The 41,193-nt window shown below is 58.0% G+C and carries 38 protein-coding genes, 1 tRNA gene and 2 pseudogenes; 7 read left to right on the top strand and 34 right to left on the bottom strand.

Translation table 11 applies throughout. The annotated features are described in order from the left end of the window. Positions 1–47: 47 nt before the first annotated feature. Positions 48–128, top strand: a pseudogene (locus tag AO277_RS29915) (helix-turn-helix domain-containing protein); the annotation flags it as partial. Positions 129–188: 60 nt separating this feature from the next. Here the strand turns inward: AO277_RS29915 and AO277_RS17095 are convergent. From AO277_RS17095 to AO277_RS17075, 5 genes and pseudogenes are all read right to left on the bottom strand, one after another. Next, positions 189–549 (bottom strand): annotated as a pseudogene (locus AO277_RS17095) (hypothetical protein); the annotation flags it as partial. A 46-nt stretch (positions 550–595) separates the two neighbouring features. Beyond that, positions 596–3,313, bottom strand: a complete 2,718-nt coding sequence (locus AO277_RS17090) for a DEAD/DEAH box helicase (protein WP_044318402.1) — start codon at positions 3,311–3,313, stop codon at positions 596–598. 271 nt (positions 3,314–3,584) lie between these two features. Then, positions 3,585–5,162, bottom strand: a complete 1,578-nt coding sequence (guaA, locus tag AO277_RS17085) for a glutamine-hydrolyzing GMP synthase (protein ID WP_004656303.1) — start codon at positions 5,160–5,162, stop codon at positions 3,585–3,587. Between the two features lie 105 nt (positions 5,163–5,267). Further along, entirely contained in the window at positions 5,268–6,737 is a 1,470-nt protein-coding gene (guaB, locus tag AO277_RS17080; RefSeq protein WP_004666065.1) for an IMP dehydrogenase, read from the bottom strand. A gap of 94 nt (positions 6,738–6,831) precedes the next feature. Then, the gene (locus tag AO277_RS17075) at positions 6,832–7,380 is read right to left on the bottom strand and encodes a hypothetical protein (RefSeq protein ID WP_004666066.1); all 549 of its coding nucleotides are present in this window, start codon (positions 7,378–7,380) and stop codon (positions 6,832–6,834) included. A 131-nt stretch (positions 7,381–7,511) separates the two neighbouring features. On the opposite strand from AO277_RS17075, the gene xseA reads away from it, so the two are divergent. From xseA to AO277_RS17055, 4 genes are all read left to right on the top strand, one after another. Continuing rightward, positions 7,512–8,891, top strand: a complete 1,380-nt coding sequence (gene xseA, locus AO277_RS17070) for an exodeoxyribonuclease VII large subunit (RefSeq protein WP_161795784.1) — start codon at positions 7,512–7,514, stop codon at positions 8,889–8,891. Between the two features lie 7 nt (positions 8,892–8,898). Continuing rightward, positions 8,899–9,723: a M23 family metallopeptidase gene (locus AO277_RS17065; RefSeq protein ID WP_044318403.1), complete on the top strand. Its 825-nt coding sequence runs from the start codon at positions 8,899–8,901 to the stop codon at positions 9,721–9,723. A gap of 369 nt (positions 9,724–10,092) precedes the next feature. After that, positions 10,093–11,763: a 2-isopropylmalate synthase gene (gene leuA, locus AO277_RS17060; protein WP_044318404.1), complete on the top strand. Its 1,671-nt coding sequence runs from the start codon at positions 10,093–10,095 to the stop codon at positions 11,761–11,763. 357 nt (positions 11,764–12,120) lie between these two features. Further along, positions 12,121–12,990, top strand: coding sequence for an oxaloacetate decarboxylase (locus tag AO277_RS17055; RefSeq protein WP_044318405.1), 870 nt, complete (start codon positions 12,121–12,123; stop codon positions 12,988–12,990). 239 nt (positions 12,991–13,229) lie between these two features. On the opposite strand, the gene AO277_RS17045 is transcribed toward AO277_RS17055, so the two are convergent. The 22 genes from AO277_RS17045 to trmJ all read right to left on the bottom strand — a co-directional run bounded on the left by AO277_RS17045 (position 13,230) and on the right by trmJ (position 32,444). After that, a complete protein-coding gene (locus tag AO277_RS17045) occupies positions 13,230–13,664 on the bottom strand; it encodes a hypothetical protein (RefSeq protein ID WP_044318406.1) in 435 nt (144 codons plus the stop codon). 60 nt (positions 13,665–13,724) lie between these two features. Next, positions 13,725–14,516 (bottom strand): amidohydrolase, encoded by a 792-nt coding sequence (locus AO277_RS17040; protein WP_044318407.1) that lies wholly within the window; start codon positions 14,514–14,516, stop codon positions 13,725–13,727. Further along, positions 14,504–15,652, bottom strand: coding sequence for a pyridoxal phosphate-dependent aminotransferase (locus AO277_RS17035; protein WP_044318408.1), 1,149 nt, complete (start codon positions 15,650–15,652; stop codon positions 14,504–14,506). The genes AO277_RS17040 and AO277_RS17035 overlap by 13 nt, the downstream gene beginning before the upstream one ends. 110 nt (positions 15,653–15,762) lie before the next feature. Then, a complete protein-coding gene (der, locus tag AO277_RS17030) occupies positions 15,763–17,235 on the bottom strand; it encodes a ribosome biogenesis GTPase Der (protein WP_044318409.1) in 1,473 nt (490 codons plus the stop codon). Positions 17,236–17,373: 138 nt separating this feature from the next. After that, the gene (gene bamB, locus AO277_RS17025; protein WP_004666072.1) at positions 17,374–18,528 is read right to left on the bottom strand and encodes an outer membrane protein assembly factor BamB; all 1,155 of its coding nucleotides are present in this window, start codon (positions 18,526–18,528) and stop codon (positions 17,374–17,376) included. Continuing rightward, entirely contained in the window at positions 18,521–19,162 is a 642-nt protein-coding gene (locus AO277_RS17020) for a YfgM family protein (protein WP_002552488.1), read from the bottom strand. Before AO277_RS17020 ends, bamB begins: the two co-directional genes overlap by 8 nt. 39 nt (positions 19,163–19,201) lie before the next feature. Continuing rightward, on the bottom strand, positions 19,202–20,491 hold the full coding sequence (gene hisS, locus AO277_RS17015) for a histidine--tRNA ligase (protein WP_002552487.1): 1,290 nt from the start codon (positions 20,489–20,491) through the stop codon (positions 19,202–19,204). 22 nt (positions 20,492–20,513) lie between these two features. After that, complete coding sequence (gene ispG / locus AO277_RS17010; RefSeq protein ID WP_004656273.1) at positions 20,514–21,623, bottom strand: flavodoxin-dependent (E)-4-hydroxy-3-methylbut-2-enyl-diphosphate synthase; 1,110 nt, start codon at positions 21,621–21,623, stop codon at positions 20,514–20,516. A 3-nt stretch (positions 21,624–21,626) separates the two neighbouring features. Then, on the bottom strand, positions 21,627–22,631 hold the full coding sequence (locus AO277_RS17005; protein WP_044318410.1) for a RodZ domain-containing protein: 1,005 nt from the start codon (positions 22,629–22,631) through the stop codon (positions 21,627–21,629). After that, a complete protein-coding gene (gene pilW / locus AO277_RS17000) occupies positions 22,631–23,389 on the bottom strand; it encodes a type IV pilus biogenesis/stability protein PilW (protein WP_002552484.1) in 759 nt (252 codons plus the stop codon). The genes AO277_RS17005 and pilW overlap by 1 nt, the downstream gene beginning before the upstream one ends. Positions 23,390–23,415: 26 nt before the next feature. Then, the gene (rlmN, locus tag AO277_RS16995) at positions 23,416–24,564 is read right to left on the bottom strand and encodes a dual-specificity RNA methyltransferase RlmN (RefSeq protein WP_002552483.1); all 1,149 of its coding nucleotides are present in this window, start codon (positions 24,562–24,564) and stop codon (positions 23,416–23,418) included. Positions 24,565–24,597: 33 nt separating this feature from the next. Next, entirely contained in the window at positions 24,598–25,023 is a 426-nt protein-coding gene (ndk, locus tag AO277_RS16990; RefSeq protein WP_002552482.1) for a nucleoside-diphosphate kinase, read from the bottom strand. A 96-nt stretch (positions 25,024–25,119) separates the two neighbouring features. Further along, entirely contained in the window at positions 25,120–25,320 is a 201-nt protein-coding gene (gene iscX / locus AO277_RS16985) for a Fe-S cluster assembly protein IscX (RefSeq protein WP_002552481.1), read from the bottom strand. Between the two features lie 14 nt (positions 25,321–25,334). Further along, the gene (fdx, locus tag AO277_RS16980) at positions 25,335–25,676 is read right to left on the bottom strand and encodes an ISC system 2Fe-2S type ferredoxin (protein WP_002552480.1); all 342 of its coding nucleotides are present in this window, start codon (positions 25,674–25,676) and stop codon (positions 25,335–25,337) included. A 3-nt stretch (positions 25,677–25,679) separates the two neighbouring features. Next, positions 25,680–27,542, bottom strand: a complete 1,863-nt coding sequence (gene hscA / locus AO277_RS16975) for a Fe-S protein assembly chaperone HscA (protein WP_044318411.1) — start codon at positions 27,540–27,542, stop codon at positions 25,680–25,682. Positions 27,543–27,586: 44 nt separating this feature from the next. Then, on the bottom strand, positions 27,587–28,108 hold the full coding sequence (gene hscB, locus AO277_RS16970) for a co-chaperone HscB (RefSeq protein WP_044318412.1): 522 nt from the start codon (positions 28,106–28,108) through the stop codon (positions 27,587–27,589). A 10-nt stretch (positions 28,109–28,118) separates the two neighbouring features. Next, positions 28,119–28,442 carry an iron-sulfur cluster assembly protein IscA gene (gene iscA, locus AO277_RS16965; protein ID WP_002552477.1) on the bottom strand — a complete coding sequence of 108 codons (324 nt, stop codon included), beginning with the start codon at positions 28,440–28,442 and terminating at the stop codon, positions 28,119–28,121. Between the two features lie 75 nt (positions 28,443–28,517). After that, positions 28,518–28,904 (bottom strand): Fe-S cluster assembly scaffold IscU, encoded by a 387-nt coding sequence (gene iscU, locus AO277_RS16960; protein WP_002552476.1) that lies wholly within the window; start codon positions 28,902–28,904, stop codon positions 28,518–28,520. A gap of 81 nt (positions 28,905–28,985) precedes the next feature. Beyond that, positions 28,986–30,200 carry an IscS subfamily cysteine desulfurase gene (locus AO277_RS16955; RefSeq protein WP_044318413.1) on the bottom strand — a complete coding sequence of 405 codons (1,215 nt, stop codon included), beginning with the start codon at positions 30,198–30,200 and terminating at the stop codon, positions 28,986–28,988. Between the two features lie 44 nt (positions 30,201–30,244). Continuing rightward, positions 30,245–30,736 (bottom strand): Fe-S cluster assembly transcriptional regulator IscR, encoded by a 492-nt coding sequence (gene iscR, locus AO277_RS16950; RefSeq protein WP_002552474.1) that lies wholly within the window; start codon positions 30,734–30,736, stop codon positions 30,245–30,247. A 158-nt stretch (positions 30,737–30,894) separates the two neighbouring features. After that, the gene (gene cysE, locus AO277_RS16940) at positions 30,895–31,671 is read right to left on the bottom strand and encodes a serine O-acetyltransferase (protein WP_044318414.1); all 777 of its coding nucleotides are present in this window, start codon (positions 31,669–31,671) and stop codon (positions 30,895–30,897) included. After that, the gene (trmJ, locus tag AO277_RS16935) at positions 31,671–32,444 is read right to left on the bottom strand and encodes a tRNA (cytosine(32)/uridine(32)-2'-O)-methyltransferase TrmJ (protein ID WP_044318415.1); all 774 of its coding nucleotides are present in this window, start codon (positions 32,442–32,444) and stop codon (positions 31,671–31,673) included. The genes cysE and trmJ overlap by 1 nt, the downstream gene beginning before the upstream one ends. 215 nt (positions 32,445–32,659) lie before the next feature. Between trmJ and suhB the strand changes: the two genes are divergently transcribed. Continuing rightward, positions 32,660–33,475: a type III secretion system regulator SuhB gene (suhB, locus tag AO277_RS16930; protein ID WP_044318416.1), complete on the top strand. Its 816-nt coding sequence runs from the start codon at positions 32,660–32,662 to the stop codon at positions 33,473–33,475. 67 nt (positions 33,476–33,542) lie between these two features. Here the strand turns inward: suhB and AO277_RS16925 are convergent, their stop codons facing one another. The 6 genes from AO277_RS16925 to queA form a co-directional block, all read right to left on the bottom strand. Beyond that, positions 33,543–34,082, bottom strand: coding sequence for a glycine zipper 2TM domain-containing protein (locus tag AO277_RS16925; RefSeq protein WP_044318417.1), 540 nt, complete (start codon positions 34,080–34,082; stop codon positions 33,543–33,545). A 108-nt stretch (positions 34,083–34,190) separates the two neighbouring features. Then, on the bottom strand, positions 34,191–35,102 hold the full coding sequence (secF, locus tag AO277_RS16920; RefSeq protein WP_004666079.1) for a protein translocase subunit SecF: 912 nt from the start codon (positions 35,100–35,102) through the stop codon (positions 34,191–34,193). 9 nt (positions 35,103–35,111) lie between these two features. Then, positions 35,112–36,980, bottom strand: a complete 1,869-nt coding sequence (gene secD / locus AO277_RS16915) for a protein translocase subunit SecD (RefSeq protein WP_005734188.1) — start codon at positions 36,978–36,980, stop codon at positions 35,112–35,114. 63 nt (positions 36,981–37,043) lie between these two features. Beyond that, positions 37,044–37,379 carry a preprotein translocase subunit YajC gene (gene yajC, locus AO277_RS16910; protein ID WP_002552468.1) on the bottom strand — a complete coding sequence of 112 codons (336 nt, stop codon included), beginning with the start codon at positions 37,377–37,379 and terminating at the stop codon, positions 37,044–37,046. A 53-nt stretch (positions 37,380–37,432) separates the two neighbouring features. Beyond that, positions 37,433–38,548, bottom strand: a complete 1,116-nt coding sequence (gene tgt / locus AO277_RS16905) for a tRNA guanosine(34) transglycosylase Tgt (protein ID WP_004656249.1) — start codon at positions 38,546–38,548, stop codon at positions 37,433–37,435. 14 nt (positions 38,549–38,562) lie between these two features. After that, positions 38,563–39,627 carry a tRNA preQ1(34) S-adenosylmethionine ribosyltransferase-isomerase QueA gene (gene queA, locus AO277_RS16900; RefSeq protein ID WP_044318418.1) on the bottom strand — a complete coding sequence of 355 codons (1,065 nt, stop codon included), beginning with the start codon at positions 39,625–39,627 and terminating at the stop codon, positions 38,563–38,565. 117 nt (positions 39,628–39,744) lie between these two features. Here queA and AO277_RS16895 point away from each other — a divergent pair. After that, a tRNA-Leu gene (locus tag AO277_RS16895) sits at positions 39,745–39,829 on the top strand. Positions 39,830–40,095: 266 nt separating this feature from the next. Here AO277_RS16895 and AO277_RS16890 read toward each other — a convergent pair. Continuing rightward, positions 40,096–41,073 carry a T3SS effector HopA1 family protein gene (locus tag AO277_RS16890; RefSeq protein WP_236691225.1) on the bottom strand — a complete coding sequence of 326 codons (978 nt, stop codon included), beginning with the start codon at positions 41,071–41,073 and terminating at the stop codon, positions 40,096–40,098. Between the last annotated feature and the right edge of the window lie 120 nt (positions 41,074–41,193).

Raw genomic sequence — 41,193 nt, 5'->3', positions numbered from 1 at the left:
AAAACTAAGTTGGCGATTTAGCACGGAAGGGGGTCACTTTTTAGTTGGCGTTGACACTTAATCTGGATCGTGCGAATTTGACTCGGCTTGCAGATAGGCTTGGGGTGAGTACGGTGCATGAGAAGTAGGCGAGTTGTTCTACTGGCAATCTCCCGGACCCGGTCACAGTTCAGGGCACTGTCAGACGGCTAAAGCCTTGGATCACGGCATTCACGGGCAATTATTTTCAGCATGCGGCGCCGTATGATTCCGCTGACCGGCCTGATCACATACCAGTAGGGTGTGAACCGTCGAAGGGCATGATTATCCAGGCAATGCACGCGGGTTTCAGTAACGACCCTTGTCAGCCCCGCCTCCAACAACCGGCACTCGAAACTCACAACCAGCTTTACAGACCCAAAGGTATCGAACGCCTGAAAGGCATGGACGTCAGCAATTGTGGCTTGACCTTAATTCGCCTGCCACAGCTTCCCAGCTAAACCATAGGCAACCTCACTGTTCCCCCCTACGCTCCAGCAAAGTGAAGTTATCGAGTCCGAAGGGTGTTGGCTGCATAAAATAAAAATAAATTGCCTGCTTAACGCCAAAGCAACCTTTAATCAGGAGCGGCTGTAGAACCTTCATCCGGCGAACGTGGCGTCCATTGATCCAGGAACGCCGCAACCTTTTCTTCTATACGGCTCTCGATGGTCCGCAAACGAAGCAAAGGGATACCGCATTTATTCAGAATGCTGTTTTTCACAGCGTCTCGTTCAATCTGTAACGGATCGTCATGGTAACCACCGTCGACTTCAATCACGCCCAAGGGGGTCTTACCCACCTTGAAATAGAGCACGAAATCGCATCGCGCAGCGTTTCTCATAAACTCCAGCTCTCTCTCCGTGAAGCTTGCGCGGGCCACCGCTGCCAGTTGCATCAGCCGGATCTCACGGTGGAACATGATCCCTCGGCGGGGTTCCTGAGCCAGTGCCTCACGAAGTATCTGCGCCACAATCTGCTCGGACTTGAATAACGAGTCATTCGGATTGAGCCTTTTATTGAGACGCTCAAGTGATCGGTCGTACTCTTTATAGAGCAGATCGAATGCCGAGATAACAGGCGCTCGATGGACCTGCCCGTCATCCGCGTAATATTCCATGTAGCGGATCAGCGCAGCGATATGGCCATTACTGGTTTTGAAAACATTATCACCCGTGACCAGCGTGAACCTGCTTTTGGCTCTGGAAACCGCGACGTTGACCATACGTGCATCGTCGACGAAATTCAGGCGTTCCGGGCTTTTGTACTTGTCCAGCACAGTAGAAAAGACGATTTCGTCGCACTCCCTGCCCTGAAATTTATGCACAGTGGCTTTGACGAAATCAGCTGGCAGGCAGGAACCTGAAAGCATCGCCTGATTCTTGAAGGGAGCAATGAACCCTTTGCCATCTTCGCCCTCCCAGAGGCTTTCCCCGTCGGCCTCAAGCACTGCCAATAAAGAGTCGAGCTCTCTGAGATTGGAATTGTTGCGCGTGTGGTTTCCCTTGGCAGTCACCAGCAGCGTCAACGGTTTTTCGCCATTGTCCATTGTCATCGGTACTAGCTGATTATCGTAAAACTGCTGATTGCAGAACTGAATAATCCGGGGATGACACCGATAGTGCTCTTTGAGCAACGTCATCGGTATCGAGTTGCCGAACACACTGACGCATAAGTCCAAAAGGCTGTACTTCTCACAGTCATACCAGGGCGCGGGCGCTTCCAGCCCGAGTTTTTCCGGAATGTGTGCAAGTTGCTTTCTGTCCCCCACGATGATCAGATTTTTCGCACAACTGAGTGCCAGTACACCTGGGACGATGTCCTGTTGCGAGGCCTCGTCGATAATCACGTAATCGAGAACAGCCTTGCCGCCAAGGGAGTTGACGATTGAATGCGTACTGCTGCCAATGACCGGGTAGCGCTTCAGGAACGCATCAAGCCGCTTTCTGTAAGTGGTGTCGAAGGTATCGTCATCAGAGATATGACGATGCAGGTGGTGTTTCAGGTGAAGCATGGAAGAAGTGGTCAACTCCTCCAGCAACGCCTTGAAGTTACCGACGCGCAACGCCTCTTCTTGGGCTGCCAACTCTGCCTTCTTACCTTGCAAGACCTTGTCGTAATAATGGAGCTGCAGGCTGTAGAAGGCAGACATGCGCTTGTCCCAATTATATAAAGGTCGGGTGCGCAAAATTCTGAAATTGAACAAGAGTTCGATACGGTCCTTGATTCTGATGCGCTCGCTCGCAAGCTGCTCGAGGTAAGCCATCAAGTCCGTCGTCTTTTGTGGCGACAGTTTATATCTGTCCAGAGAAGGACCGGCCACACCGTTATCCCGCTGCCACTCAGTAAGGTAGCGCCGTTCTATCTCCAGCTCGTCAATCTCGATCTGCAACTGCGCCACTGCGTTACGAGCGCCCAAGTAGCCTTTGAGCTGTTGCAGCACAGCCTGGATATGCTCAATGGCAGGCGCTAGTGAAGGATCTGTGGAAGGTCGAGAAGGACGGTTGGCAAAAAACTCTTTCTGATTGTCGTTCTTACCCAGCCTCGCGACCAGATAATCCAGGCCACACTTGCCTAGCTTTTCATAAACATTCTCGACCGCGGAATTGTTGTTGGACACCACCGCCACTGTTTTTCCCTGCAAAAGGATGTTGGCAATGATGTTCAGGATAGTCTGCGTCTTGCCAGTGCCGGGAGGACCTTCAATCACGCTTATCTGTGAAAGGAACGCTTGCTCCACCGCCTGGAGCTGACTTTCGTTGAGGCCGAAAGGAAAGATGAAATTGCCTGACGACTCCAGCTTTCCATGCTGCCCTTTGCAGTAAGCATGCAGCGCCGTGGCCGGAGACAACGAAAGAGTCCCCATTTGGCGGTCAACATTTTCGACCATTCCCTTTTTATCACCGGCAGCGGCAGCGCTGACCCTGGCTGTGGCCACTGAGCGAAAATAAGTGAATGCAGGCTCATCAGTGATTGAGGTCGGGGAAAAGAACTCAACACTGTCCATGTTAAAAATGTATTTTTTCGATTTTCCCGGGTATTGAACGAGGGCGTGTTTATCACCGTATATCTCCACCCTATCGACGGGATTGAATTCCGAGCTTCCTTTTCTCAGAAGAAGCATGTCCTTCAATTTCAGGGTAGGCACGACCCTGCAATCACCCAGCGGGCGGGAATAAGTTTTTTGAGAGGGGTAGTAGCACGTCAGGGTGAACTCGCCCTTGCCATCTGGCTTTATATCCCAGCCACTGATCTGCCGGGTTTTGTCCTCGCCACACACATAGATGGAAACCATAAATCCCTTAAACAGGCGTGATGACCGCCTGTACGCATCCGTGCCGTAAGAACCCGAATTTATTGATTCGGGTAGCCAGTGACATTCTGGCATTGCTAAACGGACCAATGCCAGCGCGACGTGTGGCGAGGGGCCGTTGATAGGTCACGCTACATGAACAAGGTGCTTGGCGAAGCGCAAAGCTGCGAGAATTTACCAACCCCAAAAAGCCAAAAGCCCGCAATTAAGCGGGCTCCAGGGCGTTTTTTGCTAGCGGATGCCGGACGCCTCATCATTCCCACTCAATAGTAGCCGGCGGCTTGCTCGACACGTCATACGTCACCCGCGAAATCCCTTCGATTTCGTTGATGATCCGGCCACTCACCGTCTCCAGCAGCTCATAAGGCAGGTGCGCCCAACGAGCGGTCATGAAGTCGATGGTTTCGACAGCGCGCAGCGCGACGACCCAGGCGTAGCGGCGGCCGTCGCCGACGACGCCAACCGATTTGACCGGCTGGAACACCACGAACGCCTGGCTGACTTTGTGATACCAGTCGGCCTTGCGCAGTTCTTCGATGAAGATGTGGTCGGCACGACGCAGGAGGTCGGCGTATTCCTTCTTCACTTCGCCGAGGATGCGCACGCCCAGGCCTGGGCCTGGGAATGGGTGGCGGTAGACCATGTCGTACGGCAGGCCGAGTTCGAGGCCCAGGCGGCGGACTTCGTCCTTGAACAGCTCGCGCAGTGGCTCGACCAGCTTGAGGTTCATTTCTTCCGGCAGGCCGCCCACGTTGTGGTGCGACTTGATGACGTGGGCCTTGCCGCTTTTCGCGCCAGCGGACTCGATCACGTCCGGGTAGATGGTGCCTTGCGCCAGGTACTTGATGTTGTCCAGCTTGCAGGACTCGGCATCGAACACGTCGATGAAGGTGCGGCCGATGATCTTGCGCTTCTTCTCTGGATCGCTCTCGCCTTCCAGGTTGTTCAGGAACTGCTCTTCGGCGTTGGCGCGGATCACCTTGACGCCCATGTTCTCGGCGAACATGGCCATCACTTGCTCGCCTTCATGCAGACGCAGCAGGCCATTGTCGACGAATACGCAGGTCAGTTGATCGCCGATGGCCTTGTGCAGCAACGCGGCAACGACAGACGAGTCAACGCCGCCGGACAGGCCCAGCAGGACGTTGTCGGTGCCTACCTGGGCGCGAACCTGAGCGATAGCGTCTTCAGCAATCTTCGACGGGGTCCACAGTGCTTCACAGCCGCAGATGTCGAGGATGAAGCGCGACAGGATGCGACCGCCCTGCTTGGTGTGGGTCACTTCCGGGTGGAACTGCACGCCGTAGTAACCGCGAGCGTCGTCAGCCATACCGGCAATCGGGCAGCTCGGGGTACTGGCCAGAATGTGGAAGTCTTCCGGCAGTTTGGTGACCTTGTCACCGTGGCTCATCCATACGTCGAGGCCAAACAGGCCGTCGGCGTCGATATGGTCTTCGATACCATCGAGCAGACGACTTTTGCCGACTACGTCAACGCGAGCGTAGCCGAACTCGCGCAGCTCGGAACCGGCAACCTTGCCGCCCAACTGCTCGGCCATGGTCTGCATGCCGTAGCAGATACCGAACACCGGCACACCAAGGTCAAATACCGCTTGCGGGCAGCGTGGGCTGTTGGCTTCGTGTACGGACTCGGGGCCGCCGGCGAGGATCACGCCTTTTGGAGCGAATTCGCGAATCGCTTCGTCGTCCATGTCAAACGGATGCAGCTCGCAGTACACGCCGATTTCACGCACGCGGCGGGCGATCAACTGGGTGTACTGGGAACCGAAGTCGAGGATCAGGATACGGTGGGCGTGAATGTCGAGGGCCATGACTCATTCTCGTCAAAAAACAGAAACGACACGGGGCTGCGTCAACAGCCCCGGCTATAAAAAGTGTTGGCCTGCATCGCGGCACACACCACGATGCAGCCCGGATCAACCAACGCGATAGTTCGGCGCTTCCTTGGTGATCTGCACGTCATGGACGTGGGACTCAGCCATACCGGCGCCAGTAATGCGAACGAACTCGGGCTTAGTGCGCATCTGCTCGATGTCGGCACTGCCGGTGTAACCCATGGAGGAACGCAGGCCGCCCATCAACTGATGGATGATGGCCGACAACGGACCTTTATAGGCCACACGGCCTTCGATACCTTCAGGCACCAGTTTCTCGGCACCTGCGGACGAATCCTGGAAGTAGCGATCGGACGAGCCTTGCGCCTGGGACATCGCACCCAGCGAACCCATGCCGCGATAGGCTTTGTAGGAACGACCCTGGAACAGTTCGATCTCGCCTGGCGCTTCTTCAGTACCGGCGAACATCGAGCCCATCATCACGCAGGAGGCGCCAGCCACGATGGCCTTGGACAGGTCACCGGAGAAGCGGATACCGCCGTCGGCGATCATCGGCACGCCAGTGCCTTCAAGGGCAGCGGAGACGTTGGCGATGGCGCTGATCTGCGGCACGCCGACACCGGCAACGATACGCGTGGTGCAGATGGAGCCAGGGCCGATACCGACCTTGACTGCATCGGCGCCTGCAGCAACCAGAGCCTTCGCAGCTTCGCCAGTGGCGATGTTGCCGCCGATGACCTGCACCTGAGGGAAGTTTTCCTTGACCCAGCGAACGCGGTCGATCACGCCTTTGGAATGGCCGTGAGCGGTGTCGACCACAACAACGTCAACGCCGGCAGCGACCAGCGCAGTGACGCGCTCGCCGGTGTCCTTGCCGGTACCGACAGCAGCGCCGACGCGCAGGCGAGCCTGATCGTCCTTGCTGGCCAGCGGATAAGCCTTGGCTTTTTCGATGTCCTTGACGGTCATCATGCCCTTGAGCGCGAAGTTGGCATCCACGATCAGGACTTTTTCCAGACGGTGTTTGTGCAGCAGCTCACGCACTTCGTTCTTGTCGGCACCTTCACGCACGGTGACCAGACGCTCTTTGGGCGTCATCACTTCGCGGACAGGAACATCAAGACGGTTTTCGAAGCGTACGTCGCGGGACGTCACGATGCCGACCAGGTCGCCATTGTGCAGCACCGGTACGCCGGAAATGTTGTGCATGCGGGTAAGTTCGAACAGATCACGAACAGTGGCATCGGCTTCGATCGTGATCGGGTCCTTGACGACACCAGCCTCGAACTTCTTGACCTTGCGCACTTCGGCAGCTTGCTGCTCGATGGTCATGTTCTTGTGGATGATACCGATACCGCCTTCCTGGGCCATGGCAATTGCCAGACGGGCCTCGGTGACTGTATCCATTGCAGCAGAGACCAAAGGTATATTCAGCTCGATGCCACGGGTCAAACGGGTTTTCAGACTGACTTCGTTGGGAAGTACCTCGGAATAACCGGGCACAAGGAGAATGTCGTCGAATGTAAGGGCTTCTTGACTGATACGCAGCATCGCGGGGGCTCCCGGGCGGGAAATTGGAAGCGCGCCATTATACCTACAGACCCCGGTCGGCTCAATGTAAACCTCAGCCTATTATCCAGGCTGTTTATAGACGCACATGAACGAAAGACACCGGACGATCCAGACGTTCGGCGAAGTCATCCAGAAAGGTCTGGGTGAACGACGCATCCAACCAGTTATTGAAGATGAAACCCAGGTTGGAAAACCCGCAGGCGTCCAGAAACAAAAAGCCGTTGATGTCATCTTCATGGCGGCATTCGGGGCATGTGAAATTATCGGTGTGACCGGGCATCCAGTCTTCCAGGCTGTCGAACAGCGCCTCCCCCACTTCGCGACGACACTCCGGGCAACCGGCCTCTTCGGCAAAGTCGTTCAGCGGGGTATAGATGCAGCGCTTGGTGACGATTTCCAGACCATTGACTGTTTGCCCGAAAGGCAAGGCATCGGGGTGCTTTACTACCCTTCTCGCTCCGGGTGCCACGGCGTAGGCCATCTTGTTATAGGTGCGCCCGCATGTCGTCAGCTCCGGCTCGACTACATCGAGCTTGACCAGCCAGCGCAGAATCAGCCGCGCCCTGGCCTCGTGCCCGGGAAAGGTGGAAATTTGCGGGACGATGATGCTTTGGGTGTTCATAACGGAGCGTCGCTTAAAGCTGTTCGAGGCCGCAGCTTAATAGGCTGATGATTCTGGTCAAGGTGAAATCATGGTCGAAGTGGCGATACGGACCTGTGCGCCAGACCGGCATTGCCATTATGATGCCCGACATGATCAAAGACCCTTTCGCAAGACTCGGCCTCGACCGGGAAGTCCTTACTGTCAGCCAGCTCAACGGCCGTGCGCGGGTGTTGCTGGAGGACGTGTTCAGCAGTATCTGGGTCGAAGGCGAGATATCCAACCTCTCTCGCCCGGCGTCTGGCCATGTGTACTTCACGCTGAAGGACTCTGGCGCGCAAGTGCGTTGCGCACTGTTCCGGCAGAGCGCGGCGCGTGTGCGTCAGGCGCTCAAGGACGGCTTGCTGGTCAAGGTGCGCGGCAAGGTGTCGCTGTTTGAAGGCCGTGGCGACTACCAGCTGATTCTCGACACGGTGGAACCTGCCGGTGATGGTGCGTTGCGCCTGGCATTCGATGCGTTGAAAGCCAAGCTCAGCGACGAAGGCCTGTTCAGCGCCGAGCGCAAGGTTGCCTTGCCGTTGCATCCGCAACGTACCGGCATCATCAGCTCACCGACCGGCGCGGTAATCCGCGACATCATTAGTGTGTTCCGCCGCCGCGCACCGAGGGTCGAACTGACATTGATCCCCACCGCCGTTCAGGGGCGTGAGGCGATCAACCAGATTGTCCGCGCACTGAAACTGGCCGACAGCAGAGGCTTCGATGCACTGATACTCGCCCGTGGTGGTGGATCGCTGGAGGACCTGTGGTGCTTCAACGAAGAAGCCGTCGCCCGCGCCATCGACGCTTGCGTGACGCCGATTGTCAGCGCCGTTGGCCATGAAACCGATGTTTCCATCAGCGATTTCGTGGCCGATGTGCGCGCACCGACGCCCTCCGCTGCCGCCGAACTGCTCGCCCCGGACTCCAGTGACCTGCATCGACGCGTCGACAGCCTGCACCGCCGACTGGTGAGCCGTATGCAGGATCGACTGATGCGCGAGCGCTTGCGTCTTGAGGGCATTTCGCGGCGTCTGCGTCATCCTGGCGAGCGCTTGCGTCAGCAGTCGCAACGGCTGGACGACCTGGACATGCGCCTGCGCCGCGCCTTCGAACAGAACATGCATCAACGCCAGGTGCGTCTGGCGCACATGCAGAGCCGCCTTGCTGCCCAGCACCCGGGCCGGACCCTGGCCTTTTTGCGCCAGCGTCTGGATGCCCTGGCCGAGCGTCTGCCGCGAGCCATTCGTGAACAGATCAAGGCGCGCAAGCTGCAACTGCAAAGTCAGGTGCAGACCCTCAACGTGGTCAGCCCGCTCGCCACACTGGGACGCGGTTACAGCATCCTGCTCGACGAGCGCGGCCACGCGATCCGCAGCGCGGCACAGACGCAAACGGGCCAACGGCTTACCGCCAGGCTCGGCGAAGGCGAACTGCAAGTGCGCGTTGAAGACAATCACCTCACACCCGTGACCCTCTCCCTTCTGGACTGACTGCCTGATGCTACGTTTTATTGCCCCGCTGTTCGCCCTGCTGCTCTGTCTTCCCGCTCACGCTGACAGCTTTATTACCCGCGCACTCGACAAACCGGTGCCAGGCGGCGTGGCGGTTGTCGATCTGGGCACTGGCGCTCAGGCTCCGACCGCCACCTATCAAGGCAAACCGGTGCTGGTGGTCAAGGAACAGGGCACGCGATGGCTGGCCATCGTCGGCATCCCGTTAACGGTCAAACCCGGCACTCAACAAGTGACCTCGGGCGGGCGCACGCTGAACTTCACTGTCGGCAGCAAGAAATACCCGGAACAGCACATCACGCTCAAGAACAAACGTCAGGTGAACCCAAACCCTGAAGACAACAAGCGTATCGAGGGCGAACTGGCTGAACAGCTACGCGCCTACCGCAGCTTCAGCCCCGGAACGCCGAGCAACCTGATTCTGGACAAGCCAGTCAACGGACCGCTATCGAGCAGGTTCGGCGTACGTAGATTCTTCAACGGCGAGGAGCGCAACCCGCACTCAGGACTGGATTTCGCTGTACCGGCAGGCACGCCGATCAAATCTCCGGCTGCGGGCAAGGTCATCCTGACCGGTAATTACTTTTTCAATGGCAACACTGTATTCGTTGACCACGGCCAAGGCTTCATCAGCATGTTTTGCCACATGTCGAAAATCGATGTGAAAGTCGGTGATCTGGTCCCTCGTGGCGGCGTGGTCGGCAAGGTCGGTGCTACCGGTCGCGCAACCGGCCCGCACATGCACTGGAACGTCAGCCTCAACGATGCGCGCGTGGACCCGGCAATCTTCATCGGCGCGTTTCAGCCGTAACACTGTTCGTCAGCAAGCGCTAAGGCGCTTGCCAACGACAGTCGTTCTTTGCGCACATCGCTTTCGACCAACAATAACCAGCAAATAAACGCTCATAACCCGCTATAAAAAATCGATAACGGCGTATTTTCGAGAATTTATCCTAATCTTTTTCAAGTGCTTGCCATCATTCATTCCAATGGTTACGGTTGGGCTCATGAAAACCTCTCAAACCCTTATTCTGTTGCGCCAGCATCGGTGCCTCAGCCTGGTCAGCGCCCGACTGCCAGGCTAGATTGCTGTGCCTCGCCCCTCTGTTCGCAACCCCTGTGCTTTTTAGAACGGAAGGCCGACCCTAACCCGGCCCCGTGAATACAAAAGGATTTCCTGATGACCATGCTCAAAGACCCATCGAAGAAGTACCGCGCATTCCCGACCATCGATCTGCCTGACCGCACCTGGCCTTCGAAGACCATCGATGCAGCGCCGATCTGGTGCAGCTCCGACCTGCGCGACGGCAACCAGTCGTTGATCGAACCAATGGACGCGGCCAAGAAACTGCGCTTCTGGAAAACCCTGGTCAGCGTTGGCGTCAAGGAAATCGAGGCATCCTTTCCATCAGCTTCGCAGACTGACTTCGATTTCGTGCGTACCCTGATCGAAGACGGCCATATCCCGGATGACACCAACATTCAGGTGCTGACCCAGGCTCGCGAAGACCTGATCGCTCGCACGTTCGAATCGCTGCGTGGCGCGAAGAAAGCCATCGTCCACCTGTATAACGCGACCAGCCCGTCGTTCCGCCGCATCGTCTTCAATCAGGACAAGGCCGGGGTGAAAGAGATCGCGGTCAACGCGGCCAAGCTTTTCGTCAAATATGCAGCACAACAGCCTGAAACCCAGTGGACCTTCGAGTACTCGCCGGAAACCTTCAGTGCGACCGAGCTGGAATTCGCCAAGGAAGTCTGCGATGCGGTGATCGAGGTGTGGAACCCGACGCCCGAGAACAAGGTGATCCTCAACCTCCCGGCCACCGTGGAAGTGGCGACACCCAACATTTACGCTGACCAGATCGAATGGTTCGGCCGCAACATCACCCGCCGCGACAGCGTGCTGATCAGCCTGCACACCCATAACGACCGTGGTACAGGCGTCGCTGCTACCGAGCTGGGCCTGATGGCCGGTGCGGATCGCGTCGAAGGCTGCCTGTTCGGTAACGGCGAGCGGACCGGCAACGTCGATCTGGTCACCGTTGCATTGAACCTCTACACCCAGGGCATCGACCCGGAGCTGGACTTCTCGGATATCGACGGTGTGCGTAAGGTCGTCGAAGAGTGCAACCAGATTCCGGTTCATCCACGTCACCCGTACGTTGGCGACCTGGTACACACCGCGTTCTCCGGTTCGCACCAGGACGCCATCCGCAAGGGCTTCACCCAGCAGAAGGACGGCGAGCTGTGGGAAGTGCCTTACCTGCCGATTGACCCCGCCGACATTGGCCGTAGCTACGAGGCGGTGATTCGCGTCAACAGCCAGTCAGGCAAAGGTGGCATCACTTACCTGCTGGAGCAGGAATATGGCATTTCCCTGCCGCGCCGTATGCAGATCGAGTTCAGCCAGGTAGTTCAGGGTGAAACCGATCGTCTGGGCCTGGAGATGTCCGCTCAGCAGATTCATTCGCTGTTGCGCCGTGAATACCTGCAAGCCAACACACCTTACGCGCTGATCAGCCACAAGTTGCAGGAGGAGAACGGCAACAGTGCGGTCGATGCCGAAGTGCATGTGGACGGTGAAACCCAGCATTGGCGCGGCAAGGGCAAAGGCGCTCTGGAAGCGCTGGTCGCCGGTCTGCCAGTTGCCGTGGAGATCATGGACTACAACGAGCACGCCATTGGCTCGGGCACCACGGCCAAGGCCGCTGCCTACATCGAACTGCGCGTGAATGGCGAGCGTGCCGTGCATGGCGTGGGTATTGATGAAAACATTACCACCGCCAGCTTCCGGGCACTGTTCAGCGCACTGAACCGCTCGTTGAGCCAGACACAAGCCAAGGCCGCCTGAGTCTACAGGCAGGATGGCGGACGCCAGTTCGCCATCCTCCCCCAAACCGAGCGCGCGACTCCCCTCCTCGCCAGCCTCTTGCATTCCACGCATGACCCTGCCTGTTTCGGCATAATCTTTTTCATTTATGCTGTGGTAGCATGCTGCCTTTATTCCAGGACGGGCCAACATCCAACAGCAATTCATATGCTGACGATGCCCATCCGGACTTACCTGCCAGCTACATCTTTCCTATAAAACCAAGACGACTATTGCATTGATTTCCGGACGAAAAGAATGCTCGGGCAGACCCACCGTGCATTGAAATTACTATCGGCCTCGGTACGCTGAGCTGATCCAATCACATTTGGAGCGATTATGCCCAAGGCTTCCCATCAAGATTTGCGCCGCAGTTTCCGTGCGCTTACCTCGTCGAACTCGTGCTTTCACACCGCCTCGGTATTCGACCCCATGTCAGCGCGAATCGCAGCGGATCTGGGCTTTGAAGTAGGCATCCTCGGCGGTTCTGTCGCATCGCTGCAAGTACTTGCAGCACCTGACTTCGCACTGATCACCCTGAGCGAGTTCGTTGAACAGGCCACGCGCATCGGCCGCGTTGCGCAACTGCCGGTTATCGCGGACGCAGACCATGGTTATGGCAATGCCCTTAACGTCATGCGTACCGTTGTTGAACTGGAACGCGCCGGCATCTCGGCGTTGACGATTGAAGATACCCTGCTGCCTGCGCAGTTCGGACGCAAATCCACTGACCTGATTTCCACGGCTGAAGGTGTTGGCAAGATCCGCGCAGCACTGGAGGCACGTGTCGACCCGGAGATGTCGATTTTCGCTCGAACCAACGCGGCGATCATCCCGGTTCAGGAAGCCATCAGTCGGGTTCAGCAGTATCAGGCTGCCGGGGCTGACGGCATTACCATCGTCGGCATTCGTGACTTTGATCACCTGGCACAGATATCCGAAGGCGTAACCGTACCGCTGATGCTGGTGACCTACGGCAACCCTGAGCTGCACGACAATGCGCGTCTTGCCGAGATGGGCGTGCGAGTCTGCGTGCATGGCCACGCTGCGTACTTTGCCGCAATCAAAGCCACCTACGACTGCTTGCGCGAGCAACGCCAGATTCTGGGCAGCGAGTCGAACATGAGCGCTACCGAATTGACCCACACCTATACGCAGCCTGAAGAGTACGTAGAGTGGGCACGCAAGTTCATGAATGTGAACGAGTAAGGGCTCTGGGTGCTGTGACGCTTTGCGTCACAGATCTGCGCCAAGCTGCACACTCAAGATCGGACGCAGAGCGTCGCACGATAGTCAGGTTATCGTTCCGCACGCTCCAGCGTGGGAACGCCTGTCGTGACGCTCTGCGTCACAGATCTGCGCGCACCACATAGCCGGGAGCAGACCCGTAACGTAAGCACCGCATGCCGACGCGGCGCGTCGGCACGACCATCATCCGTGCCAGGACATCAGGCAGTGGTATTCACGCCACCTTCAGTCTCCAGCTGCAACAACGATGCCTGCAAGGTCTGCAGGTTAACGCTGGTGGACGCAATCTGACCCTGAATCGCCATGGCTTTCTGGGCCTTTTCTTCCGCTGTGCCATTACCGCTTTGAGCGGCAGCCAATTGCGCCTGCTGTTGAGCCAGTTGCTTCTGGGCGTCCTTGATCTGCTGCTTTATCTGTTCGATCGTCTGATTAAGAGCCGATTTGCTGGAGCCACCAACGCTGCCCCCACCACCGGCCGCTCCGGCCTTACCGCCTTCGGTCGAGGCCTGATCAGAGGTCTTCTCTGTTTCAGTCGTGGTAGTTGCAGACTTGATTGCCTCTGCGTCGGTAGATTTAACCGCTAGGGTCAACGGGCTTGAATAGCTGTTCAATGTGGACGTATTGATGGTAATCATGGCGGTCTCCAGGTTGCCTGCACACGCTATCGGCCGACTCGTAACATTCTGAAGTAATTTTTATTGAATATTAAAAGAGTCAGCGTCCAGACCGGCTGGAAAGCGTGCGCGATAGGCTTGTAAGTCTGCCGCGCTTAACGTCGCCCTGAATACTCCATCCGCTTCGCCTGCGCCCAACAGGCTCTCGCCTTGAAAATCCAGAACCTGACTGTCACCGGTGTACGCAAAGCCCTTCCCGTCCGACCCTACCCGATTGACCGCGGCAACGTAGCACAGGTTTTCGATGGCCCTGGCGGGCAGCAGGCGGTTCCAGTGCAGACGTCGCGCTCCTGGCCAGTTGGCGGTGTACAGCAACAGGTCGGTACTTTCGGCGTCACGGCTCCAGACCGGAAAGCGCAGGTCGTAGCAGATCAGCGGGCGAATACGCCACCCATTGAACTCAAACATCACCTGACGCTCGCCCGGCGTGTAGTGTTCGTGTTCACCCGCCATACGAAACAAGTGACGCTTGTCATAATGCAGCAACTCACCATCCGGTCGCGCCCACAGCAGACGGTTGCGATAACTGCCATCGGCAGCGCGAATGATGACGCTGCCGGTCACCACCGCATTGATCCGCTTAGCCTGCGCCAACAGCCAGGTCGATGTAGGACCTGCCTCAGGCTCAGCCAGCGCCTCGGACTCCATCGAGAACCCGGTGGTGAACATTTCAGGCAGGATCACCAGATCAGCGCCATGCGCCTGCCCCAGCAAGTGCTCGAAATGCTCCAGGTTGGCCTCCCGATCATGCCATGCCAGAGTGGTCTGAATCAGCGCAAGGTTCAGGTTTGGCAGTTCGCTTATATCGCGCATAGTTTCTCCGCCGCCTGACGCAACGTGTCCTCTTGCTTGGCGAAGCACAGGCGAATCAGACGCTGGCCTGCTGGAGGGCTCTGGTAGAACACAGAAATCGGAATGCTCGCCACACCGTGTTCACGGGTCATCCACAGCGCCATGTCCACGTCAGTCAGGTCAGGCCGTATCTGCGAATAATCGACCAACTGGAAATAAGTACCGCCAACAGGCCGGAAGCTGAAACGCGATTCAGCCAGATGACCACAGAAAAAGTCGCGCTTGGCCTGATAGAAGCCTGGCAGCTCATCGACATGCTCAGGGTGCTCGGCCATGAAATCGGCCAGCGCATACTGCAATGGCGTGACACCACAGAAACTGACGTACTGATGCACCTTGCGCAGTTCGGAAGTCAGCGCGGGTGGCGCGACCACGTAGCCGGTTTTCCAGCCGGTAACGTGATATGTCTTGCCGAACGAGCTGACGACGAAGGCGCGCTGGTACAGTGCTTCGTGATCAAGCACGCTGACATGGCGCGCGCCATCGAACACAAGATGTTCGTAGACTTCATCGCTGAGCAGGTAGATATCACGATCAGCAATCAGCGCGGCCAGTCGATCAAGCTCGGCGCGACTGATCAGGGCACCACTGGGGTTGTGCGGGCTGTTGATGACAATCATGCGGGTACGCGGGCTCAGTGCATCGCTGAGCTTTTGCCAGTCGATGGAGAAGTCATCCTGCCCCAGTTGCACATGGACGCAGCGCCCACCCGCCAGCTCGACAGCGGGCTCGTAGCTGTCATAGCAAGGGTCAAAAATGATCACTTCGTTGCCAGCGCGAATAACGCTATGAATCGCGCAGAAAATCGCTTGGGTGGCACCCGGTGTAATAGTGATTTCAGTGTCCGCATTGACCGTACGCCCATAGCTGCGGGCGATCTTTGCCGCAACTTGCTGACGAAGCGCAGGCAGCCCGGTCATCGGTGAGTATTGGTTATGGCCTTGAGTGATGTGTCGGCAGACCGCATCACGCAGCGCCTGCGGCCCGTCAAAATCAGGAAACCCCTGGGACAGGTTTATAGCTCCGGTTTCGGCGGCCAGCTGTGACATGACGGTGAAGATAGTGGTGCCCACGCTGGGCAACTTGCTGTCGATCATGGAACCCTTTCCCTGCAATCTCCCGGCACCGGGCGGCACGGGGTCAGGCAGGATAGCCCATTAAACGGACACAAAAAAAGGCGCCGAAGCGCCTTTTTCCAGATGCTGACTCAGCGCTTGTCGCGGCGCTTCTTGTCGGCCTTCTTGTGGTGCGACATCATCCGACGCTTCTTGTTGACCTGACGGTCGGTGAGCGTGTTCTTGTTGCCTTCATACGGGTTCTCGCCGCCCTTGAACTCGATACGGATCGGCGTACCGACCAGTTTGAGCACACGCCGGTAAGTGTTTTCCAGGTAACGAACGTAGGACTTCGGTACTTTTTCGACCTGGTTGCCGTGGATTACGATCAGCGGCGGGTTGGCGCCGCCCAGGTGAGCGTAACGCAATTTGATGCGGCGGCTGCCGACCATGGGTGGCGCATGCTCACTGACCGCATCTTCCAGAATCTGGGTCAGACGGCTGGTTGGCGAGCGCGTTACGGCAGACTTGAACGAGTTCTGTACCGACTGATACAGGTTGCCCACGCCCGTGCCGTGCAGTGCGGAGATGAAGTGGATGTCGGCGAAGTCGACGAAGAACAACCGGCGCTCCAGCTCGATCTTCACGAAATCGCGTTCGCCCGGCGTCATGCCGTCCCACTTGTTCAGCGCGATGACCAGCGCACGACCCGCTTCAAGGGCGAAGCCCAGCTGGTTCAGGTCGTGGTCGACCACACCTTCGCGGGCGTCCATCACAAAGATCACCACGTTGGCGTCCTTGATGGCCTGCAGCGTCTTGACCACCGAGAACTTTTCAACTTCCTCGTGGATCTTGCCGCGCTTGCGCACACCGGCAGTGTCGATCAGCGTGTACTTCTCTTCATTACGCTCGAAGGGAATGTAGATACTGTCGCGCGTGGTGCCTGGCTCGTCATAGACGATAACCCGGTCTTCACCCAGCATACGGTTGACCAGCGTCGACTTACCGACGTTGGGACGCCCGATGATGGCGATCTTGATGCCGTCTTTCTCGCTAGGGCCGGGAATGCGCTTGGCTTCCTGACCTTCGGCAACTTCCTCGACCTCCTCGCCCTCTTCCAGCTCGTCTTCGTCCTTGGGGAACTCCCGCAGGGCGATTTCGAGCATCTGCGAGATGCCACGACCGTGGGCACCGGCCACCGGAATGGCGTCACCCAGACCCATCGGGCTGAACTCGGCACGTGCCAGGTTTTCGTCGATGTTGTCGATCTTGTTGGCAACTACGTAGGAACGCTTGTTGCGTTTGCGCAGGTGCTCACCAATCATCTGATCAGCAGCGGTATAGCCCGCACGGGCGTCCACCAGAAACAGCACCACATCGGCTTCTTCAATGGCCAGCAGCGACTGCTCGGCCATCTTTTCGTCCATGCCATGCTCGTCACCGGAGATACCGCCGGTGTCGATCAGAATATAGGAGCGCCCTTGCCACTTCGCCTCTCCGTATTGGCGATCACGGGTAAGACCGGACAGATCACCGACAATGGCGTCGCGAGTCCTGGTCAGGCGGTTGAACATGGTGGACTTGCCGACGTTCGGTCGACCCACCAGGGCGATTACGGGAACCATGCGGCTCTCCACTTCGTTATTTCAGAAAATACAAAAGCCGCTGCAGGGCAGCGGCCGGAGTTCGGGGCGGTGCCGCAAAGGCACCGCAGCCTTGCCAAGGCAAGGGCACCCGGGGCTATTGGCCCCGGGCATGGACACTTATTGCTTGATGGTCAGGGCTTCCAGTTTGCCGCTGTTGCCATACACGTAAATCATGTCCCCAACCACCAGCGGACGAGCACGCAGGCCATCGCTGTCGATACGTTCGCGACCGACAAAACGACCGTCCACCTGGCTCAACAGGTGAAGGTAGCCTTCCATGTCACCGACCGCTACATAGCTGGAATAAACTTCCGGCGCGCCGAGCTGGCGGCGAGCCAGTGATTCGTTGCTCCACAGTGCAGAGGACGAACGCTCGTCGATACCTTCGACAGTGCCGGAGGCCAGGGTTGCGTAAACGCTGCCAAAGCCCTGGGCAACGCCCGAGTAGCTAGAGGCATCACGCTGCCAGAGCACACGACCGCTTTCCAGGTCCAGACCGGCGACGCGACCCTGATAGGTAGCAACGTACAGCGTACCGCCGGACAGCAACAGGCCGCCGTCGATATCGACCACACGATCCAGTTCCGAGCGACCTTGCGGGATGGCAACACGCTGTTCCCAGACAGGCACGCCGTTGGTAATGTCCAGCGCGACGACCTTACCGGTCGACAGACCCGCCACGGCGAGACGATTGGTTGCAAGTGGAGCACCGGTACCGCGCAGGGTCAGCACCGCTGGAGTGCTTTCGTAAATCCAGAGCTGGGAACCTGTGGAGGCATCGAAGCCGACAATACGGTCATCCTGAGTCTGAACCACTACCACAGAACCGTTGGTGGCAGGCGGGGCCAGCACTTCGCTGGTCACGCGGGCACGCCACTTTTCCTCACCGGAGGTGGCGTCCATGGCAATGACTTCACCCTTGAGGGTGCCGATCATTACCAGGCCATAGCCCACGCCGACTGCACCGGAAACCGGCAGATCGAGATCTTTCTTCCAGATCACATCACCGGTCAGACGATCCAGCGATACAACTTCGCCAGTGACGTCAGCCGCATAGATGCGGTCGCCATCAATGGCCGGCACGAGCATGTTGTAAGTCTTGCCCTGACCGTCGCCAATGGAGCGGCTCCACTGCTTGTGCAGAACCACTTCTTCTTTGAAGTCGGTCAGCTCGGCCGGAGGCAATTCCTTTTTGCTGTTGCTGCTGCAACCCGCGGCCAGAATGGCCAGAGCCAGCAATGCTGCATGTTTCCAACGAATCACGTCACGCATCCCCTTTCGCCAGATCGTCGAGCTTCATTTGCAGGCCACCCACTGCTGCGTCTTCGGACAGAGCGGATTTGGCCTTTTGGTATGCAGCATATGCCTCGTCGGTACGACCCAGCTGTACCAGCAGGTCACCCTTGAGTTCTTCACGACTGGCGAGGAAGGCCTTGTCGGCATCGCCGTCGAGCAGCTTCAGCGCGTCATCGGTCTTGTTCTGCGCAGCCAGCACGCGAGCCAGACGCTGACGCGCAATCTCGCCCAACGTGTCATTGGCAGGCTTGTCGGCCACGGTTTTCAGCTCGGCTGCAGCATCGTCCAGCTTACCGGCATCGACCGCCACCTTGGCGACGAACAGGCTACCGAACTGTGCATAGGTAGTGCCACCGAATTCGCTTTTCAGTTTGCCGGATATCTCGGCGACACGTGCGGTGTCTGCCTGGCCACTGGGCGTCAGTGCGGTTTCCAGCAATTGCTGATAAAGCATCGAGGCGCCTTGCGACTGGCTGGCCTGATACCTGTGCCAGAACTGCCAACCCAAGACCACGACCAACGCAAGCAGACCACCGGTCAACAGGGGTTTGCCGTTACGCTGCCACCAGTCCTTCATTACCGCCAGCTCTTCATCTTCGGTACCCGACACCCCAATACTCCTATTCGCTAAACGGCTGTTAAATCAGCTTCAACCCTGCACAACGCAGGAGGCCAGGTGCTCTGACAGAGCGTCCCAAGCAATATTTTGTTGTTCACCCTGACCGCGCAGGGGTTTGACGCCAATGACCTTTGCCGCCAGTTCTTCTTCACCGAGAATCAGCGCATACAGCGCACCGCTCTTGTCGGCTTTCTTGAACTGGCTTTTGAAGCTGCCGGCACCGGCGTTGACCTGCAAACGCAGGCTCGGCAACTGATCGCGCACCTTTTCGGTGAGAGCCAGCGCAGCCAGCTCAGCTGCTTCGCCAAAGGCGCACAGGTAAACATCGACCTGACGGGCAATTTCTTCCGGGACCTGCCCGAGGGTTTCAAGCAACAGAACCAGACGCTCGATACCCATCGCGAAACCAACGCCGGTCGTCGGCTTGCCGCCCATCTGCTCGACCAGACCGTCATAACGACCGCCTGCACAGACCGTACCCTGAGCACCCAATTGGTCGGTAACCCACTCGAAAACGGTCTTGCTGTAATAATCCAGCCCGCGAACCAGCTTCGGGTTGATGACATAAGGAATGCCGGCTGCGTCCAGACGGGCCTTCAGGCCTTCGAAGTGAACGCGGGATTCGTCATCCAGATAATCTGCCAGCTTTGGCGCATCGACCAGCACAGCCTGGGTTTCAGGGTGTTTGGTGTCCAGCACGCGCAGCGGATTGGTTTTCAGACGACGCTGGCTGTCTTCGTCAAGTTGATCAAGACGTGCCGACAGAAACTCGACCAGCGCATCACGATAACGCGCACGCGCTTCGCTGGTGCCCAGGCTGTTCAGTTCAAGCTTGACCGCATTGCGAATGCCCAGCATGCCCCACAGGCGCCAGGTCATGACGATCAGTTCGGCATCGATGTCCGGACCGTCAAGATTGAAGACCTCGACACCAATCTGGTGAAACTGGCGATAACGGCCTTTCTGTGGACGCTCGTGACGAAACATCGGCCCGATGTACCACAGTTTCTGAACCTGACCGCCACCGGTGATGCCGTGCTCCAGGACCGCACGCACACAGGCAGCAGTACCTTCCGGACGCAGGGTCAGGGAGTCGCCGTTGCGATCGGCGAAGGTGTACATTTCCTTCTCGACGATATCGGTCACTTCACCGATGGAGCGCTTGAACAGCTCGGTGAATTCGACGATAGGCATACGAATCTGCCGGTAACCGTAGTTATCCAGCAGACGTGAAACGGTGCCTTCGAAGTGGCGCCACAGCGGCGTCTGCTCGGGCAGGATGTCGTTCATGCCACGAATGGCTTGTAGAGACTTACTCACAGAAAATCCTTAGCAATCCTGGTTAGCCGCGCACGATGACAGATGCGTCGGCTTCGGCCTTTTCAGCCGCTTTCTCGCGAATCAAGCGTTCAAGCTCGTCCACGAGATTGTCGTTGGTCAGTTTCTGCGCAGGCTTGCCGTCGATGTAAATCAGGTTCGGCGTACCACCAGTCAGGCCGATATGCGCTTCCTTGGCCTCGCCCGGACCGTTGACTACACAACCGATCACTGCGACATCAAGCGGCACCAGCAAATCTTCAAGGCGACCTTCAAGCTCGTTCATGGTCTTGACCACATCGAAGTTCTGCCGCGAGCAGCTCGGGCAGGCGATGAAGTTGATACCACGGGAACGAAGGCGCAACGATTTGAGGATGTCGTACCCGACTTTCACTTCCTCGACCGGATCAGCAGCCAGCGAGATGCGGATAGTATCGCCAATTCCTTCGGCAAGCAGCATTCCAAGACCGACAGCCGATTTCACCGTGCCTGAACGCAAGCCGCCAGCTTCGGTAATACCCAGGTGCAGCGGCTGGACGATCTGTTTGGCCAGCAGGCGGTAGGCTGCGACGGCCATGAACACATCGGACGCCTTGACGCTGACCTTGAAGTCCTGAAAGTTCAGGCGCTCCAGGTGCTCGACGTGGCGCAACGCAGACTCCACCAACGCCTCTGGCGTCGGCTCGCCGTACTTCTTCTGCAGGTCTTTTTCCAGCGACCCGGCGTTGACGCCGATGCGGATCGGAATACCGCGATCACGCGCAGCATCGACCACGGCCCGCACCCGGTCTTCACGACCGATATTGCCCGGGTTGATACGCAGACAGTCGACACCCAGTTCAGCCACACGCAATGCGATGCGATAGTCGAAGTGGATGTCGGCGACCAATGGCACTTTGACCAGTTGCTTGATGCGACCAAAGGCTTCGGCAGCGTCCATGTCCGGTACAGAAACACGCACGATGTCGACACCGGCAGCTTCCAGACGGTTGATCTGGGCGACGGTGGCCGCAACATCGTTGGTATCGCTGTTGGTCATGCTCTGCACGGCAATCGGCGCATCACCGCCGACCGGTACGGAACCGACCCATATTTTTCGGGATTCGCGACGCTTGATTGGAGATTCGCCGTGCATGACTTATTGCCCTAGCTTCAGGCGAGCAGTTTCGCCGCTGGTAAAAGGTGCCACGTCTACAGGCTGACCGTTGTAGCTGACCTGCGCGCCGCGTGCGTAGCCCAGGCGCAGCGTCAATGGCGGCTTGCCGCTGACATCCAGGCTGTCGCCCTTGCGCTTAAGGCCGCTGACCAGCACCTTGCCGTTTCCGTCAGTGACCTGGGTCCAGCAATCGGCGACGAACTGCACAGTAACCTGACCGGCCCCGGCCATGACTGGCGCTGGCTGCTCGGCTGGTGCGGTCGGCATCGACGGTACGGTCGGCGCAGCAACAGGCGCTTGTGGAGCATTTGCAGGCGGCGTAGTGGCGGCCGGTGTCTGTGTCTGCGCAGGCGCATGACTCGTAACACCTGCAGTAGGAGCAGCAGGCGCCGCGCTCGGAGATTCACTGGCAGGCGCACCGGTGTTCAACGGCAGCGAAGTCTGTCCGGCATTAGGCGTTTCGGCCACTGCGGGCTCTTCCGGCTCGTCCAGCGGGTGAATCTGAGTGGTGCCGTCGGCGCTTTCGACCTCGACGTGCTCCATGTTCAGCCCGGACTGGTCCCTGCCACGCAGAGAAGCCTGATCCTGCCACCAGAAGAAACCGCCACCGACCAGAAGCACCAGCAACAACAGGCTGACGATACGCAGGATGTTGTGTGACAGCCTGACCGGCTCTTCGATACGGCCCAATGCGTGGACCGAACTGCCCTTGCCATCGGTGCCGGTGAACTGGTCGAACTGTTCGACCAGCGCCGCCTGATCGAGGTCAAGCAGCTTGGCGTAGGCGCGTACATACCCCCGGGCAAACGTATGCCCAGGCAGCTTTTCAAAATGTCCGTTCTCCAGATTGCTCAGGGAGGTCACGGTGAGGTTCAGTCTCAAAGCCACATCTGGCAGCGACCAGCTCCTGCTCTCGCGGACCTGGCGCAGGGTTTCTCCAGGGTTCACGCGGGTGGTTGCTACAACTTCGGGATGCGCCGCTTTCATCATTGCTCCGACAGGTATTGCTGATATTCCGGCGTACCGGGATAGAGTCTTTTCAACAGCAGACCAAAACTGGCCGCCTTGTTACGATCATCATAGATCTTCGCCAGGCGTGTACCGAGCAATAGACTACGTGCATTTTGCTCGCTGAGTTGGCTAAAACGGTCGTAATAATCACGCGCCGGCACATATTGCTTGTCTTCGTAGGATATCTGCGCCATTTCCAGCAAGGACCTTGGCAACTGGCGGTCCAGGCGCAACGCCTTGGTAAAATGCTCACGGGCCTGCTCGCGATTACCCAGCTTCAGCGAAGTCATGCCCAGGCTCTCAAAGACTCGCGACCGCTCAGGATACAGGTTGTCGGCAGCGGCCTGTTCAAAACGCTCGTAGGCTTCCTTGTAACGCTTTTGTTCGAACAGAAAACTGCCGTAATTATTGACGATGCGTGTTTCGTTGTTACTGGAAGCCAGCGCCTTGCGAAAGTACTGCTCTGCAAGCTCCGGCTCCATCTCGGTCTGGAACACCAGCGCCAGTGCGGCATTGGCCTGCGCGTCGGAACTGTCGAGCTCGAGCGCCTTTTTCAGCGGAACCTTGGCGCGCTCGGTCTGCCCCTGCTGAAAGTAACCCAGCCCAAGCTGCACGTACGCTCTGCGCGCTTCCTCGCGCCCCTGCGCCGTTGTCATCGGGTTGACGTTGCCGGTGGATACGCACGCCGTCAGCAACATGACAACACATAGCAACAGCGAGGCACGCACAGACATGGAGTCTCTCTCGATCAGGTTGGCAGTCAGGTTCGAGTCGCCGCAACCGGGGCCGTCTCGGCCTCGGCGCTCAACTCACGCACAGCAATGTAGCGTTCACTACGGCGTGTACGGTCCATCACCTGCCCGACCAGCTGGCCGCATGCTGCATCAATGTCTTCACCGCGCGTGGTGCGCACAGTGACGTTATAACCAGCCTGATGCAACAGGTCCTGAAAACGACGGATCGCGTTATTGCTGGGACGCTCGTAACCGGAGTGCGGAAACGGGTTGAACGGGATCAGGTTGATCTTGCAAGGCGTGTCCTTGAGCAGCTCGATCATCTCGACGGCGTGTTCAACCTTGTCGTTGATGTCCTTGAGCATGGTGTATTCAATGGTGAGCACACGCTTTTCGCCCAGACTGGACATGTAACGGCGGCAGGAATCAAGGAGCATTTGCAGCGGGTATTTCTTGTTGATCGGCACCAACTGGTTACGCAGCGCATCGTTCGGCGCGTGCAGCGACAAGGCCAGGGAAACGTCGATATGCTTGGAAAGCTCATCGATCATCGGTACCACGCCGGAGGTGGACAAGGTCACCCGGCGCTTGGAAATGCCATACCCCAGGTCATCCATCATCAGATGCATGGCAGCAATGACATTGTCGAAGTTCAGCAGCGGCTCACCCATGCCCATCATCACCACGTTGGTGATGGCACGGTCGACGGTCGCCGGTACGCTGCCAAAGGATTTGTTGGCAATCCACACCTGACCGATGACTTCGGCGGCGGTGAGGTTGCTGTTGAAGCCTTGCTTGCCGGTGGAGCAGAAACTGCAATCCAGGGCACAGCCCGCCTGGGACGAAACACACAAGGTGCCACGCTTGCCCTGCGGGATATAGACGGTCTCGACACAGCTGCCGGACTCTACGCGCACGACCCATTTACGGGTGCCGTCGCTGGAGATGTCCTCGCTGACCACTTCGGGACCGCGAACTTCGGCACAGGCCTTGAGCTTTTCGCGCAGGGCCTTGCTGACGTTCGTCATCGCGTCGAAATCGTCGACGCCGAAGTGGTGAATCCACTTCATGACCTGACCGGCACGGAAGCGCTTCTCCCCGATAGAGTCGAAGAATTTCTCCATTTCCTGTTGAGTCAGCCCCAGCAGGTTGGTTTTACCAGTCGATGCAATCATGAATTCACCCTTCACTCGTCAGTCAAAAATGACTTAGCGAGCGGTTACTTCGGTAGCTGCGAAGAAGTACGAGATTTCGCGAGCGGCGGCTGCTTCCGAATCGGAGCCATGAACAGCGTTGGCGTCGATGGAGTCAGCGAAATCAGCGCGGATGGTGCCGGCAGCAGCTTCTTTAGGGTTGGTAGCGCCCATCAGCTCACGGTTCAGAGCGATAGCGTTTTCGCCTTCCAGAACCTGAACGACAACCGGGCCGGAGATCATGAAGGCAACCAGGTCGCCGAAGAAACCGCGAGCGCTGTGCTCAGCGTAGAAACCTTCAGCTTCGGCCTTGGACAGTTGCTTCAGCTTGGAAGCGACAACGCGCAGACCTGCTTTTTCGAAACGAGTGGTGATCTCGCCGATTACGTTCTTGGCAACGGCGTCAGGCTTGATGATGGAGAAAGTACGTTGAACAGCCATGGTGAAACTCCAGAAGCAGTGATTGAAGCGAAAAATTAAACCCGCGAATTATACGCGGGTTCTGGTGTATTGCCTAACTGCGTACGTTACTGAACGTCAATCGGCCTCTTCGATCCATAACCCCTGGATCGCCTCGAGAACCTTTTCCCCACTACGGTCCGGGTGGTCATCGAACTCGGGCAAGGCCATGACCAGATTACGCAGCCTGGGGAAACTCACAGTCAGCGGATCGACATCCGGGTGGCTTTCAGCCAGCTGGATGGCGATTTCCTGCACATCAACCCATTTGAGACTCATGAGCAATCCTTGAATCAGTGTGGCGCTTCAGCGGCGTGGTTGAGCGAATACTTGGGTATTTCGACCGTGAGGTCTTCGTTGCCGACAATGGCCTGACAGGACAGACGCGATTGCGCTTCCAGGCCCCAGGCTTTGTCGAGCATGTCTTCTTCCAGCTCGTCCGCTTCATTGAGCGAATTGAAGCCTTCGCGAATGACGCAGTGACAGGTGGTACAGGCACACACGCCACCACAGGCGCTTTCAATCTCGATGTGGTGCTCGTGGGCAATCTCGAGAATAGACGTGCCCGGCTCCACTTCTACAACCAGCCCGTCCGGACAATGCTCGGCGTGGGGCAGAAAAATCACCTGCGGCATCAGTTATTCCTCAATCTCATTCAAGTTGCGCCCGGCCAGTGCGGCTTTTACCGTCGAATCGAGGCGTCGGGCAGCAAATGCATCGGTCACCTGCGACAGACGCTTGGTCTGCTGCTCGATGGCATAACCATCGGTGCCTTGCATCAATTCACGTAATTCGTTCATCTGCAGGTTGATGACCAGGCGCTCTTCTTCGTCGAGAAGACGCTCACCATCAGCCTCAAGGGCACCTTGAACCGCTTCGAGCAAGCGCTCGGCGTCAACCTGGTGCTCGCGCAGCACACGAGCGACCTTATCGTCGCCGGCATACTCGAAGGAGTCCTTGAGCATGCGGGTGACTTCGTCATCGGTCAGCCCGTAGGAAGGCTTGACCTGAATGCTCGACTCGATACCCGAGCCCATTTCACGCGCCGAAACGCTGAGCAGACCGTCAGCATCAACCTGGAAGGTGACACGAATCTTTGCCGCACCCGCGACCATCGGCGGAATGCCGCGCAATTCGAAACGTGCAAGGGAACGGCAGTCACTGATCAACTCGCGCTCGCCCTGCAGAACATGAATCTTCATGGCCGTCTGGCCGTCCTTGTACGTGGTGAATTCCTGACCACGCGCGACAGGGATGGTGGTGTTGCGCGGAATGACCTTCTCCATCAGCCCGCCCATGGTTTCCAGCCCCAGCGAGAGCGGAATCACATCGAGCAATAGCAGTTCGCCACCGTCACGCTTGTTGCCTGCCAGCGTATCGGCCTGGATCGCAGCCCCGATGGCCACCACTTGATCCGGGTCAATCTGGGTCAATGGCTGACGACCGAACAGCTCGGCCACCGCTTCGCGTACGCATGGAACTCGGGTCGAACCGCCGACCATGACCACCGCCTCGACTTCTTCAAGCTCGATACCGGTATCACGCACCGCACGACGACAGGCCTTGAGACTGCGCGCGACCATAGGCTCGATCAGCGCATTGAGCGCCTCGCGGGTCAGCGTGCCACGCCAGTCACCGTAGGCGACCTCGACAGACTCGGCGTCAGTCAGCGCTTCCTTGGCCGAGCAGGCAGCCTGCAGCAGGCTGCGTTGCGCGGAAGGGTCGATATCCGCAGACAGACCGGCATCAGTGACAATCCAGTTGGCTATCGCATGATCGAAGTCATCGCCACCCAGAGCGGTATCCCCGCCAGTGGCCAGTACTTCAAACACACCGCCGGTCAGGCGCAGGATCGAGATGTCGAAGGTTCCGCCGCCCAGATCATAGATGGCAACCACGCCTTCGGCTTTCTGATCCAGACCATAGGCAACGGCAGCAGCCGTTGGCTCATTAAGCAGGCGCAACACATTGAGGCCGGCAAGTCTGGCGGCATCCTTGGTCGCCTGGCGCTGAGAGTCGTCGAAATAAGCAGGCACGGTAATCACCGCCCCCACCAGTTCGCCACCCAGCGTGGACTCGGCACGTTCGCGCAGAACCTTGAGAATGTCGGCAGACACTTCAACAGGACTTTTCGGCCCCTGCACGGTGTCGATGAACGGCATGTGCGACTCACCGCCAACAAACCGGTACGGCAGTTGCTCGCCCAATTGCTTGACGTCAGTCAGCCCGCGCCCCATGAGGCGCTTGACTGACAGAACGGTATTGAACGGATCCTGGGAGGCGGCGATCTTCGCTGACTGCCCTACTTCGACACGATCAGCGTGATAGCGCACGGCAGACGGCAGAATGACCTGCCCCTCTGCATCGGCCAGCGGTTCGGACAGGCCGCTGCGTACTGCAGCAACCAGAGAATTGGTGGTGCCCAGGTCTATACCCACAGCCAGACGACGCTGGTGCGGTTGAGGACTCAGGCCGGGTTCGGCGATCTGCAGTAAAGCCATGCTGTTCAGAATAATCACTGGCGCGCGGCCGAAGCCGCGCGGGGTTAATCGTCGAGGCGCTCTTCTAACTGGCGCACTTCGTGAGAGAGCTTGTCGAGAAACTGCATACGCCGCATCAGCTTTTCAGCGTGCTCGCGTTGTGCAGCATCATTCCAACAGGCCGCGAAGCTCTGGTTCAGCTCGTCCTGAGCGACCTTGAGCTGACGCTTGAAGGTCGCAACGCCAGCGAGATCAGCCTCTTCCTGCAAGTCCTCGAGGTCTTCGCGCAATTGCATCTGCTGCAGAAGAAACTCGGGATCATGCACCGTGACTTCGAGCGGCACTTCGTTGCCGTTCATTGCCAGCAGGTAGCGCGCCCTTTTCCGCGGGCTTTTCAGGGTTTGATAAGCCTCGTTGAGACTGGCCGAACGCTCCAGCGCCACACGCTGCTCACGCTCTGGGGCATCCGCAAAACGATCCGGATGCACGTTGCGCGCAAGCTCACGGTAACGAGTGCCCAACTGGTCAAGATCAAGCTGAAACTCGGGCTTGAGATCGAACAGGGCGAAGTGACAGGGAGTACCCACAATAAAAGCCTCAGACGTTGAAGCTTTCGCCACAGCCGCACTCACCGCGCGAGTTGGGGTTGTTGAACTTGAAGCCTTCATTCAACCCTTCACGCACGAAGTCGAGCTCAGTGCCATCCAGATAGACCAGACTTTTCGGGTCAATGATCACCTTGACGCCGTGCATTTCAAACACAGTGTCTTCGCCAGCCGCCTCATCGACGAACTCAAGCACATAGGCAAGACCTGAACAGCCTGTGGTGCGAACACCCAGACGAACGCCATCACCCTTGCCGCGCCCCTCAAGGGAACGTCGTACGTGGTTAGCGGCAGCTTCTGTCATGCTGATAGCCATCGGAACTCCTTAGCCTGTTGCATTAGCCTGTTGCAGTTGACTCTGCTGCAAGCTTCTCTTGAAAAGCCTGCCTGCTTACAGCAGACCTTTCTTCTGCTTGTAATCGCGAACGGCGGCCTTGATGGCGTCTTCAGCGAGTACCGAGCAGTGAATCTTGACCGGCGGCAGCGCCAGCTCTTCAGCCAGCTGAGTGTTCTTGATGGTCTCTGCTTCATCCAGAGTCTTGCCTTTCATCCACTCGGTCGCCAGCGAGCTGGAAGCAATGGCCGAACCGCAGCCGTAGGTCTTGAACTTGGCGTCTTCGATAACGCCCTGCTCGTTGACCTTGATCTGCAAACGCATTACGTCGCCGCACGCTGGAGCGCCGACCATGCCGGTGCCGACATCAGGATCTTCCGCGTTCATCTTGCCGACGTTACGTGGGTTCTCGTAGTGGTCGATGACCTTTTCGCTGTAAGCCATGATTCTATTCCTCTCACATCAGGGAGCCGCTCTGCAGGTCACGCGCAATTGCACATGACCTGTGTTGGAGGCGACTTTAAATTAGTGCGCCGCCCACTCGATCTTGGAGATGTCGACGCCGTCTTTGAACATGTCCCACAGCGGCGAAAGTGTGCGCAGCCGGGTGACAGCCTCGCAAACCTTCTGCGCGGCGTAATCGATTTCTTCTTCAGTGCTGAAACGGCCGAAGGTGAAACGAATCGAGCTGTGCGCCAGCTCATCGTTGCGACCCAGGGCACGCAGCACATACGAAGGCTCAAGCGAGGCCGAGGTACAGGCCGAACCGGACGATACCGCCAGATCCTTGAGCGCCATGATCAGCGACTCGCCTTCGACGTAGTTGAAGCTCAGGTTCAGGTTGTGCGGTACGCGTGCAGTCAGGCTGCCGTTGACGTACAGCTCTTCCAGATTTTCGACCTGCTTGAAGAAACGATCGCTGAGTGCCTTGATGCGCACGTTTTCAGCAGCCATTTCTTCCTTGGCAATGCGGAATGCTTCGCCCATACCGACGATCTGGTGGGTCGCCAGGGTGCCGGAACGCATGCCACGCTCGTGACCACCGCCGTGCATGGTCGCTTCAAGGCGAACACGCGGCTTGCGGCTGACGTAGAGCGCGCCGATACCTTTAGGACCATAGGTCTTGTGCGCCGAGAACGACATGAGGTCAACCTTGAGGCTGGTCAGATCGATTTCAACCTTGCCGGTCGACTGCGCGCCGTCAACGTGGAACAGCACGCCACGCGAACGGGTCAGTTCACCGATCGCAGCGATGTCGTTGATAGTGCCGATCTCGTTGTTCACATGCATGACCGAAACCAGGATGGTGTCGTCGCGCAGTGCCGCTTCAATCATGGCAGGCGTGATCAGACCGTCTTCACCTGGCTCGATGTAGGTGACTTCGAAACCTTCGCGTTCCAGCTGGCGAGTGGTGTCGAGGACAGCCTTGTGTTCGACCTTCGACGTGATCAGGTGCTTGCCTTTGCTGGCGTAGAAATGCGCAACACCTTTAATAGCCAGGTTGTTGGATTCAGTGGCACCCGAGGTCCAGACGATTTCGCGCGGATCGGCGTTGACCAGATCAGCGACCTGACGACGAGCGTTCTCGACCGCTTCTTCGGCTTTCCAGCCAAAGACGTGGGAGCGCGAGGCCGGGTTGCCGAAGTTTCCTTCGACGGTCAGGCAATCGATCATTTTCTGCGCGACACGCGGATCGACCGGGGTCGTCGCGGAGTAGTCGAGGTAAATTGGCAATTTCATTGAAGCTCTCCTATCAGGCAGGCGCACCGCTCATTCATCTGCGTTCATTCGACGGCGGACGTTTCGATCTTACCCAGTTGCGACATGTGGTTATGACCACGGCGCATATCCTGGCGCTGAGCGACTTCTTGTACCTCACGGCGAGTGACAAGATCCGCCAAGCTGATACCGCTTAGAAATTCGTGAATCTGCTGGCTCAGGTCACACCACAAGTGGTGGGTCAGGCAGGTATCGCCAGCGTGGCAATCGCCCAGACCCTGACACCGCGTGGCGTCGACCGATTCATTGACTGCATCGACGACTTGAGCAACCTGGATGCCTTTCATGTCGCGCGACAGCTGGTAACCACCACCTGGACCACGAACACTGGAAACCAGATTGCCGCGACGCAGCTTGGCGAACAGCTGCTCGAGGTAGGACAGGGAAATACCCTGCCGCTCGGAGATGTCGGCCAGAGACACTGGCCCGTTCTGCGCGTGCAACGCCAGGTCAAGCATGGCTGTTACAGCGTATCGGCCTTTAGTAGTCAGTCGCATGGCGTATACCGCAGAGGTTCGGAATGACAGCGAGTATGCTATTCCCGAGTGAAAGAGTCAACTATTAGACCAAGTAAAACAGTCGGGATTAGCGAAAAGCGCGGGCTGCATCATAGCAAAGGTGCGGCGTAATGGCACGCGTCACGCCGCCGTGTCGCCTAGCCAACCTTGTCTTCGTGGCGATCCTTGACGCAGTCGAATACTTCATCACGCAGCTCGGGAAGGTCTTTGGCGCAATAATCACTGCCCAGCCTGACGAGCGCATCGCACATGCCCTCAAGACGGCCGTCGACAGCCTGCAAATGGTCGAGCAACTGGCCAATGGCGCGAGCGATAGGGTCCGGCATGTCGGCGCTGACGCCGTACGCGTCGAAACCGAGCTTTTCAGCCATGACCTTGCGCCGGGCTTCGGTTTCATCGTCGGACTTGACAATGATGCGCCCCGGAATGCCCACGGCAGTTGCCCCCGCAGGCACCGCCTTGGTCACCACTGCGTTGGAACCAATCTTGGCACCGGCACCCACTGTGAACGGCCCGAGCACCTTGGCACCCGCCCCGACCACTACGCCATCTTCCAGCGTCGGGTGACGCTTGCCGGCATTCCAGCTGGTACCGCCCAGGGTCACGCCCTGGTAAAGCGTTACGTCATTGCCGATCTCGGCGGTTTCGCCGATCACGATGCCCATGCCGTGGTCGATGAAAAAACGGCGACCGATGCGCGCCCCCGGGTGGATCTCGATACCGGTCATCCAGCGACCGAAGTTGGAGACCAGCCGCGCGAGCCACTTCCAGCCGTTGCGCCACAGAATGTGCGCAAAGCGGTGCAGCCAGATGGCATGCATGCCCGGATAGCAGGTCAGCACCTCAAAGGCGTTGCGCGCAGCAGGGTCACGATGGAATACGCTTTGAATGTCTTCTCGCAGACGCTTGAACATTACTGATCCTTCCGCTTGTAGGGCTCACCGCGTGCGGCTTTCTGGGTTTCGGTGAGCACACCGCGCAGGATACTCAGTTCGGATCGCTCGACCTCGCTACGCCCGTATAGCCTGCGCAGTCGCGCCATCAGATGACGTGGTTTTTCCGGATCAAGGAAACCGATGGCCACAAGCGTGGCTTCAAGATGCATGTAAAAGCCTTCCATCTCATCCATCGTCGCCAGCTCGGCGTTATGCGCCGAGACTGCCTTGGGCGTTTCGCCCTGCTCTGAGTGTGCCGAAGCCGCCAGCCAGGCCATGCGCACTTCGTAGCTGAGCACCTGCACAGCCGCGGCGAGGTTCAGCGAGCTGAACCCGGGGTCCGACGGGATGTGCACATGGAAGTGGCAGCGCTGCAGCTCTTCATTGGTCAGGCCGGCGTGCTCGCGACCGAAGACCAGCGCCACTTCCGCGCCCTCTCCGGCCTGCTCGATGACTTTTTCACCGGAAGCGCGCGGATCGAGCAACGGCCACGGCAAACTGCGATCACGCGCACTGGTACCGAGCACCAGACGACAGCCGACCAACGCGTCTTCAAGAGTCGCAACAACCTTTGCACCTTCAAGAATATCGGTGGCGCCTGACGCACGCGCATCGGCATCAGGCGAAGGAAAGATGCGCGGATCGACCAGCACCAGACGCGAAAGCCCCATATTTTTCATGGCGCGAGCGGCCCCGCCGATATTTCCGGGATGGGTAGTGCCGACCAGGACAACACGAATGTTCTGCAACAAAGCGAACGCTCACTGACGCGAATTAGGGGGGCAAATCTTACAGAAACGGTTCGACTAACGCTATGAAGCTGTGCGGGCCGGAAGATCGGAACTGACCGCTTGCGACATGAAAAAATCCACACGAACCCGACAACCGTAACCACGCAAGGCTGGAAATAATTCGAATCAGCCCATAGAATGCCCGGCTCTCTTTAACAACCTTAGGTGAATTATCCATGCAGCCCATGCTGAATATCGCGCTGCGCGCCGCCCGCAGCGCCAGCGAATTGATTTTCCGCTCCATCGAGCGCCTGGATACCATCAAGGTTGACGAAAAAGAAGCCAAAGACTACGTCACAGAGATCGACCGAGCTGCCGAGCAAAGCATCATCACCGCTCTGCGCAAGGCCTACCCGACTCACTGCATTCTCGGCGAAGAAAGCGGCCTGCACGAAGGCAGCGGCGAATGCACCGACTACCTGTGGATCATCGACCCACTGGACGGCACCACCAACTTCGTTCGCGGCATTCCGCACTTTGCCGTCAGCATCGCCTGCAAATACCGCGGCCGCCTTGAGCACGCTGTCATTCTGGACCCGGTCCGTCAGGAAGAATTCACCGCCAGCCGTGGTCGCGGCGCTGCCCTGAACGGTCGTCGTCTGCGCGTCAGCCAGCGCAAGAGCCTGGAAGGCGCACTGCTGGGCACCGGCTTCCCGTTCCGTGACAACCAGATGGACAACATCGAAAACTACCTGGGCATGTTCCGCAGCCTGGTAGGCCAGACCGCCGGCATCCGTCGCGCAGGCGCTGCAAGCCTCGATCTGGCTTACGTAGCTGCCGGTCGTTTCGATGCGTTCTGGGAGTCGGGCCTGTCCGAATGGGACATGGCAGCAGGCGCTCTGCTGATTCAGGAAGCAGGCGGTCTGGTCAGCGATTTCACCGGCGGTCACGACTTCCTCGAGAAAGGCCATATCGTTGCCGGCAACACCAAATGCTTCAAGGCCGTACTGACCGCAATCGCACCGCACCTGCCGCCTTCGCTCAAACGCTAAGCTGCAGACGTAAAAAAAACCGGCGAAAGCCGGTTTTTTTATGTCTTCTGAAGCGCAGCGGCTGGCGTTACTGCGCCTGACCCAATATCAGCTGACCATTCTTGTCGACCGGAATCTGGCTGCCCGGATCACGCTCCATACGAACCTGACCCACTTTCTCGTTCAACTTGTATTTGACGTTGTAGCCCACAACCTTGTCGCTCACATCGTTGACCGTCGTGCAGCGGTTCTGCGTAGTGGTGTAGGTATCACGCTCCTGCATGCCTTCCTGAACCTTGTTGCCCGCATAACCACCACCTACCGCACCCGCGACTGTAGCGATCTTCTTGCCGTTACCGCCACCGATCTGGTTACCCAGCAAACCACCGGCAACCGCGCCAATAACGCTACCTACGATCTGATGCTGATCCTTGACCGGCGCCTGACGAGTAACGGTTACGTCCTTGCAAACTTCACGGGGGGTTTTGATCTGCTGGTTGATCGGCTCTACTGCCAATACATCCGCATACTCAGGACGACCCTTGACCAAGCTATAGGTGGCAACGGCGCCGCCAGCAGTCACGACAGCAGCACCTAACACAGCACCAACAAGCATAGACTTGTTCACTTGAACCTCCTGACCAATCGAAACGCAGCATGACTGCGCAATGCCTAGCCTTGGAGCATAAAAAAAGGCGCGAGTTCAGCACTCGCGCCTTTTTTATGATGGCCGGACCTACGGGAGGTCGTCAGCCTTCTCGACGACCACTGGAGGGATCAGGTCCTCAGTGGTCAGGTTCAGCCAGATCAGCACCACGTTAGCGATGTAGATGGACGAGTAAGTACCCGCCAGAACACCGATGAACAATGCGATGGAGAAGCCTTCCAGGCTGTCGCCGCCAAACGCCCACAGTGCAACAATCGCCAACAGGGTCGAGACCGAAGTGGCAATGGTACGCAGCAGTGTCTGCGTGGTGGAGATGTTGATGTTCTCAATCAGCGAAGCCTTGCGCAGCAGGCGGAAGTTTTCGCGTACCCGGTCGAAGACCACAATGGTGTCGTTCAGCGAGTAACCGATGATCGCCAGCACCGCCGCCAGCACCGTCAGGTCGAAGGTGATCTGGAAGAACGACAGAATACCCATCGTCACCACCACGTCGTGGATCAGCGAGATGATCGCCCCGACGGCAAATTTCCACTGGAAGCGGAACGCCAGGTAGATCAGAACACCGCCCAGCGCCATCAGCATGCCGAGACCGCCCTGATCGCGCAGCTCTTCACCCACCTGCGGACCGACGAACTCGACACGCTTGACCACTGCCGGGTTATCGGCACCGGCCTTGCGCAGCGCTTCGGCCACCTGAGTGCCCAGTTGCGGGTCTTCACCCGGCATGCGCACCAGTAAGTCAGTGGTGGCACCAAAGCTCTGAACAACGGCTTCGTGATAGCCCGCCGAAACCAGCTCCTGGCGCACCTTGCCCAGATCGGCTGGACGCTCGTAGGTCAGCTCGATGAGCGTACCGCCAGTGAAGTCCAGACCAAAGTTGAGCCCTTTATGGAACCAGCTGAACAGCGCCAGTGCGGTAAGGAGCATCGTGATGGCGAACGCAACATTGCGAACGCCCATGAAGTTGATGGTACGTAACATGGCAGCCCCTTAAATCCACAACTTCTTGAAGTCACGACCGCCGTAGATCAGGTTGACCATAGCGCGGGTCACCATGATGGCCGTGAACATCGAGGTAAAGATCCCGAGCGACATGGTCACCGCAAACCCTTTGACCGGGCCGGTGCCCATCGCAAAGAGAATGCCGCCGACCAGCAGCGTCGTCAGGTTGGCGTCGAGGATCGCCGTGTAGGCACGATCGAAACCTTCGTTGATAGCGCGCTGGACCGTCATGCCATTGGCGATCTCTTCACGAATACGCGAGAAGATCAGCACGTTGGCATCCACCGCCATACCCATGGTCAACACGATACCGGCGATACCTGGCAGGGTCAGTGTTGCACCCAGCAAGGACATCAGTGCCAGCAGCATGACCATGTTCAAGGCCAGTGCGACGGTCGCGATCAGACCGAAGAAGCGGTAGATCGCCATGATGAACAGCGAGACGAACAGCATGCCCCACAGGGAAGCGTCGATACCCTTGGTGATGTTGTCGGCACCCAGGCTAGGACCGATGGTGCGCTCTTCAGCGAAGTACATCGGCGCCGCCAGACCACCGGCACGCAACAGCAGCGCCAGCTCGGAAGACTCACCCTGACCGTTCAGACCGGTAATCCGGAACTGACTGCCCAGCGGCGACTGAATGGTCGCCAGACTAATGATTTTCTTTTCTTCCTTGAAGGTCTGCACCGGCACGTCTTTTTCGACGCCGTTGACCATCTGTTTGGTGTAGGTGGTGGTCGGACGCTGCTCGATGAAGATCACCGCCATGCTGCGACCCACATTGCTGCGGGTTGCGCGGCTCATCAGCTCGCCACCGTGGCCATCAAGATTGATGTTCACCTGTGGACGGCCATGTTCGTCGAAGCTGGCCTTGGCGTCAGTCACCTGATCGCCGGTGATGATCAGACCACGCTCCACCGCCGCTGCCGGACGACCGCCTTCGCGGAATTCGAACATTTCGGTGGTGCCTTTCGAATCATCCGGGCCTGCACCCAGACGGAATTCGAGGTTGGCGGTCTTGCCCAGAATACGCTTGGCTTCGGCCGTGTCCTGCACACCCGGCAGCTCGACCACGATGCGATTGGCACCCTGGCGCTGAACCAGCGGCTCGGCAACACCCAGCTCGTTGACCCGATTACGCACGGTAGTCAGGTTCTGCTTGATCGAGTATTCACGAATCTCGGCCAGTTTGGCCGGGGTCAGCGCCATGCGCAGCACGGGAATACCGTTCAGCTCGGCAGGCGTGATTTCGAAATCGGTGAAGGTCTTGCGCACCAGTGCACGCGCCTGCTCACGCTCTGCGTCGTCGGTGAAGCCCAGCTGAATCACATTGCCCAGCTGCGGCAGGCTGCGATAACGCACCTTTTCCTTGCGCAACAGGGATTTGACTTCGCCTTCGTAGACTTTCAGACGTGCATCGATCGCCTTGTCCATGTCGACTTCCAGCAGGAAGTGCACACCGCCGGACAGGTCGAGACCAAGCTTCATCGGGCTTGCACCCAGGTGACGCAACCAGGTCGGCGTGGTACGCGCCAGGTTCAGTGCAACGACATAGTCGTCACCCAACGCCTTGCGCACGACATCCTTGGCTGGCAACTGATCTTCCTGCTTGCTCAGACGCAACAAACCGCCCTTGCCATTCTCGGCCAGAGAAGAAGCCTTGACCGAGATGCCGGCATCGGCAAGCGCCTTGGCTGCACGATCCACGTCCGCCTGATTGACTTGCAGTGCAGTGCTTGCGCCGCTGATCTGGATGGCAGAATCATCAGGGTAGAGATTGGGTGCGGAATAAATAAAACCGACCACCAGCACCGCCAGGATCAGTACGTATTTCCACAGAGGGTATTTGTTCAGCATCACGCCGCCCGCTTAAAACGCGGGGCGCCTTGCGCGCCCCGTCGATGGGTAAAAAGTTGTTGCTCAGATCGCTTTCAGGGTGCCTTTAGGCAGAGTGGCCGCGATGGCGCCCTTCTGGATTTTCAGCTCAACGGTGTCAGACACTTCGATGACCACGAAGTCATCGGTCACTTTGTTGATCTTGCCCGCGATACCGCCACTGGTGACAACTTCGTCGCCTTTCTGCAGGTTGCCCAGCAGGTTTTTCTGCTCTTTTGCGCGCTTGGCCTGTGGACGCCAGATCATCAGATAGAAGATGACCAGGAAGCCGACCAGGAAAATCCACTCGAAACCACTGCCCGCAGGACCGGCAGCCGGTGCAGCAGCATCCGCAAAAGCGGGAGAGATGAAAAAGCTCATTTGTCGCTCCAGTTACATAATTAGTATAAAAAGCAGGAAAAACTCGTTCTGTTTCAACCCAGAGGCGGCGTTGGAAGACCGCGTTTGGCATAGAAGGCATCGACGAAGGCGGCCAATGTACCCTGTTGAATAGCCTCGCGCAAACCAGCCATAAGCAGCTGGTAGTGCCGCAAATTATGGATTGTATTGAGCATGCTCCCCAGCATTTCCCCGCACTTGTCAAGGTGATGCAGATAAGCGCGCGAGAAGTTCTTGCAGGTGTAGCAATCGCAGGTCGGGTCCAGCGGCGAATTGTCGTGGCGATGGAACGCGTTACGGATTTTCAATACACCGGTATCAGTGAACAGATGGCCGTTGCGGGCGTTGCGGGTGGGCATCACGCAGTCGAACATGTCGACGCCACGGCGCACACCTTCGACCAGATCTTCCGGCTTGCCTACACCCATCAGGTAACGAGGTTTGTCTGCCGGCATGAGGCCTGGCAGGTAGTCCAGCACCTTGATCATCTCGTGCTTGGGTTCGCCCACCGACAGACCGCCGATCGCCAGACCGTCAAAGCCGATCTCGTCCAGGCCTTCCAGCGAGCGCTTGCGCAGGTTCTCGTGCATCCCGCCCTGAACGATGCCGAACAACGCAGCAGTGTTTTCGCCATGCGCAACCTTGGAGCGCTTGGCCCAACGCAACGACAGCTCCATGGAGACACGCGCCACATCTTCGTCGGCCGGGTACGGCGTGCATTCGTCGAAGATCATCACGACGTCCGAGCCCAGATCACGCTGAACCTGCATCGACTCTTCAGGGCCCATGAACACCTTGGCACCATCAACCGGCGAGGCGAAGGTCACGCCCTCCTCCTTGATCTTGCGCATGGCGCCCAAACTGAACACCTGAAAGCCGCCGGAGTCGGTCAGAATCGGCCCCTTCCACTGCATGAAATCGTGCAGGTCGCCGTGGCCCTTGATGACTTCGGTACCCGGACGCAGCCACAGATGAAACGTGTTGCCCAGAATCATCTGCGCGCCGGTCGCCTCGATATCACGGGGCAGCATGCCCTTGACCGTGCCATAGGTGCCCACCGGCATGAACGCCGGGGTCTCCACCACACCACGCGGGAAGGTCAGTCGGCCGCGACGGGCCTTGCCGTCGGTGGCCAGCAATTCGAAAGACATACGACAGGTGCGACTCATGCGTGATCCTCTGGTGCCGATTCCTGTGGGGCCGTCGGCGCGGGATTGCGGGTGATGAACATCGCATCACCGTAACTGAAGAAGCGGTAGCCGTGCTCGATGGCCGCAGCATAAGCCGCCATCGTCTCGGGATAACCGGCGAACGCCGAAACCAGCATCAACAGCGTGGATTCAGGCAAATGGAAATTGGTCACCAGGGCATCGACCACGTGAAACGGCCGGCCTGGATAGATGAAGATGTCGGTATCGCCGCTGAACGGCTTCAGTTCGCCGTCACGCGCCGCACTCTCCAGCGAGCGCACGCTGGTGGTCCCGACGGCAACCACTCGCCCGCCCCGTGCACGGCACGCGGCCACAGCGTCGACCACGTCCTGGCCAACTTCCAGCCATTCGCTGTGCATGTGGTGATCTTCGATCTGCTCGACGCGCACCGGCTGGAATGTACCCGCGCCGACGTGCAGCGTGACGAACGCAGTCTCGACGCCCTTGGCGGCGATCGCCTCCAGCAGCGGCTGATCGAAATGCAGGCCGGCAGTTGGTGCAGCCACAGCGCCTGCACGCTGCGCGTAAACAGTCTGATAGCGCTCGCGGTCCGCGCCCTCATCCGGTCGGTCTATATAAGGAGGCAACGGCATATGGCCGACACGCTCCAGCAACGGCAGAACCTCTTCGGCAAAGCGCAGCTCGAACAGCGCGTCATGCCGCGCAACCATCTCGGCCTCGCCACCGCCATCGATCAGAATCGACGAGCCAGGCTTGGGCGACTTGCTGGAACGCACATGCGCCAGCACACGATGGCTGTCCAGCACGCGCTCGACCAGAATCTCCAGCTTGCCGCCGGACGCCTTCTGCCCGAACAGCCGCGCGGGAATCACACGGGTATTGTTGAACACCATCAAATCGCCCGAGCGCAAATGCTCAAGCAAATCAGTGAATTGACGATGTGCCAGCGCGCCAGTCGGCCCGTCGAGGGTCAACAGACGAGTACTGCGACGCTCGGCCAGTGGATGGCGAGCAATCAGGGAATCGGGGAGTTCGAAGGTAAAGTCAGCGACGCGCATGATCGGGTTCGTTTAGCAGGGCCGGGAAGTTTATCCGGTTTGGCGGCATTAGTAAAAAACCTGCGTAAATCCCTGTTGACCAACGGAAAACTCATCCTTATACTTCGCCGCCATTGAGCCCTGATGGCGGAATTGGTAGACGCGGCGGATTCAAAATCCGTTTTCGAAAGAAGTGGGAGTTCGATTCTCCCTCGGGGCACCACCTTTGAAAAAAGACCTTGAAATTCAAGGTTTTTTTGTTCGTCTGGTGGAAAGTGGTTTGTTGTCGTTTACCGCATGCATCTCCTGAAAAAGATCTGTTTGGCTCAATCTCTAAAAACGCCGTTCTCTGTCAGGGCAGGCTGTCTGGAACCATGAAACAGATTCTCGGCAAGCCTGTGTTCAAGCAAAGGAAGGATACGCCTGAGAATAGTCCCCTCAGTTACGTTTTCCTGCGCCCGCGCCTTTGGGATGTTCAGCAATTCATACTCATTCCAACCTGAACGCAGGGTTGTCGGGATTGTATCCGGCGCTCTTGAAAGCATTACGCAGCTTCTTCTCCAGTGACAACCTGCTGGTATCTGCCAATGCAGACTCGATTATGCTGGCGCGCGACATTCCGTGGCTTGTCCTGTCCTGCGGTGTACGCTCGGCGTAACACATTCCCTTGCCCATGGATTGCATTCCCGCTGGCGTATGATTGATAAACGCATCTTCAGGGAGCAGTGCCTGAAGCTCTTTTGCAAGTGTCTGCGCAGAGGAAAAATCTCCGCCGACATAGAAAACCGCAGCATCTGTAAGCGTGCCAATCTTTGCAGGACCTGCCACTTTGGCAGTAATGATATCGTGACGCTCAGCAGTCAACCTGACCGCTGCGTCGACCATGGCCTTCTGGAATTGAGGTTTGACATTTATCGTCAGGCGAGCCTTGACAGCCTCATCAGGAAATTGCGCGCCCGAACGTTCAATCTTGTAGAACTCGTCCGCTGCTTTGGGGTTGTTCATCATGAACTCTTTTGTGTCATGTTTTAGCTGCACCCCACGCACGCCATCCAGAAACTGCGGCCAAATACTGATACCGTCCTTAGCGTTCTGCTTATACATATGAGCCAAACACGCCCTGTGCTCAGCGCGTGGCAGCAGTTCTACACGCGGGAGTTCTTTTGCGTAGATCTGATAAAGAGCACCGGAACTTGTATTGCCATTGGCTTTCGCCTTTTCGGCCCATTGCAAAATACTGCTGTTTACCAGGCGGCCATTGGGCAGCCCGCTTTTCTGGACGGACGTGGTGGCCGAACTGCCTTGCCCCTCTTCGATGTTCAATGGCATACGACCCAGATGGGTCTGCCCCTGGCGTATAAGACGGGGACCGGCGGGGCCGCGCTTTTCATTGAGTACCTGGGCAATTTGATCGGACTGACTGCCGGAACTCCCACTTAACCCTGCTTTTTTGAAAAACTTGCTCATCGTCATCTGTTTGTCAGAACGCTGGACAGTCAGGTCGTTATTGGCAGCGGAGTATCAGTTTTTTTGTGTTCGGGCTGGTTAGGGCCTGCCGTCAGGCAGGCCCTTGTTTTACCAGCTCGG

Origin of the sequence: Pseudomonas amygdali, from assembly GCF_002699855.1 — a bacterium.
In the GTDB taxonomy this organism is placed as follows: Bacteria; Pseudomonadota; Gammaproteobacteria; order Pseudomonadales; family Pseudomonadaceae; genus Aquipseudomonas; species Aquipseudomonas amygdali.
This window is presented reverse-complemented; position numbering and strand designations above follow the sequence as displayed.

Excerpts from the sequence above, each read along its gene's own strand:
- guaA (WP_004656303.1), bottom strand. The coding sequence starts at position 5,162 with ATGGCCCTCGACATTCACGCCCACCGTATCCTGATCCTCGACTTCGGT.
- iscU (WP_002552476.1), bottom strand. The coding sequence starts at position 28,904 with ATGGCTTACAGCGAAAAGGTCATCGACCACTACGAGAACCCACGTAAC.
- der (WP_044318409.1), bottom strand. The coding sequence starts at position 17,235 with ATGGTTCCCGTAATCGCCCTGGTGGGTCGACCGAACGTCGGCAAGTCC.
- secF (WP_004666079.1), bottom strand. The coding sequence starts at position 35,102 with ATGTTACGTACCATCAACTTCATGGGCGTTCGCAATGTTGCGTTCGCC.
- AO277_RS17005 (WP_044318410.1), bottom strand. The coding sequence starts at position 22,631 with ATGAAAGCGGCGCATCCCGAAGTTGTAGCAACCACCCGCGTGAACCCT.
- AO277_RS17065 (WP_044318403.1), top strand. The coding sequence starts at position 8,899 with ATGCTACGTTTTATTGCCCCGCTGTTCGCCCTGCTGCTCTGTCTTCCC.
- AO277_RS16955 (WP_044318413.1), bottom strand. The coding sequence starts at position 30,200 with ATGAAATTGCCAATTTACCTCGACTACTCCGCGACGACCCCGGTCGAT.
- suhB (WP_044318416.1), top strand. The coding sequence starts at position 32,660 with ATGCAGCCCATGCTGAATATCGCGCTGCGCGCCGCCCGCAGCGCCAGC.
- yajC (WP_002552468.1), bottom strand. The coding sequence starts at position 37,379 with ATGAGCTTTTTCATCTCTCCCGCTTTTGCGGATGCTGCTGCACCGGCT.
- ispG (WP_004656273.1), bottom strand. The coding sequence starts at position 21,623 with ATGCACGGCGAATCTCCAATCAAGCGTCGCGAATCCCGAAAAATATGG.
- queA (WP_044318418.1), bottom strand. The coding sequence starts at position 39,627 with ATGCGCGTCGCTGACTTTACCTTCGAACTCCCCGATTCCCTGATTGCT.
- secD (WP_005734188.1), bottom strand. The coding sequence starts at position 36,980 with ATGCTGAACAAATACCCTCTGTGGAAATACGTACTGATCCTGGCGGTG.
- iscA (WP_002552477.1), bottom strand. The coding sequence starts at position 28,442 with ATGGCTATCAGCATGACAGAAGCTGCCGCTAACCACGTACGACGTTCC.
- ndk (WP_002552482.1), bottom strand. The coding sequence starts at position 25,023 with ATGGCTGTTCAACGTACTTTCTCCATCATCAAGCCTGACGCCGTTGCC.
- AO277_RS17045 (WP_044318406.1), bottom strand. The coding sequence starts at position 13,664 with ATGATTACCATCAATACGTCCACATTGAACAGCTATTCAAGCCCGTTG.
- AO277_RS17075 (WP_004666066.1), bottom strand. The coding sequence starts at position 7,380 with ATGAACACCCAAAGCATCATCGTCCCGCAAATTTCCACCTTTCCCGGG.
- AO277_RS17090 (WP_044318402.1), bottom strand. The coding sequence starts at position 3,313 with ATGGTTTCCATCTATGTGTGTGGCGAGGACAAAACCCGGCAGATCAGT.
- bamB (WP_004666072.1), bottom strand. The coding sequence starts at position 18,528 with ATGCGTGACGTGATTCGTTGGAAACATGCAGCATTGCTGGCTCTGGCC.
- iscX (WP_002552481.1), bottom strand. The coding sequence starts at position 25,320 with ATGAGTCTCAAATGGGTTGATGTGCAGGAAATCGCCATCCAGCTGGCT.
- AO277_RS17040 (WP_044318407.1), bottom strand. The coding sequence starts at position 14,516 with ATGCGCGATATAAGCGAACTGCCAAACCTGAACCTTGCGCTGATTCAG.
- pilW (WP_002552484.1), bottom strand. The coding sequence starts at position 23,389 with ATGTCTGTGCGTGCCTCGCTGTTGCTATGTGTTGTCATGTTGCTGACG.
- AO277_RS16890 (WP_236691225.1), bottom strand. The coding sequence starts at position 41,073 with ATGAGCAAGTTTTTCAAAAAAGCAGGGTTAAGTGGGAGTTCCGGCAGT.
- guaB (WP_004666065.1), bottom strand. The coding sequence starts at position 6,737 with ATGCTGCGTATCAGTCAAGAAGCCCTTACATTCGACGACATTCTCCTT.
- AO277_RS17055 (WP_044318405.1), top strand. The coding sequence starts at position 12,121 with ATGCCCAAGGCTTCCCATCAAGATTTGCGCCGCAGTTTCCGTGCGCTT.
- cysE (WP_044318414.1), bottom strand. The coding sequence starts at position 31,671 with ATGTTCAAGCGTCTGCGAGAAGACATTCAAAGCGTATTCCATCGTGAC.
- hscA (WP_044318411.1), bottom strand. The coding sequence starts at position 27,542 with ATGGCTTTACTGCAGATCGCCGAACCCGGCCTGAGTCCTCAACCGCAC.
- tgt (WP_004656249.1), bottom strand. The coding sequence starts at position 38,548 with ATGTCTTTCGAATTGCTGGCCACCGACGGCAAGGCCCGTCGCGGCCGA.
- xseA (WP_161795784.1), top strand. The coding sequence starts at position 7,512 with ATGATCAAAGACCCTTTCGCAAGACTCGGCCTCGACCGGGAAGTCCTT.
- AO277_RS17035 (WP_044318408.1), bottom strand. The coding sequence starts at position 15,652 with ATGATCGACAGCAAGTTGCCCAGCGTGGGCACCACTATCTTCACCGTC.
- fdx (WP_002552480.1), bottom strand. The coding sequence starts at position 25,676 with ATGCCGCAGGTGATTTTTCTGCCCCACGCCGAGCATTGTCCGGACGGG.
- leuA (WP_044318404.1), top strand. The coding sequence starts at position 10,093 with ATGACCATGCTCAAAGACCCATCGAAGAAGTACCGCGCATTCCCGACC.
- iscR (WP_002552474.1), bottom strand. The coding sequence starts at position 30,736 with ATGCGACTGACTACTAAAGGCCGATACGCTGTAACAGCCATGCTTGAC.
- rlmN (WP_002552483.1), bottom strand. The coding sequence starts at position 24,564 with ATGATTGCATCGACTGGTAAAACCAACCTGCTGGGGCTGACTCAACAG.